The sequence below is a fragment of the Reichenbachiella sp. MALMAid0571 genome (assembly GCF_040151475.1).
GTDB lineage: Bacteria > Bacteroidota > Bacteroidia > Cytophagales > Cyclobacteriaceae > CAXBNB01.
Map to the genome: position 1 here is coordinate 1 of NZ_JBDKWG010000124.1, position 57,671 is coordinate 57,671.

General features: G+C 38.4%; 52 protein-coding genes (1 of these 52 running past the window's edge). 29 read left to right on the plus strand and 23 right to left on the minus strand.

Translation table 11 applies throughout. The features are described 5' to 3' along the window. Positions 1 to 840: 840 nt before the first annotated feature. Genes AAOP42_RS10165 through AAOP42_RS10190 form a run of 6 tightly spaced genes read right to left on the minus strand, consistent with a single transcriptional unit; the run spans position 841 to position 5,549 of the window. Complete coding sequence (locus AAOP42_RS10165; protein ID WP_349528394.1) at positions 841 to 1,476, minus strand: uridine kinase family protein; 636 nt, start codon at positions 1,474 to 1,476, stop codon at positions 841 to 843. Between the two features lie 38 nt (positions 1,477 to 1,514). Further along, positions 1,515 to 2,090 (minus strand): non-canonical purine NTP diphosphatase, encoded by a 576-nt coding sequence (locus tag AAOP42_RS10170; protein ID WP_349528395.1) that lies wholly within the window; start codon positions 2,088 to 2,090, stop codon positions 1,515 to 1,517. 14 nt (positions 2,091 to 2,104) lie between these two features. Continuing rightward, positions 2,105 to 2,752: an FKBP-type peptidyl-prolyl cis-trans isomerase gene (locus AAOP42_RS10175; RefSeq protein ID WP_349528396.1), complete on the minus strand. Its 648-nt coding sequence runs from the start codon at positions 2,750 to 2,752 to the stop codon at positions 2,105 to 2,107. A 10-nt stretch (positions 2,753 to 2,762) separates the two neighbouring features. Continuing rightward, a complete protein-coding gene (locus AAOP42_RS10180; RefSeq protein ID WP_349528397.1) occupies positions 2,763 to 3,644 on the minus strand; it encodes an FKBP-type peptidyl-prolyl cis-trans isomerase in 882 nt (293 codons plus the stop codon). 37 nt (positions 3,645 to 3,681) lie between these two features. Next, a complete protein-coding gene (locus AAOP42_RS10185; RefSeq protein ID WP_349528398.1) occupies positions 3,682 to 4,542 on the minus strand; it encodes an FKBP-type peptidyl-prolyl cis-trans isomerase in 861 nt (286 codons plus the stop codon). Then, the gene (locus AAOP42_RS10190) at positions 4,539 to 5,549 is read right to left on the minus strand and encodes a DHH family phosphoesterase (protein WP_349528399.1); all 1,011 of its coding nucleotides are present in this window, start codon (positions 5,547 to 5,549) and stop codon (positions 4,539 to 4,541) included. The genes AAOP42_RS10185 and AAOP42_RS10190 overlap by 4 nt, the downstream gene beginning before the upstream one ends. A gap of 147 nt (positions 5,550 to 5,696) precedes the next feature. Between AAOP42_RS10190 and AAOP42_RS10195 the strand changes: the two genes are divergently transcribed. Continuing rightward, positions 5,697 to 6,116, plus strand: coding sequence for a nucleoside-diphosphate kinase (locus AAOP42_RS10195; RefSeq protein ID WP_349528400.1), 420 nt, complete (start codon positions 5,697 to 5,699; stop codon positions 6,114 to 6,116). A 39-nt stretch (positions 6,117 to 6,155) separates the two neighbouring features. On the opposite strand, the gene AAOP42_RS10200 is transcribed toward AAOP42_RS10195, so the two are convergent. The 6 genes from AAOP42_RS10200 to AAOP42_RS10225 form a co-directional block, all read right to left on the minus strand. Further along, positions 6,156 to 7,253, minus strand: coding sequence for a lysylphosphatidylglycerol synthase transmembrane domain-containing protein (locus AAOP42_RS10200; protein WP_349528401.1), 1,098 nt, complete (start codon positions 7,251 to 7,253; stop codon positions 6,156 to 6,158). After that, a complete protein-coding gene (locus AAOP42_RS10205) occupies positions 7,217 to 7,966 on the minus strand; it encodes a segregation and condensation protein A (RefSeq protein ID WP_349528402.1) in 750 nt (249 codons plus the stop codon). Before AAOP42_RS10205 ends, AAOP42_RS10200 begins: the two co-directional genes overlap by 37 nt. A gap of 123 nt (positions 7,967 to 8,089) precedes the next feature. Continuing rightward, positions 8,090 to 9,199 carry a prolipoprotein diacylglyceryl transferase gene (locus AAOP42_RS10210; RefSeq protein WP_349528403.1) on the minus strand — a complete coding sequence of 370 codons (1,110 nt, stop codon included), beginning with the start codon at positions 9,197 to 9,199 and terminating at the stop codon, positions 8,090 to 8,092. 57 nt (positions 9,200 to 9,256) lie between these two features. Next, the gene (locus tag AAOP42_RS10215) at positions 9,257 to 10,711 is read right to left on the minus strand and encodes a TrkH family potassium uptake protein (RefSeq protein ID WP_349528404.1); all 1,455 of its coding nucleotides are present in this window, start codon (positions 10,709 to 10,711) and stop codon (positions 9,257 to 9,259) included. Beyond that, a complete protein-coding gene (gene trkA / locus AAOP42_RS10220) occupies positions 10,708 to 12,048 on the minus strand; it encodes a Trk system potassium transporter TrkA (RefSeq protein ID WP_349528405.1) in 1,341 nt (446 codons plus the stop codon). The genes AAOP42_RS10215 and trkA overlap by 4 nt, the downstream gene beginning before the upstream one ends. A 152-nt stretch (positions 12,049 to 12,200) precedes the next feature. Next, complete coding sequence (locus AAOP42_RS10225) at positions 12,201 to 13,361, minus strand: MFS transporter (protein ID WP_349528406.1); 1,161 nt, start codon at positions 13,359 to 13,361, stop codon at positions 12,201 to 12,203. Between the two features lie 210 nt (positions 13,362 to 13,571). Between AAOP42_RS10225 and AAOP42_RS10230 the strand changes: the two genes are divergently transcribed. From AAOP42_RS10230 to AAOP42_RS10245, 4 genes are read left to right on the plus strand one after another with little or no spacing between them, the layout of a single operon-like run. Then, positions 13,572 to 14,891, plus strand: a complete 1,320-nt coding sequence (locus AAOP42_RS10230; protein ID WP_349528407.1) for a gluconate:H+ symporter — start codon at positions 13,572 to 13,574, stop codon at positions 14,889 to 14,891. Between the two features lie 40 nt (positions 14,892 to 14,931). After that, positions 14,932 to 15,399, plus strand: a complete 468-nt coding sequence (locus tag AAOP42_RS10235) for a RidA family protein (protein WP_349528408.1) — start codon at positions 14,932 to 14,934, stop codon at positions 15,397 to 15,399. 52 nt (positions 15,400 to 15,451) lie between these two features. After that, on the plus strand, positions 15,452 to 16,555 hold the full coding sequence (locus AAOP42_RS10240) for a D-TA family PLP-dependent enzyme (protein WP_349528409.1): 1,104 nt from the start codon (positions 15,452 to 15,454) through the stop codon (positions 16,553 to 16,555). 21 nt (positions 16,556 to 16,576) lie between these two features. Beyond that, positions 16,577 to 17,659, plus strand: coding sequence for a dipeptidase (locus AAOP42_RS10245; RefSeq protein WP_349528410.1), 1,083 nt, complete (start codon positions 16,577 to 16,579; stop codon positions 17,657 to 17,659). A 230-nt stretch (positions 17,660 to 17,889) separates the two neighbouring features. Here the strand turns inward: AAOP42_RS10245 and hslV are convergent, their stop codons facing one another. Beyond that, a complete protein-coding gene (gene hslV, locus AAOP42_RS10250) occupies positions 17,890 to 18,432 on the minus strand; it encodes an ATP-dependent protease subunit HslV (RefSeq protein WP_349528411.1) in 543 nt (180 codons plus the stop codon). Between the two features lie 83 nt (positions 18,433 to 18,515). After that, the gene (locus tag AAOP42_RS10255; RefSeq protein WP_349528412.1) at positions 18,516 to 20,159 is read right to left on the minus strand and encodes a pyruvate dehydrogenase complex dihydrolipoamide acetyltransferase; all 1,644 of its coding nucleotides are present in this window, start codon (positions 20,157 to 20,159) and stop codon (positions 18,516 to 18,518) included. A gap of 177 nt (positions 20,160 to 20,336) precedes the next feature. Here AAOP42_RS10255 and AAOP42_RS10260 point away from each other — a divergent pair, with 177 nt between their 5' ends. The 7 genes from AAOP42_RS10260 (at position 20,337) to AAOP42_RS10290 (ending at position 27,256) form a co-directional block, all read left to right on the plus strand. Then, positions 20,337 to 21,314 (plus strand): YheT family hydrolase, encoded by a 978-nt coding sequence (locus tag AAOP42_RS10260; RefSeq protein WP_349528413.1) that lies wholly within the window; start codon positions 20,337 to 20,339, stop codon positions 21,312 to 21,314. After that, positions 21,311 to 22,012, plus strand: a complete 702-nt coding sequence (locus tag AAOP42_RS10265; protein WP_349528414.1) for an SOS response-associated peptidase — start codon at positions 21,311 to 21,313, stop codon at positions 22,010 to 22,012. The genes AAOP42_RS10260 and AAOP42_RS10265 overlap by 4 nt, the downstream gene beginning before the upstream one ends. A gap of 70 nt (positions 22,013 to 22,082) precedes the next feature. After that, positions 22,083 to 24,047 carry an OmpA family protein gene (locus AAOP42_RS10270; protein WP_349528415.1) on the plus strand — a complete coding sequence of 655 codons (1,965 nt, stop codon included), beginning with the start codon at positions 22,083 to 22,085 and terminating at the stop codon, positions 24,045 to 24,047. Positions 24,048 to 24,093: 46 nt separating this feature from the next. Continuing rightward, entirely contained in the window at positions 24,094 to 25,104 is a 1,011-nt protein-coding gene (locus AAOP42_RS10275; RefSeq protein WP_349528416.1) for a 3-oxoacyl-ACP synthase III family protein, read from the plus strand. Positions 25,105 to 25,121: 17 nt separating this feature from the next. Next, a complete protein-coding gene (locus AAOP42_RS10280) occupies positions 25,122 to 26,399 on the plus strand; it encodes a toxin-antitoxin system YwqK family antitoxin (protein WP_349528417.1) in 1,278 nt (425 codons plus the stop codon). Positions 26,400 to 26,420: 21 nt separating this feature from the next. Continuing rightward, complete coding sequence (locus AAOP42_RS10285; protein WP_349528418.1) at positions 26,421 to 26,864, plus strand: GNAT family N-acetyltransferase; 444 nt, start codon at positions 26,421 to 26,423, stop codon at positions 26,862 to 26,864. Continuing rightward, entirely contained in the window at positions 26,864 to 27,256 is a 393-nt protein-coding gene (locus AAOP42_RS10290; RefSeq protein WP_349528419.1) for a gamma-glutamylcyclotransferase family protein, read from the plus strand. The genes AAOP42_RS10285 and AAOP42_RS10290 overlap by 1 nt, the downstream gene beginning before the upstream one ends. Before the next feature lies 1 nt (position 27,257). Here AAOP42_RS10290 and AAOP42_RS10295 read toward each other — a convergent pair whose 3' ends face one another. Together AAOP42_RS10295 and ade are read right to left on the minus strand one after the other, a co-directional pair. Then, positions 27,258 to 27,926, minus strand: coding sequence for a tetratricopeptide repeat protein (locus AAOP42_RS10295; RefSeq protein WP_349528420.1), 669 nt, complete (start codon positions 27,924 to 27,926; stop codon positions 27,258 to 27,260). 42 nt (positions 27,927 to 27,968) lie between these two features. Then, positions 27,969 to 29,594, minus strand: coding sequence for an adenine deaminase (gene ade, locus AAOP42_RS10300; protein WP_349528421.1), 1,626 nt, complete (start codon positions 29,592 to 29,594; stop codon positions 27,969 to 27,971). 187 nt (positions 29,595 to 29,781) lie between these two features. On the opposite strand from ade, the gene nadC reads away from it, so the two are divergent. Beyond that, positions 29,782 to 30,642: a carboxylating nicotinate-nucleotide diphosphorylase gene (nadC, locus tag AAOP42_RS10305; RefSeq protein WP_349528422.1), complete on the plus strand. Its 861-nt coding sequence runs from the start codon at positions 29,782 to 29,784 to the stop codon at positions 30,640 to 30,642. A 7-nt stretch (positions 30,643 to 30,649) separates the two neighbouring features. Further along, the gene (locus tag AAOP42_RS10310; RefSeq protein WP_349528423.1) at positions 30,650 to 31,138 is read left to right on the plus strand and encodes a YcxB family protein; all 489 of its coding nucleotides are present in this window, start codon (positions 30,650 to 30,652) and stop codon (positions 31,136 to 31,138) included. A 135-nt stretch (positions 31,139 to 31,273) separates the two neighbouring features. Here AAOP42_RS10310 and AAOP42_RS10315 read toward each other — a convergent pair whose 3' ends face one another. Together AAOP42_RS10315 and carB are read right to left on the minus strand one after the other, a co-directional pair. After that, entirely contained in the window at positions 31,274 to 31,444 is a 171-nt protein-coding gene (locus AAOP42_RS10315; protein WP_502947655.1) for a hypothetical protein, read from the minus strand. Between the two features lie 102 nt (positions 31,445 to 31,546). Next, positions 31,547 to 34,360, minus strand: coding sequence for a carbamoyl-phosphate synthase large subunit (carB, locus tag AAOP42_RS10320; RefSeq protein ID WP_349528425.1), 2,814 nt, complete (start codon positions 34,358 to 34,360; stop codon positions 31,547 to 31,549). A 176-nt stretch (positions 34,361 to 34,536) separates the two neighbouring features. On the opposite strand from carB, the gene AAOP42_RS10325 reads away from it, so the two are divergent. The 9 genes from AAOP42_RS10325 to AAOP42_RS10365 all read left to right on the plus strand — a co-directional run bounded on the left by AAOP42_RS10325 (position 34,537) and on the right by AAOP42_RS10365 (position 45,592). Next, positions 34,537 to 34,971 carry a lipocalin family protein gene (locus AAOP42_RS10325; protein WP_349528426.1) on the plus strand — a complete coding sequence of 145 codons (435 nt, stop codon included), beginning with the start codon at positions 34,537 to 34,539 and terminating at the stop codon, positions 34,969 to 34,971. 189 nt (positions 34,972 to 35,160) lie between these two features. Continuing rightward, the gene (locus AAOP42_RS10330) at positions 35,161 to 37,815 is read left to right on the plus strand and encodes an AsmA family protein (RefSeq protein ID WP_349528427.1); all 2,655 of its coding nucleotides are present in this window, start codon (positions 35,161 to 35,163) and stop codon (positions 37,813 to 37,815) included. Between the two features lie 33 nt (positions 37,816 to 37,848). After that, on the plus strand, positions 37,849 to 38,250 hold the full coding sequence (locus AAOP42_RS10335; RefSeq protein ID WP_349528428.1) for a tellurite resistance TerB family protein: 402 nt from the start codon (positions 37,849 to 37,851) through the stop codon (positions 38,248 to 38,250). A 4-nt stretch (positions 38,251 to 38,254) separates the two neighbouring features. Continuing rightward, a complete protein-coding gene (locus AAOP42_RS10340) occupies positions 38,255 to 39,538 on the plus strand; it encodes an acetyl-CoA C-acyltransferase (RefSeq protein ID WP_349528429.1) in 1,284 nt (427 codons plus the stop codon). Between the two features lie 28 nt (positions 39,539 to 39,566). Further along, the gene (locus AAOP42_RS10345) at positions 39,567 to 41,690 is read left to right on the plus strand and encodes a 3-hydroxyacyl-CoA dehydrogenase NAD-binding domain-containing protein (protein WP_349528430.1); all 2,124 of its coding nucleotides are present in this window, start codon (positions 39,567 to 39,569) and stop codon (positions 41,688 to 41,690) included. Positions 41,691 to 41,727: 37 nt separating this feature from the next. Next, complete coding sequence (locus tag AAOP42_RS10350; protein ID WP_349528431.1) at positions 41,728 to 42,138, plus strand: hypothetical protein; 411 nt, start codon at positions 41,728 to 41,730, stop codon at positions 42,136 to 42,138. A gap of 153 nt (positions 42,139 to 42,291) precedes the next feature. Then, positions 42,292 to 44,067 carry a chloride channel protein gene (locus tag AAOP42_RS10355; RefSeq protein ID WP_349528432.1) on the plus strand — a complete coding sequence of 592 codons (1,776 nt, stop codon included), beginning with the start codon at positions 42,292 to 42,294 and terminating at the stop codon, positions 44,065 to 44,067. Positions 44,068 to 44,457: 390 nt separating this feature from the next. Beyond that, complete coding sequence (locus AAOP42_RS10360) at positions 44,458 to 44,943, plus strand: TlpA disulfide reductase family protein (protein WP_349528433.1); 486 nt, start codon at positions 44,458 to 44,460, stop codon at positions 44,941 to 44,943. A gap of 10 nt (positions 44,944 to 44,953) precedes the next feature. Further along, the gene (locus AAOP42_RS10365; protein ID WP_349528434.1) at positions 44,954 to 45,592 is read left to right on the plus strand and encodes a thioredoxin family protein; all 639 of its coding nucleotides are present in this window, start codon (positions 44,954 to 44,956) and stop codon (positions 45,590 to 45,592) included. A gap of 1 nt (position 45,593) precedes the next feature. On the opposite strand, the gene AAOP42_RS10370 is transcribed toward AAOP42_RS10365, so the two are convergent. Then, positions 45,594 to 46,832 carry a M16 family metallopeptidase gene (locus AAOP42_RS10370; RefSeq protein WP_349528435.1) on the minus strand — a complete coding sequence of 413 codons (1,239 nt, stop codon included), beginning with the start codon at positions 46,830 to 46,832 and terminating at the stop codon, positions 45,594 to 45,596. 156 nt (positions 46,833 to 46,988) lie between these two features. On the opposite strand from AAOP42_RS10370, the gene AAOP42_RS10375 reads away from it, so the two are divergent. Further along, positions 46,989 to 48,968, plus strand: a complete 1,980-nt coding sequence (locus AAOP42_RS10375) for an alpha-ketoacid dehydrogenase subunit alpha/beta (RefSeq protein ID WP_349528436.1) — start codon at positions 46,989 to 46,991, stop codon at positions 48,966 to 48,968. A 90-nt stretch (positions 48,969 to 49,058) separates the two neighbouring features. After that, on the plus strand, positions 49,059 to 50,303 hold the full coding sequence (locus tag AAOP42_RS10380; protein WP_349528437.1) for a hypothetical protein: 1,245 nt from the start codon (positions 49,059 to 49,061) through the stop codon (positions 50,301 to 50,303). A 94-nt stretch (positions 50,304 to 50,397) separates the two neighbouring features. Here AAOP42_RS10380 and AAOP42_RS10385 read toward each other — a convergent pair whose 3' ends face one another. The 3 genes from AAOP42_RS10385 to argS form a co-directional block, all read right to left on the minus strand. Further along, a complete protein-coding gene (locus AAOP42_RS10385; RefSeq protein ID WP_349528438.1) occupies positions 50,398 to 50,799 on the minus strand; it encodes a tetratricopeptide repeat protein in 402 nt (133 codons plus the stop codon). Positions 50,800 to 50,998: 199 nt separating this feature from the next. Beyond that, positions 50,999 to 51,901, minus strand: a complete 903-nt coding sequence (locus AAOP42_RS10390; protein WP_349528439.1) for a 1,4-dihydroxy-2-naphthoate polyprenyltransferase — start codon at positions 51,899 to 51,901, stop codon at positions 50,999 to 51,001. Positions 51,902 to 51,909: 8 nt separating this feature from the next. Next, on the minus strand, positions 51,910 to 53,703 hold the full coding sequence (argS, locus tag AAOP42_RS10395; RefSeq protein ID WP_349528441.1) for an arginine--tRNA ligase: 1,794 nt from the start codon (positions 53,701 to 53,703) through the stop codon (positions 51,910 to 51,912). 166 nt (positions 53,704 to 53,869) lie between these two features. Between argS and AAOP42_RS10400 the strand changes: the two genes are divergently transcribed. The 3 genes from AAOP42_RS10400 to AAOP42_RS10410 all read left to right on the plus strand — a co-directional run bounded on the left by AAOP42_RS10400 (position 53,870) and on the right by AAOP42_RS10410 (position 56,620). Then, entirely contained in the window at positions 53,870 to 55,267 is a 1,398-nt protein-coding gene (locus AAOP42_RS10400) for a type III PLP-dependent enzyme domain-containing protein (protein ID WP_349528442.1), read from the plus strand. 58 nt (positions 55,268 to 55,325) lie between these two features. Continuing rightward, on the plus strand, positions 55,326 to 56,057 hold the full coding sequence (locus AAOP42_RS10405) for a polyprenol monophosphomannose synthase (protein ID WP_349528443.1): 732 nt from the start codon (positions 55,326 to 55,328) through the stop codon (positions 56,055 to 56,057). Positions 56,058 to 56,176: 119 nt separating this feature from the next. Further along, positions 56,177 to 56,620: a Dps family protein gene (locus AAOP42_RS10410; RefSeq protein ID WP_349528445.1), complete on the plus strand. Its 444-nt coding sequence runs from the start codon at positions 56,177 to 56,179 to the stop codon at positions 56,618 to 56,620. A 15-nt stretch (positions 56,621 to 56,635) separates the two neighbouring features. Here the strand turns inward: AAOP42_RS10410 and AAOP42_RS10415 are convergent, their stop codons facing one another. Continuing rightward, positions 56,636 to 57,085 carry a thioredoxin family protein gene (locus AAOP42_RS10415; protein WP_349528446.1) on the minus strand — a complete coding sequence of 150 codons (450 nt, stop codon included), beginning with the start codon at positions 57,083 to 57,085 and terminating at the stop codon, positions 56,636 to 56,638. A gap of 280 nt (positions 57,086 to 57,365) precedes the next feature. On the opposite strand from AAOP42_RS10415, the gene AAOP42_RS10420 reads away from it, so the two are divergent. Beyond that, positions 57,366 to 57,671 carry the 5' end (the start) of an SDR family NAD(P)-dependent oxidoreductase gene (locus tag AAOP42_RS10420; RefSeq protein WP_349528447.1) on the plus strand. The gene runs 456 nt beyond the window's last position, so the window shows 306 of its 762 coding nt (coding positions 1-306); it begins with the start codon at positions 57,366 to 57,368; its stop codon lies off the right edge, out of view.

Consider the following 57,671-nt stretch of genomic DNA (forward strand, 5'->3'; position numbering starts at 1 on the left):
CCTAAACTCAAATCTTAACCAAGTCTAAATACCTCCATTTTGTTAAATATAACTGTACCATGTCAATGAACAAACCCTCTCCAAATCCCTGCCGGATTACTTAAGGAGGCGCAAAAGTAATAGAGTTTTTATCAATTACAAGACAACAATTGAAATTATCTGAACTTTTTCCAAAACGTAGATTAAATAAGCTAGCTGGATCACTCAGAGTCTAAAACTTTAAACAAAATGAAGAGCTAATTGCGCAACTCCCTTAAGCACAACTTTTTTAAAAAAAATCATATCAAATAACTGAACAATGAAATGTTTCGCTCAAACAAATAATGACCGATTAATATTTAGTTCAATTTTAGAGTGATAAATTAGCATTAGAAACAGATAACATCATCAGTGTATGCGGTTATACTTAAATATCTGAATTTCAACCATATACACATAGTTTATCAGATCAGAAGTTGGGCAGGTTTTCACAAACACATGACCTTATACTTTCCAGCTTTTTACTATCCCTATGAGCAAAAGATTGAATATAAACAAGACATTGCACATCAAAAATCGATAGCTTCAACTATTGTTAGCGGATGGCAATGCACCGACCAAATAATCGAAAACTGTTAACAAATATTAATGCTTACTAAAAGAATATGGGTAAGTTGACAAAGTAGGGATATGTAGTTAGAAAAATAATGGCGAGCCTAACCTTTGAATAAACGGGGCATCAGTCATGCAAATTTATTAACTGAAGGTGAGGGATTTTCTCCCATTCCCCGTATTGGACATAGTGGTGAGAAGTCTCCGGAAGTGGCTTGACAATACTTCAAGTGAAATGAAGTATAGAAGTCACTCAGGTTGTCCTATTTTTTGCCTGATAAATCCAACCAAAACTTCCAGTCCTTTATCAAAATTCTCATTATTAGGAATGATCAAATCTGCATCATTCCTAAATGGTACTATGTATTTTCTAAATGTAGGCATCACGTGCTTTTCAAAACGATAGAGCACATCATCCATATCATAGCCTCTTTCCTTTCCGTCGCGAATTATCCTCCTTTTAAGGTTTAGAAAATCTTCCGCATCAATAAAAATCTTTAAATCCAACAAACTGGCCACCTGTTGAAGATAAAAGACGAATATCCCTTCAATTACGATTACAGGAGCAGGTTTAAACTCCAAATCCTTCGCAACAACATTGGGATTATTATAGGTGTACTCCTTTCTACGTACAATCTGTCCTTTTTTTAAAAGACTCACATCCCGGGCAAACTCCTCCTGATTTATAGAATTGGGTGTGTCAAAGTTTTTAACACCCTGACTGTCTATTGGCTGATCCTCTCTGGAAATATAGTAATTGTCCTGAGAAAGAATACACAATTGATCCTTTGAAAAAAAAGCCTTCAATTCAGAAATAAATGATGTTTTACCTGATCCACTACCTCCTGTAATACCTATCAGATATGGTTTATTGATTTCAGACATATATCAATGATAACCAAGATTAATGACATTTGGAAGCATCAGGTATGTACCTCCAAATATTCAACAAGTTTTTTAATAGCAATACCTCTGTGGGAAATGGCATTTTTCTCTTGCATAGACATTTCTGCAAATGTGCAATTATAGCCATCAGGAACAAAAACAGGATCATAACCAAAGCCATCATCACCAGATAACGACTCGGCAATCGTTCCTTCAACCACTCCTTCGAAAGTCTTGACTTTACCTCCAATTATTAGACATATCACCGTTCTAAATTGAGCTTTTCGATTGGATTTACCTTGCAGGTTTTGAAGCAATAAATCTATATTTTCCTGATTGTTCTTTGCTTCTCCTGCATATCTGGCAGAAAATACACCAGGGGCACCATTCAATGACTCAACCTCCAGGCCAGTATCATCTGCGAAACAATTGACACCAAATTTACTGCTAACAAAATTTGCTTTTATAAATGCATTTTCATCAAGAGTCAGACCATCTTCAGGTATCTCAGTAGCCTGCCCGATATCATTCAACCCTACGATCTCAAATCCACCCAAAAGAGATTTCACTTCACGAAGCTTGTTTTCGTTGTGAGTGGCAAAACAAATCTTCATAGAAAAAGATATAATTAAGGTCTAAAAGTGACCAACTTAAACTCGAATATTAGTACTGTATTTGGTGGGATATTGTCTTCATACTGATCATAGAACTGATCACCTCTAACACCATAAGCCACTGCAGAAGGCATGAAGAGTAAGGCTTTACTTCCTTTAGAAAAAATACGCACATCATTATCATCCGTCATAGACAATATTTTATTGAGTCCGTTTCTAAACTGAGCCAAAAATGAGGAACTGATCCCACTGCCATCTTTCGTAAAATTAAACCTCAATGGAGTATAAATTCGTCCGGCAACATCAATACCAGCATCTATAGCTACATCTTCAATTGTGGTATCGAAAACTTTATTGTTTAGAAACATTCCGGTATATTCCACGGACACTATATCATTGTAATCAGGAGTTTCGCCATTTCCCTCTTTTGTCAGAGCATATCTAATCCCTGTATCCTCAGTAATTACATTTTCAATACCATATTCTGTAATGTACCATTCGATAGAGTCATTGTCTATTCCGCTTTGGCGTAAAGAATCTGCGGTAATTTGAGCCGGATCGTCCAAATCACGATCACTGCCCGAACAGGCAATAAATATCGACAGTGATACAATACTTGCCACAAAAACCAAATCCTTCATCTTTCTACAGAATAATCTCATATTCAATCTCTTAATTAATACTTACCAATTCTATATCAAAAATCAAAACTATATTTGAATCAATGTCCTGATACCCCACTTTACCATAACCAATACCTGAGGGGAGCATAAATGTACCCTTCGCTCCCTCGTTGAGCAAAGATACAGCTTCTTCCCATCCATCTATCAAGCTTATTTCTCCTATGGTGTAATCAAATGTTCCTGATGTGGTTTCGTCAAATACTGTTCCGTCAAGCAAATACCCTTTGTACTTTAAAGATATGGCGTCCCCATCTTTTGCATTATCTCCTGTTCCTTGCTCAGTAATTATGTAGTTCAAACCTGAAGAAGTTTCCACCACATCAGTCAGTGATTTGGTATCAATGTATTCATCGATTTTCTCTAAGTCCATCTCCAAAATCTGAGCATCACTCAACACTTCAATTTCAAATACCAATACTTCATTGGCTCCAATAGAACCACTACCTGATCTACCATAGGCCAGGTAGGATGGTATGATTATAGTTCCCTTGGCTTCCTCACTGATTTGCTGAACTCCCAGATCAAACCCGGAAATTACCTGCCCTACGCCAAAAGTATATGTAAATGGTGCACCTCTGTCATACGACGAATCAAAAGTGTTGCCATTCAACAAACTTCCTTTGTAGTGAACCACCACCAATTCTTCTACCTCAGGAAAATTCCCTGTACCTTCTCTGGTAATTATATACCTAAGACCCGAAGTAGTGGTCTGAACATCTTGCAAATTATTAGTTGCAATATATGCTTCGATTTTCTCGTCATCAATAGCAAACTGCTCTTCAACACTTAAACCTGAATCACCTCCGCATGACCATAACACCACTGCCATAGTCATATAACCTACTCTTTTAAATACCGATTGAAATTTCATTCTTTTATTTAAATTGATTCAGAACCCTAACAACTGACTATTTAATCTCCAGTAGTTCTACTTCAAATTTCAATATTGAATTTGCTTTTATTTCGGCACTTCTTGCCTGGCTCCCATAAGCTAATGAACTTGGAATGTACAAAGTTGCCTTAGTGCCTTTGTTTAGCAAAGCAAAACCTTCGTCCCATCCTCTAATAACACCACCCTGCCCTAAAACAAAATTAAAAGGTTGGTTTCTGTCATAAGAGGAATCAAACTTAGTTCCATCTAACAATGTACCATGATAGTGAACCTCAATATTTTGACCTGCCACAGCATTTGGCCCTGTTCCTTGTTCGGTAATCACATACCTCAAACCAGACTCTGTAGTGATCGCTTCTATGCCTTTTTCGTCCAAATGCTTGTCAATAATCTCTCCATCAATTTTGATCTGACCTTCGGCAGCAGCTATAATCTCAGCATCCAGTTCTTCTCTATTTCTGATTTTTTCCAGTCCTACATAAAATTTGATTTTACTGTCTTTATCCAAACCTTCAGGCATAGGGGCTCTGAATGTTTTTTCAAATAAATCAGCAGCAGGAACACTAAATAATATACTGTCTCCTTCTGAGCACAATGTAAATGCTTCATATATTATACCTGAACTTTTCCATTGCTCTTCATTGTAAGAGATAGGAACAGCTCCTCCTCTTTCACTGGTATCAAACAATACGCTATCAGATTCAGTTGTATATTTCATATTGAAAAACAAAAAATCGCTTTCGTTTTTCGTTCTTCCTTCAGTTTTGTTTACAAATTCAACTTCAACTCCCGATGCAGTGGTTGCTGTTTCTTTTTTTGGTTCGCATGACTCTATTAGCAAAACAGCTAATACCAAACTCATCATCTTAATTTTCATGTTTTTAATTCTTTAGAATGTTTTGTTAATAATTTTTTAAATTTTTCTACTGTTGCTTCAAGGCTTTCGCAGGACACACCACCAGCTGCATTTTTATGTCCACCACCATTGAAATGCTCACTGGCAAATTTCTTCACAGAAAAATCACCTATAGATCGAAATGACATCTTTATCTTCCCATCACTTTCTCTCATAAAGGCAGCCATATTTATTCCTTTGATCGACAATCCATAGTTCACCAAGCCTTCCGTGTCACCAGTTTGATAGTTGAACCTGTCCTGATCTTCCTTACTTATAGCAAAAAAGGCCGTATTGTATTCTTCTATCACCTCAAGCCTTTCAGACAAAGCAAAACCCATTAGTTTCAACCTTTGTAGTGAATAGTTGTCATATATAAGATTGGCAACCTTGGATACATCCGCACCTAATTCTATCAAATCGGCCACTATATGATGAACTTTCGGAGTGGTAGAGGGATGCCTGAAATTACCTGTATCTGTCATCAGTCCGGCGTACAATGCGTCTGCTATGCCTATTGTAATCTTTTCCTTTTCTTCCAGCATTTCGATCAGGTCATAAACCAGTTCTGCTGTTGCTGCTGCTTCTGTTGACCAAAGTACATAGTCAGCAAAATCTTCGGGTTCCAGGTGATGATCAATCAAAACCTTTTGTGCTTCCGACTTTCTAACCAATTCTCCCAAATCTTCTATCCTGTCCAGACTAGAAAAATCAAGACAGAAAATAATGTCAGCATTTTCTACCAAATAGGCCGACTTGTTTTCATTTCCTTCATTATAAACCAATACATCCTTATTTCCATCCATCCAATGAAGAAATTCAGGATAGTCGGTAGGTGTAATTACGGTGACCTGATGGCCTGATTTTTGAAGAAAGCCAGCCAATCCCAATGAAGAACCCAGTGCATCAGCATCAGGTTTTACGTGAGTAGTAATTACTACCCGCTTCGGGAGGTTTATTAAATCTTTAAACGCTGCGAGGTTTTGCATCAATTTTGTAAAAAGCAGGTGCAAAAGTGTGTATAATATATATCAAAACAAAACGATGCATGGAGGATAATAATAGCAGTTTCTTTCATATCCTAAATGATTACATTTAGCTTTGCCCGATTTTAAATTTTAAGACCGAAAATTCAGATGACAGGAAACAAAACATTCACAATGATCAAACCTGATGCTTTTGCTGCAGGAAACTCAGGAGCTATTATCAAAATGATAGAAGAAGCAGGTTTTTCTATCAAAGCGATGAAGTTAGTCAAACTTTCAGCAGAAAAAGCCGGGGGGTTTTATGCCGTTCATAAAGAACGTCCTTTTTACAATGACTTGTGCAAATACATGTCTTCAGGTGCCATCATTGCCATTATACTTGAAAAAGAAAATGCGGTAGCTGATTTTAGGAAATTAATAGGAGCTACGAATCCTGCAGAAGCGGCGGAAGGAACGATCAGAAAATTGTTTGCCAAATCTATAGAAGCCAATGCTGTTCACGGCTCTGATTCTGATGAAAATGCAGCTATAGAAGGTTCGTTTTTCTTTTCTGAGCTTGAGAAATTCTAAAGGTAGTCACCCTTCAAAAGAAATACTAGCCCTGATTCGTCAGGGTTTTTTATGTTTATTTTTAAAAAACACCTTTTTGATCCATTTGGGTAAAACTATCGCTCCCAAAAGTAAATAAGGATAATAGGTTAACAGACGCCAGAAGATGGCCGATATAAAAGTATAAGACCCCAGATATTGTTCAAAAAATGGGATGAAAAAATACTCTGCAGTGCCACTACTGCCCGGAGTAGGCGATATAAGCATTACTATCCACATAATCACTTGTCTTGAGAAAATTACCATGTGTTCTCCAAAAGAGACATCAGCAAAAGAAGATACAATGGAATTAAGGGTAATGTATCTCATACACCAAATAAAAATAGTGATGGAAGCTATCATCAACCAATATTTCGCATGTTTTCCCCTAAGTTCAGATGATGCCATGATGATCTGATCTCCATACATACTTGCCTGATGCCGCCATTTATCGAGCCAACCCCAGGAAGTTACCTTCAATAGAATCCATTTAAATGATCTCGGCTTGGCAAACAAACCATACGACATAATCAAGGTGTATATCGCAATTAAGCCGTAACTGATAAAAAAGAAGTATGGCAAACTATTCCCAATCTGAAGATTGGCTGCTTCTACATCCGGAAATACCTGACCCTGGGCAAGTAACATAACACCAGGTGCCGCCAGAACAAAAAACAGGTTGTCCAATATGGCAGTAACCATGACAAATGCCAATGATTTTCCAAAATTTAGCCCTTCCATAGTGAGAATAAAAACAGCTACTGCTGTGCCTCCTACCACCGATGGAGTAACCGCTGAAGCAAATTCCCAGAGTACTATGATAACAATACACCGCATCCATGATATTTCATTGTCGGTAATGAGTCTCAACCTATATGCATACCCCGCATGCCTGAGAATGAGGGTTAGCAAAGAAAAAAAAACGCCCTCTTTGTTTGCATCGAAAATTAAGTGCAAATTGTCTGAAGTGACGTTAGGGTCGTTGTAAAAGAGAAAGAAAACTATACCAATGCCAAGAATAACAGGAATCCAAACATTCCTCGGGTTTAAAACTTTGAATACCTTTTTAGCACTAATATCCATTAATCTACTGCTACTCCTTCTAACTTTTCGATCCAAAAGTTGTTGAACCCTTCACCTAAATGGATAGTAATCATACCCAATTGAAGTAGTTCAAGAATGGCTAAAAAATTGTACACGACTGCAATCTTTTCGGGCTTGGTTTTAATGACATCCTCGAAAGAAAGTTTGTCACCTGTACTTAATATATTGAGAATAAAAACCTTTTGATCTGATATAGTATAAGGATATTGAACCACATGATGAACAGGCTTGTTCTTCTCATACTCATACCTGTCCAAAACCCGTTGATAAACCTTCAGCAACTTATACAGGTCAAGATCCTGCAATTCCGCCTCCACATTGGATGATTCAGAAAGTTGTTTTATTTCTTTAACCAGATTGCCTCTTTTTTCTCTGTCGAGTCTGTCAGACTCCAACTGGGACAATTCTGCAATAACTGATTTATACTTTTTGTATTCCAATAAGTGCTTCACTAATTCTTCCCTTGGATCAATCTCTTCTCCCAATTCATTGATTACCGGCCGTGGCAAGAGCATTTTTGCTTTTATTCTCATAAGCGTAGCAGCTACCAATATAAATTCACTGGCCACTTCCACGTTCATTCGCTCCAACTGATGAATATACCCTAAAAAATCTTCCGTAATTTTCGAAATTGGAATATCATGAATATCCAACTCATCCCTTTGAATAAAGAAAAGCAACAGGTCAAAGGGACCTTCAAAAAGAGGTAATTTTACTTCAAAGCTCAACTTGGAGTTAATTTATGTTTTGAATCAACCAAAGGTAAGTTGAATTGATGAAATTATCTGAAAAAAGAAAAATTTATGAAATGTAACGGTTCTGTTAGAACAATGACCCATAGATCATAGAAATTACTCAACCTGAGATTTTCCCTTTTTCAACGTAATTATCAACATAATTACTCCAATAGCAATCATCGGAATACTCAGCATCTGCCCCATATTGAGAGCCAAAGAATCCTCAAAAGCTTCCTGATTTTCCTTGAACATTTCATCGACAAATCGTGCAGACCAAAGGACGATCATCATAACGCTGAAAATAAACCCATCAGCAAACCTATGACGATGATGATACCATATATGAAGCAGGAAAAGAAAAATGAATAAACAATACACAGATTCATACAGTTGAGCAGGATGCCTTGGAATACCCAGCGCATATATGTCCGCATACTGAATACCTCTTTCTTTATACAACTTATAGTTAAGGGGTTGATTTGCATCCTGATAAAAATGTTCACTTAGAGCAGGATACCTCATGAAAGCAGATTTAATGTTCATGCCAATAAACGAAGCGGCTTCTTGCTCAGTGAGATCTGTTCCTTTTTCAAATTTCAATTGGATTGTAACAGAAACATGCCCCGGAATGTCACTTTTTGCCTCTCCCCCTTTCGAAAAGTTGACCTCTTCAATTCCTCTTTTAGCATCCAAAAACAATTCTTCAGCATTTCGGGCGAATACTATCCCATAATCTGAACCGGTAGGTAACCCAATAATTTCAGAATTCATGAAATTACCAAAACGGATAAATAATCCTACCAGGCAAACGACCAAACCAACTTTGTCAAGCACCCATATATAGCTTTGATCTGCTTTTTTTCTGCTGTATAAATACAAGGCAACCAATATCCCTATAGCTCCACCGTGACTGGCCAGCCCACCTTCCCATATTTTAAGAATTTCCAAAGGGTTAGCCAGGTAATGAGAAGGGTTATAAAATAAGCAGTGTCCCAAACGAGCACCTACTATCACCGCCACCACCATGTACATAGTGAGTTGATCAACGTCTTTTACATTTTTTCCTTCGGCTCTAAAAAACCACAACATAAACTGCTGACTGACGATAAAACCCAAGGCAAACAACAAACCATACCATACTATTGGATGCTCATTGCCTCCGGGTAGGGGGATTCTAAATATGGTGGGGTCTGCACTCCAAATGATAAAGTTTAGCATTGTCATATTTCTTTATTTTTTTAAAACCTCCAACTATTCAATCAGATCTGGTTAGAGTTTTAATCACAATTTTCTCCAAAAATAAGGAGTTAGGAGCATTAATACTGTAAATAATTCAAGTCTTCCTAAAAGCATTAAAAAAGCCAAAAACCACTTCCCAAACATTGGTAAATGGGCAAAATTATCCACGGGCCCTACACTTCCTATACCCGGGCCAACATTGCCCAAAGAAGTAGCTACTGATCCCATAGCCGTTTCCAAATCCACACCTAATGATGCCATAACGATCGATCCAATGGAAAAAATAGATATGTAGATCATGATGAATGCCAAGATATTGAAAGTAATATCTCTGGGTACTGCTATTCTATTGAATCTCACAGGTATGATAGCTGAAGGGTGCAACTGTCTTTTCAACTCAAGAATACTGTTTTTCAATAAAATGACATGACGTACAATTTTCACTCCTCCGGATGTTGATCCTGCTGACGCACCAATAAACAACATAATGAAAAACAAAATGGTAATAAAAGACGACCACTGTGTATAATCTGCCGAAACAAACCCAGTGGTAGTCACCACAGATACCACCTGAAACAACCCATCTCTAAATGATTGCTCAAATCCTGTATCAGAGGTCAGGCTTATGGCAAAGGTAGTAATGGCAGTAAGTAACACGCATGTGCCAAGATAAAACCTAAACTCTTCATTTCTTATTACTTTTTTGAACTGCCCATGCAGACCAAAGTAAGTCATAGTAAAATTAGTTCCCGCCAAAAACATAAATAACACCATCACATACTGTATGAATGGGGAGAAATGTGCAGCACTGGCATTTTTAGTAGAAAAACCACCAGTTGCCATAGTTGTCAACCCATGATTGAGTGCATCAAAAAAAGTCATGCCTCCAACCCAGAGCAATACTGTTTCCATACCTGTAAGCATCACATAGATCAACCACAAACGCTTAGCTGTCTCCTTTATTCTGGGTTGCAATTTGTCCGGTGAAATTCCGGGAGATTCTGCTACGAACAACTGCATGCCTCCAATGCCCAGAATAGGAAGAATTGCCACAGCCAACACTATAATTCCCATACCTCCTATCCATTGCGTAAGACTTCTCCAAAAAAGAATGCCTTTATGTACACTTTCTATATCCGTTAAGATACTAGCCCCGGTGGTAGTATAGCCCGAGATGGTTTCAAAAAATGCATCGGTAAAATTTGGAATGGCTCCACTTAAAATATATGGCAGTGCACCAAAACAAGACATGGATACCCAACCTAATGTCACAATAAGATAACCGTCTTTCTTCTTTAGTTCCTTATTGCTCAAATCCTTGGTTACAAACCACAAAATAGCTCCAACACAAATAGTTATCAGGCCTGACCAGTTTATGGCAATCAAATCCCCTTCACCAAAGTACATGCTAAAAGGAATGCATAGTAACATAAAGACACCATTGAGCATCAGCAATAGCCCTATGATATTTATAATTACCTGATAGTTAAATCTCATTTGAAAAATCCTTCAACCGTTCGAATGCATTCTGGTTTAGACAATACAACGACCCTGTCTTTTTCTTTAAATCTAAAGTTACCTCTTACTGTAATCCCCTGATTGTTTCTTATCACCCCACCAATAATGGCAGATTTAGGAAAATTGAGATCTTTTATTTCTACATCAAGAATCTTAGAATTAGGTTTTACTTCAAATTCCACCAATTCTCCATCTACACCATGAATACTGATAAGATTAAGCACCTCTCCCTTTCTGATATGCCTGAAAATAAAGCTCGCAGCAATTAGCTTCTTGTTGATCATTGTATCCACGCCTATATTCTGAGACAGGTGGATATAATCTATATTTTCTACCAGTGCAATGGTCTTTTTGACATTATGATTTTTTGCTACAAGAGAAGTAATAATGTTCGTTTCGGAGTTTCCGGTTACAGCAATAAAAGCATCCATATCCCCTATTCCTTCTTCCTGAAGGAGTTCAACATCACGTCCATCACCATTAATGATAAGTGTATCCTGAAGTTGATCAGCAAGTTCAAAACACTTGTCTTTATCCTGTTCAATCAGTTTAATCTTATACTTGCTGCTCAACTGCATGGCAGTTTGGATGCCAATTTTGCTACCACCCAGGATCATCAGATTCTTAACGGGTGTTCTTGTTTTACCAGAAAGATTCATCACCCGTTCCAAACCATCCGGTTGGGTGATAAAATATGCATGATCGTTCAACATGAATTTATTAGTTCCATGCGGAATAATAGTTTCATTGCCCCTCAATATAGCTACAGTGTTGAAATTACGATCTGGGTTTAAATACGCAGTATCTGCAAGCGATTGATTGAGCAATTCTGAATCTTCATCAATCGTAACTCCTACCAAAGAAAGTATTCCCTTTTCGAATTCAAACGTATCAGTCAGGGCTGTTTCCTTAAGTAGTTTTTTAATCTCCTTTGCCGCAAGGGACTCTGGAGAAATTACTTCGTCTATCCCTATAGACTTTAGATTCAATATATCCTTTTTGTGCAAAAATTCGGTATTTGATATCCTTGCGATGGTTTTTTTTGCTCCCAGATTCTTTCCAATGATTGCTGTGGAAATATTTGTGCTTTCAGATTCCGTAACAGCAATAAGCAAATCGGCCTTTGATATCTTTGCATCCTCCAGTATTTTGTAGGAGGTAGAACTCCCCTTGATAGTGTTTACATCAAGATGATTGGAGATGTATTGGAGTTTTGAGCTATCAAGATCAATGATATTGATATCGTGCTCTTCAATAGCCAGTAGTTTTGCCAAATGGAATCCAACATCTCCTGCACCGGCAATTATAATTCTCATGTAGTAGCTGCTATGAAATAAGAGTGCAAATATAAAAAACTCTATTCCGGTAAAACTAATAAGCGAACATATAAATCAGGTTTAACTAAGATTCAATAGAAATTAAGGAGATTTACTGCTTTTCTTCCATTTGATTTTTTGCCGGAATTGTTTTAAAGTCTCTGTTTCTTCAAAGGGTAAATAGCAATCAACCCCAGAATAGGTCCCGGAAGTAAAACCAGTATAACATTACTAATATCGAAATAACCAATGAGATAATTTAAAGTGTAAATACTTGCAATCGAAACTGTATAGCCAATACAGTTCATTAAAATAAGGCCTGACCCAATCTGACTTTTGGGAGTTGTTATAGCTGCCAACGCAGAAAATTGTGGAGAATCACCTACTACCACCCATCCCCAAACCAGCATGTAGGTAAAAAACACAGGCAAAGGAAATTGGATGAAAACAGGAAATAGAATGATACACAATCCTGAACCCAATAAATTGACCCATGCTACGAAAGCACTGCCCCACTTTTCTGACAATATCCCTCCAACTGAAGACCCTATGGCTCCACTACCAATAATTAGAAAAGTCCATAAAGATATATTGTCAACAGTACCTCGATGATGCGCCAAAAGAGTAGGAATAAATGCCCAAAAAGTATAAAGTTCCCATTGATGTCCAAAATAACCGAAAGAAGCAGACCTGTATCCACTGGATTTAAACAATGTACCAATACCACCCGGATTAAACTTTGCCATAGGCTGACGATATGGTCCGTCTTTGATAAAAAACAACACCAAAAAACCTCCTGCGCACACCAAAATGGATACAACTCCCAACACCACAGACCATTCCAACTGACTGCCAAGTGCTCTGATTAAACTGGGAAATGCTGTACCCAATACCAATGCTCCTACCAAATATCCAATAGCCTTACCCAACTCGTCTTTGTACCAGTCGGCAGCTATCTTCATGCCAATGGGATAAATACCTGCCAGCATAACACCCGTCAAAAATCTGGTAATCACAACAGATAACAACTCCTTTGGAAGGAAATAAATAGAAGCATTAAAAACAGCTCCTACAATAGAGCAAACAAAAAAAACCTTGGACGGGCTAAACCGGTCAGCTACTGCCGTAAATGCAAAAACCAAAGTACCAATGATAAACCCTGCCTGCACGGCGGAGGTCACACTACCAAGATCACCAGGTTTTAACCCCATCTCTATGATCAAATCAGGCATTATTGCATTTCCTGCAAACCATAGAGAAGTGCCTGCAAACTGGGAAAAAATAATTAAAAAAAGTATTCGCTTGGATTTCAACAGAATAAAATTAACTCCTTTTTAGAAAGGTAAAGGACAGATTTAATTGGTCTCAATGACAATAATATTAAAGTAATCTTCCTCCTCAAAAGAAACACGTAGTTCTTCCCATAAAGAAAGTTGATCGGCATTATTTTTTTATACAAATTACAAAATTGTATTAGGAAAAACCAGGACTTTTAATTCTGTCCTGACCACCAATTCATCACTATGGACATAATTATTGTACTACTTGGAATATTGACACTCTTACTTCTCATCCTTGTGTTGCGATTAAATGCTTTTATTGCTTTTGTCATCATATCCCTTTTGGTTGGATTGGCAGAAGGAATGCCATTGGAAAAAGTAGCTTCATCTATCCAAACCGGTATGGGAAGCACTTTGGGCTTTTTAGTAGTCATACTGGGTTTTGGAGCTATGCTGGGGAAACTGGTAGCAGAAAGTGGTGCTGCACAACGTATCACCACCCAACTCACCGCTACTTTTGGAGTAAAAAACATCCAATGGGCACTGGTTCTTACCGGATTCATTGTAGGCATTCCAATGTTTTATTCTGTTGGGTTTATTATTCTTGTTCCGTTGGTATTTACCATAGCAAATACTACCAGGCTACCATTACTCTATGTGGGATTACCTATGTTAGCGGCATTGTCCGTTACACATGGATACCTGCCTCCACATCCGGCTCCAACCGCAATAGCCATCATGTTCCATGCAGATATTGGCAAAACCCTGATTTATGGAATTATGGTAGCCATACCAGCCATAGTAGTTGCCGGGTCGTTGTTTTCACGTACTTTAACCAAACTGAATCCCAAACCTTCAGAGAAGTTCTTCAAAGCCAATCCCACCCAAGACAATTTACCTTCGATGTTTACCAGTGTTTTCACAGCCCTTTTTCCGGTCTTGCTGATAGGTAGCTCCGCCATCCTGCAATTTCTCCTCGAAGATGGCTCGCCCCTAAAAAATACAGTAACCCAATTAGGTAATCCTTTGTTGGCCATGCTTCTTGCCGTACTGTTGGCAATAGTAACTCTGGGCATCAGAAGGGGAAGGAAAATGGATGATATTATGAACTCACTGGTAGAATCCGTTTCAGGAATTACCATGATTCTGTTGATCATAGCCGGAGCTGGAGCATTAAAACAGGTATTGACAGATAGTGGTGTCAGCGAATATGTAGCTTCCTCTCTCCAGCACACAAACATTCATCCACTTGTACTGGCTTGGCTTATTGCTGCCATCATCCGAGTTTGTGTGGGGTCAGCTACTGTAGCAGGGCTTACTGCTTCAGGGATCATGTTGCCCTTTCTTTCTATGTCTAATGTTAGTCCCGAGCTAATGGTACTTGCTATCGGTTCTGGCAGCCTCATGTTTTCTCATGTCAATGATGGCGGTTTTTGGATGTTCAAAGAATACTTTAACCTCACCATCAAAGAGACTCTTTCCTCCTGGACAATTATGGAGACAATCGTTTCAGTAATGGGATTACTGGGAGTTCTTTGTATCAATTATTTACTTTTTTCATAAAACACATATACTTCAACAAGTAAAAATTTATTTTTATAAAATGACACAAAATATTGAAGAAAGCATACTCAGGTTAGGTCTTGAGTTGCCGCCTGCACCACCGCCAGGTGGAGTCTATCGACCTATTACCATTGTAAACAATATGTTGTACGTTTCTGGTCATGGCCCCTGCCTTCCAGATACCTCGCTTATTAAAGGAGTGGTAGGGAAAGACCTTACAATAGAAGAAGGCAAAAATGCAGCCCGTCAAGTCGGATTGACAATGCTGGCTACTTTGAAAGACAACTTACCTGACATCAATAAAGTGAAAAGAGTAATTAAAGTATTGGGAATGGTCAATAGCGCACCTGATTTTCACCAGCATCCAATGGTCATCAACGGCTTTAGTGAACTAATGGCAGAAGTATTTGGTGAAGAAAATGGCCTGGGTGCAAGAAGTGCAGTTGGCATGATTTTACCAGGCAACATAGCTGTAGAGGTTGAAGCCATTTTCGAGTTACATTCTTAACAACTACTCATTTTTCAACTACAAGAATACCCCCTTTAAAAAAACTTTAAACATGGATCATTGGTACGAAATAAAAAATATTGATGAGATCCTCTCCCCAAGCCTGTTGATTTACCCAGACAGGGTCAGACACAACATTGAAAAAATGATTGAAATGGCGGGAGGAGTAGAAAGGTTGCGTCCACATGTGAAAACTCATAAACTACCTCAACTAATATCCATGCAGGTAGATTATGGCATTAAAAAATTCAAATGTGCGACAATCGCTGAAGCAGAAATGGTGGCTCAAAACGGTGGAGAAGATATTCTCATAGCCCACCAATTGGTCGGCCCAAATATCAAGCGATTAGTTGCTCTTATCAGGCAATTTCCCAAAGTGCTGTTTTCTGCTATTGTGGACAATGAAAAATCAGCCGGTTTACTGTCAAAACAAGCTCAGGAAGATCATGTAAACATTCCTGTTTTCGTCGATATAAATAGTGGAATGAACCGCTCTGGCATATCACCGGGGGATAAAGCACTTTCCTTATATAAATTAATAAATGAGTTACCGAACATAAGCAACGGCGGTCTCCATGTTTATGATGGACACATTCGTGAAATCAGTTTTGACGACAGAAAAACGAAATGTGAAAAAGAATTTGGGGTAGTTCAGAATTTGATCAAAACCATCGAAGCTGAAAATCTGGAAATACCATCGGTCATAGCTTGTGGCAGCCCTACTTTTCCGGTTCATGCACAGCATAACGATCGGGATTTAAGTCCGGGCACTACCATCTTCTGGGATTATGGCTACAGTTCAAAGTTTAAAGATATGGATTTTTTACATGCTGCTGTGTTGCTTACACGTGTGGTCAGCAAACTTGAAAACAATCAGGCCTGTCTGGATTTGGGACATAAATCCATAGCTTCAGAGATGCCACACCCAAGGGCAAAAATCATGGGAATAGACGACTTTGAAATGATCACTCATAGTGAAGAGCATTTGGTCATAAAAAATAAGGATAAAACTTACGAAGTAGAACAAGCATTTTATGCGATTCCAGTTCATATCTGCCCTACAGTTGCCCTGCACCACGAAGTATATGTCGTAGAAAACAATGAAGTGGTGGACAAATGGGAAGTTGTGGCTAGAAAGAGAATGCTTAGTATTTGAAATTAAATTTTTAAACAATTCATGGTCACAAAAAACAAACCCCTCATATTAGATTTTCACCTTGACCTTTCCATGAATGCACTGGAGTGGAACAGAGATCTTACCTGGTCGGTAGCGGAAATACGAGCGAAAGAAAAAGGAATGACTGACAAGCCCGACAGGGGAAATGGTACAGTTACTTTTTCAGAGATGAGGGCTGGCAATATTGGGCTTTGTGTGGCAACATTGATTGCACGGTATGTCAAAAAAAGCAATAAGCTACCGGGATGGAATTCTCCTGAACAAGCCTGGGCACAAACTCAGGGACAACTTGCCTGGTACCGGGCTATGGAAGAAAAAGGACAACTGGTGCAAATCACTAACCTTGCTGGCCTTGACTCACACCTACAGTTATGGGGAAATCCTACTATAGATACGCCAATAGGCTATATATTAAGTCTGGAGGGAGCTGATTCTATTGTCACTATTAATCACTTGGAAAGGGCCTATGAACAAGGACTCAGGGCAATAGGCCCTGCGCATTATGGCCCAGGCACGTATGCTCAGGGTACAGATGCCACCGGAGGAATTGGAGTAAAAGGAAAAGAATTGCTAAAAGAGGTCGAGAACCTCGGGATTATCCTGGATGCGACCCATCTATGTGACAACAGCTTTTGGGAAGCCATGGACTGCTTCCACGGACATGTATGGGCAAGTCATCAAAATTGCAGGGCATTAGTCAACCACAACAGGCAGTTTTCTGACGAACAGCTAAAAGAACTAATCAGTAGAAATGCCGTCATCGGTTCTCCCTTGGATGCCTGGATGATGGTGTCGGGTTGGGAGCGTGGCAAATCCACACCTCGAAGCACAAGACTCTCTTTGGAAAGCATGATAGACCACATGGATCACATCTGTCAACTGGCCGGAAATGCCAATCATATTGCCATTGGTACTGATCTGGATGGTGGATTCGGCACAGAGCAATGCCCGGCCGACTTAGATACAATAGCCGATCTTCAAAAACTTCCCAACATGCTTGCCATCAGAGGATACTCTCAAGATGACATCAGTAGCGTCTTGCATGGCAATTGGTTAAGGTTTTTAAGAAGAGCGTGGGAATGAGTTTCACTTTAAAAAAACAACCCTCCAAAAGTTTAAAATTTTTAGAGGGCTCGAATATTCTTAGGAAAACTGGGGTACTATTATAGGCAAACGCATCTAAAAACAAAAACCTCATTACCGTACCCCATGAAATTAGAATCAACCCTAACAGACCCCAGAACACCCGTCTGCCGACGAGGCAGGTGCCTGAGGATAGTAAGAATTTTTAAATGCGTTTGTCCTGGGTATTATTATTCTACCCGTTCCACTACCAAATTATGGTTGGTATAAATGCAAATATCAGCTGCTATATTGAGGCTTTCACGAACCATTTCTTCGGCAGTGAGCTTGTCTCCGGCGTGTTTTTTCATAGCAATTGCGGCAGACTGGGCATACATGCTACCAGAACCAATCACTGCAACATCATTATCCGGCTCCAACACATCTCCTGTACCGGATACAATCAATATTTCATCTTTGTCTGCAACGATTAACATGGCTTCCAATTTCCTCAGGTAACGATCCATCCGCCAGTCTTTAGCCAATTCTATAGCTGCACGCTTCATATTGCCGCCATAGGAATTGAGTTTTTCTTCAAACCTTTCCAAAAGGGTAAAAGCATCAGCCGTTGATCCTGCAAATCCAGTCACTATCTTTCCATCTTGTAATTTTCGTATTTTCTTGACATTGCTTTTGGCCACTGTGTTCCCAAGTGTTGCCTGCCCGTCTGCCCCTATCGCTACTTTTCCGTTGTGTTTGATGGCACATACGGTCGTTGATCTCAATTTAGTCATCTAATTCTTTTCTATTGGATTGTGTAAAACGAAAAAAAGGCTTTAGAAGTTTGTCCTAAAGCCTTTCAAATATTTCATATTGTTTAAATCAAAATCCTAACCGGATCTTCTATCAGTCCCTTCAAAGTCTGTAGGAAAGCCGATCCTACAGCTCCATCTACAGTCCTGTGGTCACAAGTCAATGTCACTTTCATTACATTACCCGGAACGATTTCGCCATTTTTTACTACTGGAGTTTGCTTGATCGCACCTACTGCCAAAATACAAGATTCCGGTGCATTGATAATAGAAGTAAATTCTTCTATACCAAACATACCCAGGTTAGATACGGTAAATGTATTTCCCTGCATTTCATCCAACTGCAATTTTTTAGCCTTGGCTTTAACACCAAACTCTTTTACTTCAGCTGAGATCTGAGACAATGATTTGTTGTCTGCAAATTTTACTACCGGCACTACAAGTCCGTCTTCAATAGCCATTGCCACACCTATACTGATATGGTGGTTTTTTCTAATGCTATTGGTGTCACTCATCCAGTAAGTATTCACGTCCGGATGTTTTCTCAAAGCAGCAGCAGCAGCTTTGATGATAATATCGTTGAAAGATATTTTTACAGGAGACAGGTCATTGATACTTTTTCTGGCCTTCATGGTTTTATCCATGTCGATCTCCATAGTCAAGTAGAAATGTGGTGCTCCAAATTGGCTGTTGTTCAAGCTCTTTGTGATCGCCTTTCTCATTTGAGTAGCTGGCACATCTTCATAGCTTTCTACTCCAACCACACCCGGTGCAGCTGTTGCTCCGGCTGCTACAGGAGCAGCAGAAGGTACAAATGACTCAACATCTCTTTTTATTATTCTTCCACCGTCACCACTTCCTTGTACTTGTGCTAAATCTATTCCTTTTTCTTTGGCCAGACTTTTAGCCAACGGGGAAGCTACTATACGACCATTGCTCGACACATTACTAGCTACCGGAGTAGCAGTAGGAGCAGCATTGGCTTGTGGAGCAGTAGATTTTTGTTCAACTGGTGCTGGAGTTGTTGTTTCTTTAGCAGCAGGTTTAGCTGTTTGAGCTGTTTGAGCTGTTTGAGCTTTCAACAATGTTTGATAATCAGCTCCCTTTTCTCCAATAATGGCTATTACACCATCAACAGGCACACCTTTTCCAGCTTCCACGGCCTGATAAAGTAGCACTCCATCTTCGTAGTTTTCCAGTTCCATTGTGGCTTTATCGGTTTCTACTTCCGCCAGTATATCTCCTGACTTTACAGTATCACCTACCTTCACCAACCAGGAAGCGATTATGCCTTCTTCCATAGTATCACTCATCTTTGGCATAGTGATTACCTGAGCATTGATGCCGGAAGTATCAACGGCTTCTGCCGGAGCAGTTTCTGTCGCATTTTCGGCTTTTGGTTCTGATTCAGTTTTTTCAGTAGCTTTGGGAGTGCTTGAAATGCCAGCCAGCAAGCTGTCTATATTTTCTCCTTTTTTTCCAATAATGGCTATCACCCCATCAACAGGTACCGATTCTTTTTCCTGAATTCCAATGTGCAACAAAACCCCATCTTCATAAGATTCCAACTCCATTGTTGCTTTATCCGTCTCTACTTCAGCCAGGATATCTCCTGATTTCACAGTATCACCCACCTTCTTCAACCAAGAGGCAATAACTCCCTCTTCCATGGTGTCGCTCATTTTGGGCATTTTGATAACTTCAGCCATATATTCTAGTGTTTTTAAATCAAACCGCTAAATTAGTTTTATTTCGATCTTTATTCAAATTAAATACTGTAGTTAATCTACTTTTGAACCAACTAATTTTCAATTCCCGAAATTAGTTGACTCTTTAATTAAGAATTATACGGAATACTGTTTAATCCTGGTTTTCAAATTATTTCAATGCCTTTAATCTCTACCTCTTCTTATAAAAAACCCAAACTACTGTTCAATCGACATATTGAAACAATTGTTCCGGGGCTCTTACGAAATGTAAAAAATGCATCTAAATATGAAAGGGAGAGAATAACAACTCCCGATGGCGACTTTTTAGATTTAGACTGGATCAAAAACGGAGCTAAGAGGTTGGTCATTATCTCTCATGGATTAGAAGGGGATTCACAACGTCCCTATATAAAAGGTATGGCAAAAGCTTTTTCCAATGACAATTGGGATGTATTGGCCTGGAATTTCCGAGGTTGTAGTGGAGAAAAAAATAACACGAAGGTTTTTTACCACAGTGGAGCCACCTATGACCTGCAATCCGTTGTAAGTCATGCTACGGAAAAACAATATGAAAAAATAATACTAATAGGGTTTAGTCTGGGAGGAAATTTGACGCTTAAATATTTGGGCGAACCTGAGTCGCAGAATATTGAGCAGATAAAAGGAGCGGTGACCTTTTCCGTTCCGTTAGATTTAGCGGGCTGCTCAAATGAAATCGATCAGCCGCATAACATTCTATACTCCAGAAGATTTTTAAAGTCGCTAAAGAAAAAAGTGAAAGACAAAAACGGAGACCTTGCGGGGTTTGGCAATATAGATATCGTCGATTCTTTAGGCTCTATCTACGATTTTGACAATGAGATTACTGCTCCATTGCATGGTTTTAAAGATGCCAACGACTATTACCAATCATGTAGTTCCAGAAATTTTATTTCTTCGATAAAAATTAAGACCTTAGTGGTAAATGCACAAAATGATCCATTTTTGTCAGCGAGTTGTTTGGATACATCGTTGTTCGAAAATTTGGATACAGTATTTTTCGAAACACCTAAACAAGGAGGACATGTAGGATTTAGTTCTTACAATGAAACAGGCATGTATTGGTCTGAACAAAGGGCATTGGAGTTTGTAAACGAGGAATTGGAAAAATCATGATTGACAGGTACACTATATATTCGGTTTCAGAGGAAATATCGAAAAGGTTTAACATCCAAAATGAAGAATCTCTCGAAGCAGAATATAACGCAGCTCCCACAAAAAAACTTCCGCTAATCGTAAATATTGCCAAAGAAGGGCTCTCTTTTGTGTATTGGGGTACTATAGAAAAATGGTCTAACAAAAAATCTATTTCTTCTAAACTAATCAATGCCCCAATCGAAGAACTGCTAAAAAAAGCTACACTGAAAGCAGCATTGCAAAGCCGTAGATGTATTATTCCTGCAAATGGCTTCTACCTGTGGAAAACTGTAGGAAAAAAGAGTAAACGTCCTTATTATTTCAAACTAAATGACCAAGCCCTTTTTGGAATGGCGGGACTTTGGGAAGAATACGATGACCTTGACGGAAAAATGTTGCATACTTTCAAGATAATTACTACTGAAAACAAATTAGGCATCAAAGAATTTGGAGATGAAATGCCCGCCATATTGAGTAAAGAAAATGAACAGGAATGGTTGAAGCCAGGGTTACAATCAGATGAATTATTGAATATGATAAAACCGTTAGATTCTATTAACAATATCAGCTTTCACCCTGTATCTCCATTCATCAACAACATCGACTACAACTTTCCGGAAATGATCAATATTCAGCCTTCTATTGATCAAAAAGGGAATTACACTTTATTTGAATAAAAAATTACTTTTTTGGTTTTGATTTAATTCCTTTTATTTTTGGTTCGTTATCAGCTGAAACTATATTACTATGAACAAACTTTTTAAATGGGTGATCCCCATGCTGATAGGCATTTGTTTTCAGGCTCAGTCCCAAAGTTTAGACAAGAAAAAATTCAAAGCGGAAGGGTACTTCTACACCGAAAAATTTGACAAAGCGAGAGAAGCTTATGAAGAAATTCTGACAATCGATTCTGATTTTGGAACAGGCATCTATCGATTGGAAATATGCTCACTACTTACAATAGCCAAAAACAAACCGCTAACCAAACTTGAATCGTTTTCTAAAACTCAGGGTAGAAAGGATAAGTTTTACAACTACTGGATGGCCAAACTATATTTCCAGCAAAACAATTTTAAAAAAGCAATTGAAACAGCGGACAGGTTTATCAATTCCAAACAGTATAAGAGTAAAGAAATCATACAGGAAATTAAAGATTTAAGAGATAAATCTGAAAAAATATTTGAATACTATAACTCTCCGGCCAACTATGAAGTGGAGCATTTGCATAGCAATGTGAATTCAAACTTTCATGAATCCAGTCCTGTATATTTCAGAGAAAAAGAAGAGCTTTTGTTCCTGTCGTCCAGGCCTGTAGATGGTGAAAACTCAAAAGGTGAGACATTTTACATCTATGAATCCAAAAGAGATGGTGGTGAGTGGACTCCAGCCAGAAGATTGGCAAATCTTGGAACTTATAAATTGGAAAATGCCAATATCGAAGTAGTAAGAAATGACGGACGGCTATTTGTTTACTCCGATAAAGGTGGAGGGGATTTATTTTACAGCCATCTGACAAATGGCAAATGGAGTTCACTGGTAGAATTTGATGAAAAAATTACTGACACAAAGTTAGAATCTCATTTCTTTCTCAATGAAAAAGAAAACAGAATTCTCTTCGCTCATCGAAAAAAATCGGGCACAAAAGACCTTGATATCTTCCAATCAATAAAAGATCCTTCGACCGGAACATGGAGTACACCAGTACACATCACTTCAAAGATCAACTCAGATATGGATGAAGACTATCCGTTTTTATCTGAAGATGAAAAAACGCTATACTTTTCATCCAAAGGACATGGCTCAATAGGAGGTTTTGATATTTTCAAATCAGAATTAGATGAAAGTACAAATACATGGTCTGAACCGGAAATGCTGAAATATCCGATAAACACCCCTGATGACGACATTCAATTTAAAATTGATGAAGAATTGAACTCAGGTTATTTTGTTTCAAACAGATTTGAGTCAAAAGGGCGATACGACATATTTTTCTTCCATGAAGCCGATAAAGTATTTGTGGAAGGGAAGGTACTTGACGGAAAAGGCGAGATAGTAAGCAATGCCGAGCTAAAATTCAGTCAGAAGAGAAGTACAGGCCTGTTGGTACGGTCAATGTCGGATGAAAAAGGACAGTTCAAAGTAACTTTGGGAGCCGATGATGAAATTACCGTTGAAATCAGATTTCATCAGGAATTAATTCATTCCGAGTCTTTCACCAGTCCGAATTCAAATGGAAGTTCAGGTATTTTCAATATCGATTTCAAGCTACCAATGAAGAAAGAAGAATTGGTCGCAGAAATAGTGGAAGTAGAAGAAAAAGATCCTAAATACGCCCAGGTAGAAGAAATATCAAGCAAGTTTAGAAAAAGCAATAAAGCACGGATAGGCAACATCTATTTTGCCGTAAATGACTATCAGCTACCTACAGAAGGAAATGAAAGACTTGACGCATTATTAGAAGCATTGAAGCAAAATCCCACTTTGAAATTTGAAATTTCAGGTCATACGGACAATCAGGGATTGGCTTCAGAAAATTTGACCCTCTCGCATAAAAGAGCCGAATCGATAGTGGCTTATCTGGTGAGACAGGGAATAGATTCTAAACGGCTGATCGCCAAAGGCTATGGTGAAACCAAACCACTTGCCTCAAATGACGATGAAGAAAACGGAAGAGAATTGAACAGAAGAATAGAAGTAGCTGTACTGGAGTAGTAACTTTTATACAAATTCTCTTAAATTGCTTTAAAAAATTATTCAAATGCTTAACTCAAAAATAGTAGGTACTGGTCACTATGTGCCTGATAATGTAGTAAAAAACAAAGACCTGGAATCGGTCATGGAAACCAGCGATGATTGGATCGTGGAACGCACCGGAATTCATGAAAGAAGGCACATTGTGCTAGGTGGTGAAGACACTACATCAACCATGGGCACCAAAGCGGCCAAAATGGCTCTGAAAAATGCAAACCTGCAGCCCGATGACATAGACTTTATCATATTTGCCACACTTAGTCCTGACTATTATTTCCCAGGCCCAGGAGTTTTGGTACAAGAGCAATTGGGTATGAAATCTGAAATTGGTGCGCTTGATGTTAGAAATCAATGTTCCGGATTCATATATGGGCTGTCTGTTGCGGATCAGTTTATTAAAACAGGCATGTATACAAATGTACTGGTAATAGGCAGTGAAGTACATAGTGGTGGCCTGGATATGACTACAAGAGGCCGTGGGGTTTCAGTGATTTTCGGAGATGGTGCAGGAGCCGTGGTAATGCAAGCGATAGACAACAATAAAACCGGAGTACTTTCCTCCCATTTGCACTCAGAAGGAAAACATGCTGAAGAACTTTCTCTCATTTCACCAAGCACCACCGACTGGGTGCCCAATTTTATCGAAAGAAACGACCCTGAAGATATCAGGTATTATCCATATATGAATGGAAACTTTGTGTTTAAAAATGCCGTTGTAAGATTTCAACAAGTGATTATGGAAGCCTTGAATCATAACGGCTACAAACCAGAAGAAATTGACATGCTAATACCACATCAGGCGAATTTAAGAATTAGTCAATTTATCCAGAAACAGATGAATTTGCCCGACAGTAAAATATTCAACAACATCCAAAAATATGGCAACACGACTGCCGCATCCATTCCGATTGCATTGAGTGAAGCGGTAGCAGAGGGACGTATTAAAGAAGGAGATTTGTTGTGTCTTGCTGCTTTTGGAAGCGGATTTACCTGGGCAGCTGCATTGATTCGATGGTAAAAGATTAGTTTTACTATATGCGTCTCTCTGCCAAAAAATCTGTACTACACATTGCTTTAATATTATTTACAAGTTCATTGTATGCTCAGGATTTTTACCTGAACCTAAATGACTCCAGCATCATCGCAACAGGTGATTCTTTAGACAATAAAAGACATGGTAAATGGGTTTTTAAAGATCAATACAATAAGCTGGTGGCTTTGGGTTTTTACGACCATGGTGTACAGGACAGTATTTGGGTTAGGTACGAAAATCGCCGTATAAGAGAAATACTCCGACTTAGAAATGGCAAAAGGGATGGAACCTACACAAGCTACGATCCCTTCGAAGTAATTGTATCAGAAGCCGAATATAAAAACAATGTATTGGATGGAGAATACATCGAATACTACAATACAGGCGCTATGGGATTGCATGGCTACTACAAATCCGGCCTGAAAGACAGTACCTGGATTGAATATTCTGAATATGGCATCCCAAATTATATTAAAAGGTATAAAAACGATCAGGCACATGGGCAATGGGAATTCTACTATCCATCTTCCAGGCTTCAACGCATCGAGTCCTATGCTTACGGTACTGAAAACGGACAATGGACAGAATACTACAAAAACAAAGTAATTGGTCGCCAGTACTACTATAAAAATGGTTTGCTCGACAGCCTCTATCAGGAATATTTCGACAGTGGATTACTCAGTGTGGAAGGGTTTTACAAGTTTGGACAAAAAATGGGTGTTTGGATCAACATGACACTCAATGGCAACATCTATTCTATAGGAGAATATCAAAATGACCTGAAATCAGGAATATGGAAATACTTTCACGAATCCGGTGCACTGCAATCTGAAGGTGAATATAAAAACGGACTGAAGGAAGGCCAATGGATTTACTATTACGAATCAGGAAAATTGCAGAGTATAGGCTCTTTTCAAAACGATGAGAAATCCGGACTCTGGGGACATTTTTATGAAAATGAACAAATTCTACAGGATGAAAACTGGGATCAGGGACGCTTGATTGACGTTGGAGACTACTTTTCGATCAAAGGTGAAACATTGCCTAAAGGAAACTTTTTATCAGGAAACGGTATTCGCAACACTTACTACGAAACCGGAGAATTGAAGTCAAAAGAGGTTTACGCCAACGGCTATGCCAATGGACATTGGGTAACCTTTCACAGTAACGGAAAAATAGAATCTGAAGGAAACTATGAAAATAATATCCGCACAGGAGTGTGGAAATACTACAACCGAAAAGGTAAACCGATCGGATCAAAAAACTTTGACTCCAATTAGCCTTTCATAAAATACACTCTAATGGAAATTGTATTCAGGCCTTTTTCTCAACTTACAAATGAGGAGCTGTATGCCGTTTTGCGTTTGAGGTCTGAGGTATTCGTGGTAGAACAAAATTGTGCTTATTTAGACCTAGATGATTGCGATCAAAAAGCAATGCATCTCTTAGGGTTCCTCAGAACAGAACTGGCAGCATGTGCAAGAATATTCGCTCCCGGAGATTATTTTGATGGTTATGCCTCTATCGGACGCATTGCAACCTCTCCCAGATTCAGAAACCTAGGCTATGGCAAAAGAATAGTAACCGAAAGCCTGATGAAAATCTCCGAACTATATGGCTCAGATTGCCCTGTCAAAATTGGTGCTCAGGCATATTTAACAAGGTTTTACAAATCACTTGGATTCACCAGCACTCAGGAGGAATACATTGAAGATGGCATTCCGCATGTATATATGATGAAGTAATGTCAACACAGTATATCTTTTTTTACGGCACGCTCATGTGCGCTGAGGTTTATGAAGCCATAACCGGCAAACCTCTGGTAGCGGAAAACGCTACTTTAAGCGATTTCAAAATTTACAGCCTGCAAAACAGGGCTTATCCGGGAATTATTCCATCAAAAGATTCGGAAGTTAGAGGACTGGTAACTAAAGTTGGTCAGGAAACACTTGATCGTCTGGACTGCTTTGAAGGAGAAGAATACCACCGGACATTGGTAGAAGTAACCAGCACAACTGGCAATATCATTAAGTCTTGGGCTTATGTTCTAAAAGAAAGCCACCGTTCACTAGCTGAAATGGAGGGTTGGGATTATGAGAAGTTCCTAAAGGTTCATTTGGAAAACTATCTCTTATAAATTACTTACAAATACGGCTTTGCATTTTTAGGGCATTTTCATCAAACAAAGCGTTTGATAAATAGTAACAAGCACTATCTGGTTTATTGATTTTCAAATAGCATTCTGCCATCTTGGTCAATAGAATCTCATCTGATGGATTCATAAAATACGTGGATCGAAAGTATGTAAGAGCCTTTGTGAAATCATTTTTCACGTAGTACTCAATCGCCATATTAAATTTTTTTCTGTACCTTTTAAGACAATCAGGATTTTGAAATGTAATAGGAAGTATCATCCTTGTATTAACAGTAACACCCTCGACTTTTCCTGGATTCCATTTCCCAGAAGTCATTTCAATTGCTTTCAATGAACGTGCTGTTAATATCGAATCCATTCTATTTAATGCATAAAGACTATCTAAACCTCCATTCTGATTTATAATAAAATGGATATATATTCTGCCCATTTTACAACCGAACCTTGCTCCAACAGTATACTTTATCTTTTTATACAAATAATCATAAAAGTCACTCATATCTCCATCAATATATGTGGGCAAACTATCCACCTCTTCATATACAATATATTCATTTGAAGGCATCTCATTTTCATTCTGCGAAAAGCAAAAATTGTATTTGGCACATAGTAGTAAAATCAGTACCCAGCTTAACTTCTTTATTAAATTCATTTTAGCTTAATTTTAATATTGGTCATTTAATATGTCTCTTTCTCAATCACAAAATACCTCAATAAATTCAAACTTCTCTCCGTCAAAAAATCCCAGGTCGCTCATCTTGGCTTTTGGAATCACAAGCAAAGCCATAAATGAAAGGGTCATAAAAGGTGAGTTGAGTGTAGAACCCAGCAACTTTGCAAAGTGGTCAATGGCACTGTATTCTTTGGCTACCTCATAGCCATCTTTGTCACTCATAATTCCCACTACCGGAAGACCAAGAATCATTTCATGATTGTTCCCCACTGCCGAAACTCCTCCTTTTTGCGCAATGATCAAATTTACAGCTTGACACATCGCCACAGAATCCACCCCAACCACGACTATGTTGTGGGAATCATGCCCCACCGAAGAAGCAATTGCTCCTTCTTTAAGTCCAATATTTTGAACATACCCCACCGCTACCGGGGCATCAGCATATCGGTTTACCACAGCTATTTTGAGAATATCATTTTCTATGTTGGTCTGCTTTTCATTGTCAATTAATACGCTGGGAAATAACTTGAGATTGGTAATCAACTGGCCATCCAGTGCTTCCATCACTTGTACATTGGCTTTGGTGATTTCTACATCGAAATCTTCAACAATCTTGGGGGAAGTATTGAAATTGTTGACAATCTTATTTTCTATTCGCTCAATTCTGGTAATGCCATTTTCAGCCACCAACTCACCATTGATATAGGTTTGCTTTACATTGAAATCAGCAATATTATCAATCACAATGAAATCTGCCGGATCACCTGTCTGCAAAAGACCCACATTCATTTTATAATGCTCAACAGGGTTGACGCAAGCTGCCCGAAGCACCTTAAAGAGATCAATGTCTTTAGCCAAAGCCCTTTTCACCAATAAATTGATATGCCCCTCTACGAGGTTATCAGGATGCTTATCATCCGAACAAAACATCATATTCTCAAAGTGTTCATCCAAAAGCGGTATTAACGCTTCGAAATTTTTGGCAGCACTTCCCTCACGGATAAGTATTTTCATTCCATACTTTAGCTTATCGAGAGCTTCCTCAGCAGTAAAGCACTCATGGTCCGTACTGATCCCGGCAGCTATGTATTCCCTTGCCTGCTCCCCTTTCAATCCCGGTGCATGCCCATCGACAGGTTTGCCAAGCTTCTGCGCAACATCGATTTTCTCGAACACTTCTTTGTCCTTAAACAAAACTCCCGGCCAGTTCATCATTTCTGCCAAATAATGCACCTCAGGCTTTTTAAGTAAATATTCGACATCACTTGTATCAATCACCGCTCCTGCTGTTTCAAATGTAGTAGCAGGCACGCATGAGGGTGCTCCAAAATGGAATTTGAAGTTGACCTCATTGCCATTATTAATCATATATTCTACACCCTCCACACCCAATACATTCCCAATCTCATGAGGATCGGATATAGTAGCCACCGTACCGTGCACTACCGCCAGCCTGGCAAACTCAGAAGGCACCAACATAGAGCTTTCCACATGTACATGCGCATCTACAAAACCCGGCAATAGATACTGATCATCAACTATTGACACTTTTTCTATACTAATGATTCGGGTATTATCAAAAGTGACTTCCGCAGGATAAACCTCCTTATTTAGAATATCGATTAACTGACCTGATATTTTTTTCATGAGAAGCAAATTAACAAATCACAGGGACTTTTCTCACTCCTATTTATTTGAAGGTTGGCTTTAATGTTTAATATAAAAAGAAGTTTACTTTCTATTAAATGAACGACTTATATATTTTTGCGCCTCATTAAGTTTCTGATATAATCATAAGCTTATCAGATCACACTTTTGCAGAAAGAAAAAAGGAATGAAAATCGATTACCTGACCAAGTCAGCAATTTCTAAATTTATTGACAATGCCTTGAAAGAAGACATTGGAGACGGTGATCACACGTCACTTTCTTCTATTCCCGAAAAGCTGGAAGACCAGGCCAAATTACTGGTAAAAGGAGAAGGCATACTGGCTGGAGTAGAGTTGGCAGAAATGATTTTCAAAAAGGTAGATAAAGATTTGAAACTCGAAATCCTGATAGAAGATGGTAAGGAAGTAAAATCGGGAGACGTTGCTTTTATTGTCAGAGGTAAAGCCCGCTCTATATTGACCAGTGAACGATTGGTGTTGAACTGCATGCAGCGAATGAGTGGCATAGCTACTTATACCAGGAAAATGACTGAAATGATCAAAGGCACTGGAGCTCAGTTGCTGGACACCAGAAAAACTGCTCCAAATTTTAGAATTTGTGAAAAATGGGCTGTTAAAATCGGAGGGGGAGAAAACCACAGATTTGGATTATATGACATGATATTGCTAAAAGACAATCATGTGGATTATGCAGGAGGAATCAAAAATGCTATTGAATCTACTCAGAAATACCTGAAGAATTTAAACAAGGATTTGAAAATAGAAATAGAAACCAGAACCATCCGGGAGGTAAAGGAAGTGATGGAAACTGGTGGTGTGGACGTTATCATGTTGGACAATATGTTGCCCTCTATGATGAAGGAAGCGTTGAAGATCATAAATAAAAAATACAAAACAGAAGCATCCGGAGGAATTACCGAAAAAAATATCAAGGAAATCGCAGAAACCGGTGTGGATTATATCTCTGTTGGAGCACTTACGCATTCTTACCAGAGCTTGGATTTAAGTTTGAAGGCCATAAAATAAAATATTGATGTTAGTAAAAACCAGAAAGTACAAATTAAGTAATAAGACCTACATAGGATTGGCATTTAAAAACCTGATCAAAGACCAGTGGTGGGTTATATTGATCTACCTGGCACTATGTGCCGGATATTTTATCATACCAAATATGTGGTGGATTATTGGTGCTTCTATCGCCTTGGTTTTGTACGTTCTTTTTTGGCTCATTCAGTTTGCCGGCATCTCTCAGTTGGAACAAGGTAAATTTATGTTTGAAAAACTAGCGTATGAAATCACCAGCCAGCAAATCTTGATCAAGCTGGATACCAAACGGGGAATGCCAATGAAGTGGGAAAGCATCAAACGTGCCGTTGTTGGCAAAGATGCGTTTGTATTGATCGTAAATAAAGCCCAACTAATTCACCTTCCTTTCAAAATTTTCAATTCACACAATGAAGTGAAATTCATTGAAACCATATTGAAAAGAAAAGGGCTTGTAAAAGAGCAACAAACCCGTTGAGGACAAAATTATTGCACAATTAATCCCCCAATCCTGGCTCACTTCCTACTGCCAATACAGTTTTAGAGTTTCTAAAAGTTGAAACTTTATACCTGTATGGTTCACAAAAGGCAAAAGTAAAGTATTAAGCAGTACTTACTTCACCTCCTCATAGTCCACAAAATCGCCTCCTTTGAAATCCGTATTGGAAGGCTTTCCTTTTTTGCCTTCCGATGGAATGTAATCAATGTTTACATTTCCATCAGAAGGTTTTTTATATTGTGATTGCCTGTGATTTTGACCTGACGTATTTTGATATTTTTTCACAAAACCCGAAAACAGCATCCGCATGATGAAGCCTCCGACTTTAACGAAGATAAATATGATTAGAAATATTATTAATAAAAGCTTAAACATACCTTCATTTACCTATTTACTCAGGTATAAGTTTCGTTCACTGTAAATTTTCATGAAATAATCGTCCATCAGGTCATCTATAAAATAGATGGCTTCTCCTGTTGATTTCATTTCAGGCCCGAGTTCTTTATTCACATTTGGAAATTTATGGAAAGAGAACACTGGTTCTTTAATTGCATAACCGCTTTTATAAGGCTTAAAATCAAAATCCTTTACTTTTTTCTCACCCAACATCACTTTGGTGGCATAATTTACATAAGGTTCTCTATAGGCTTTGCAAATAAATGGCACTGTACGAGAAGCCCTTGGATTTGCCTCAATGATGTACACTTTGTCATTTTTTATCGCAAATTGGATGTTGATTAAACCAACCGTTTCCAATGCCTTGGCAATTTTGATCGTATATTCTTCGATTTGCCGCATTACTAAATCTCCAAGATTATAAGGAGGAAGTACTGCATAAGAATCCCCGGAGTGAATTCCGGCAGGTTCTATATGTTGCATGATTCCGATGATATATACATCTTCTCCATCGCAAATGGCATCCGCTTCTGCTTCAATCGCTCCTTCAAGGAAATGATCCAAAAGAATCCTTCCATCTGGCTTGTCCTTCATCAGATTTACCACATGCTCTTCCATTTCCTGCTCATTGATCACAATTTTCATACTCTGGCCTCCCAACACATAACTAGGACGAACAAGTAAAGGAAATCCAATTTCTTTTGATAATTCTATGGCCTGATCTGCATCTTCCACAGTTCCATAAGGAGGATAAGGAATTTTAAGTTCTTTCAACAGGTCAGAAAAACGTCCCCGATCTTCTGCAAGGTCAAGTGCTTCGTAACTTGTACCAATTACTTTGATACCATATCTGGTAAATTTCTCTGCAAGCTTCAGAGCTGTCTGTCCACCCAACTGCACAATGACACCTACAGGATTTTCATGTAAGATGATATCATAAATATGCTCCCAGAATACAGGCTCAAAATACAGTTTATCAGCAATGTCAAAATCCGTAGAAACGGTTTCAGGATTGCAATTGATCATGATAGTTTCATAACCGCATTCCTTGGCTGCCAATACTCCATGCACACAAGAATAATCAAATTCAATTCCTTGCCCGATGCGGTTAGGACCGGAACCCAGTACTATTATTTTCTTCTTGTCTGAAGACACAGACTCGTTTTCATCATCAAATGAGGAGTAATAATAAGGTGTTTGGGCTTCAAACTCAGCGGCACATGTGTCAACCAGCTTGTACACCCTTTTTATACCAAAATCATTTCTTTTGGTATAGACCTCACTTTCAAGGCATTTCAACAAGTGTGCTATCTGCCTGTCTGCATAACCCTTTTCCTTGGCTGTTTTCAGCAAATGCTTAGGCAATGATTCCAGAGAGTAATTTTCAATTTCATTTTCCAAAACAATCAATTCCTCAATCTGATGCAGGAACCAATTATCAATTTTGGTTAATTTTTTAATGGTTTTAAATGGAATGCCCATTTTAAACGCATCATATATATGGAATAATCTGTTCCAACTTGGATTTTCCAGACTATAAAGGATTTCCTGCTGGTCATTCAGTTCTCTGCCATCTGCTCCAAGTCCATTTCTTTTGATCTCAAGTGACTGACAGGCTTTTTGCAGAGCCTCCTGGAAGTTTCTTCCAATACCCATTGCCTCGCCTACGGATTTCATCTGAAGGCCAAGCTTGCGATCAGAACCTGGAAATTTATCAAAATTCCATCTTGGTATTTTTACAATCACATAGTCCAATGCTGGTTCAAAAAACGCAGAAGTGGTCTTAGTGATTTGATTTTTTAATTCATCAAGATTGTAGCCAATAGCCAATTTCGCTGCTATTTTGGCAATCGGATATCCTGTAGCTTTAGATGCCAATGCCGAAGACCGGGACACCCTTGGGTTTATCTCAATACCAACAATCTCGTCAGTTTCCGGATGAACAGAAAACTGGACATTACATCCTCCTGCAAACTCACCAATGGCGTTCATCATTCTTTTTGCCAGATCCCTCATGTTCTGGTACACCGTATCGGGCAATGTCATAGCAGGAGCCACTGTAATGGAATCTCCCGTATGAATACCCATTGGATCAAAGTTTTCTATCGAGCAAATGATAATAATGTTACCAATATTGTCACGCAGCAGCTCCAACTCATATTCTTTCCATCCCAATATACTTTGCTCCACCAATACTTCATGAATCGGGGATGCCTGCAATCCGGCGTTCAAAGCATTGTCAAATTCTTCAGGGGTGTTCACAAAGCCTCCGCCGTATCCACCGAGTGTATAGGAAGGACGGATAACCAGTGGAAATCCAATTTCCTGAGCGATTTCTTTTCCTGTTAAAAATGACGTGGCAGTTTCTCCTTTACAGACATTCACTCCAATTTCATTCATTTTCAACCTGAATTTCTCGCGATCTTCTGTGGTCTCAATAGCGCCTATATCGACACCTATCATCTTCACTCCATATTTCTCCCAAATACCGGCAGCATTACAGTCAATGGCCAGGTTCAGTGCAGTTTGTCCTCCCATAGTAGGCAAGACAGCATCAATATCGTGTTTTTCTAAAATTTCCCTTATGGATTGTTTTGTAAGGGGTTTCAAGTATATGTTATCGGCTGTTACGCTATCAGTCATGATGGTAGCCGGATTGGAATTGATCAGGGTAACCTCGATACCTTCCTCTCTAAGTGAACGGGCCGCTTGGGATCCTGCATAATCAAATTCACAAGCCTGACCAATGACGATTGGCCCGCTACCGATAATCAAAACTGACTTGATGCTATTGTCTCTTGGCATAGTAGTGCTATGGGGATTGGTGCAAATTGGCGCAAATTTAGATTAGAAAGGATTAGATTAAAAGGTAATCCACAGACAAATTTCCATTATTGGAATAATAATTTCATTTTGATTTTGTTATTCTTTTTTGATTGAGTCAATCGACTTAGATTTGAGACACATTATATGAAATTTATATGCTCAAAAGGAAAGCCCTAATAGTATTGACAACAATCACTGTGGTTGTTTCAGGTTGTACCAGTGAAAAATCTCAGAAGGAAGACAGAGCAACAACACAGGCAAGTGATGTAATAGGCAAATGGCAGGCACAATGGGTAACAGACCCTTCTTCTTATCCAGATGTAGATCCTTCTGTCAATTTCACCATGAATGGCAAGTTCGAATTTGATTCTAAAGGAAAGGTAACAATCTCTGCGTATGGTTACAAAGGATGCATTTTTAGTAGCGACACATTAGTGCATTCACTAAATTGGAAACTAAAAAATGACACCCTTCAACTGGTTAATGAAAATGACGTACATGGCATGACCTATTCTGTTTTGAACTTATCTACAGAAAAAATGAAACTCCAGCTAATGGATGACATATTTTTAAACCTGAGTAAACTCTGATATATAAACTAAGGTCATTTCAATTTTCTACCATTTCTCTTTCCAACAGAAGCGATCATTAGCAAACAGTCTCCATTAGGCTGATAACTGTAATTTTACTTTAATTCATAATAATCCTCAATTACCTTTTATATCTTTATCAGGTTTATTGTAAGAAAACAAAAACTCAAAATTTAAATTTTCAAACTCATGAAAAAATTTCTTGTCATAATTGGAAGTCTCATTGGCGTATTGATCCTGGCCATGATATTGATTCCGATCATTTTCAAAGACGATATAAAAAAGGCAGTGGATGATGCTATGGCTGACAACCTAAATGCAAATGTTTTCTATGATCCGGATGGCATTAATCTCACCCTTTTTAGCAATTTTCCGGACTTTACCTTCGGTATGGATGATTTTGGGATTTCCGGTATTGGCAAATTCGAGGGGGACACTCTGGTATCGGTTGGTTCCTTTGAAGTAGTAATAGACGTAATGTCCGTAATATCAGGAGATAAAATCACCATCAGTTCGATCACACTCGACGAACCAAAGATACTGGTGAAAGTATTGAAAGATGGTAGTGCAAATTATGATATTGCCAAGACCACTGAAGATACCGCCGTTGAAGAAACACCTGAAAATGCAGAGGCATCAGCTTTCAGCATTGGCATCAATAAATGGGAAATAGTAAATGGCAGTCTCGATTATATCGACGAATCAATGGCATTTACGACTTCCCTAAAAGGGCTCAATCACACCGGATCAGGAGATTTCGCCTTAGATATATTCGATATGATCACCAAAACCACTGTGGATGATTTTTCTCTTGGATATGAAGGTGTAGAATACATGTCTCGCAAAACCCTGGACATTGACATGATCATGAGTATGGATCTGGCCAACGCCAAATATACATTTAAGGAGAACACTGTTAAGTTAAATGATTTTGGTTTTGGATTCGATGGATATGTATCTATGCCAGATGAAGACATAGATATGGATATTACCTATTCAGGGAAAGAAATCTCTATGAAAAGCATTTTATCTTTAATTCCCGGTGATTATCAAAGTTACTTGGACGGTGTGACAGCTGGTGGTGAGGTTAATTTTGACGGCTTTGTTCGAGGTAAATACAATGAAACCCTACTACCAACTGTCAACACCAAATTAGGGATAAAAAATGGGAGTATCCGATATGCCGAATACCCTATTCCAATGGAAAAAATCAATGTAGCTACAGAATTGAATGTACCGGGAGAAAATATGAATGCCATGTCTTTTGATATGTCAAAATTTCACATGCTGGTAGATGGAGAAGAAGTAAGTGCTACTATGTCTTTTAAGAACCTGGACAATTACACCTGGGCATTTTCTCTTTTAGGTAATCTGGACTTAGAGAAAATTTTGAAAATAGTGCCAATAGAAGGCACCCAGCTTAAAGGCAAAATCAAGGCTGATTTTAAGACTTCAGGAAATATGGCTCTGGTAGAAGCTGAAAAATATGACCAGTTGCCAGCCAGTGGCAATATGTCCATTGATGGATTCTACTTTTCAAGCCCTGACCTTCCACAAGGATTTGGCATCACTTCATCCAAAATGTCATTTAACCCTAAATATATTACGCTTACCAATTTTGATGGCACTATAGGTAAAAGTGATATCCACATGGATGGCAATATTCAAAATTACATCGGCTTTGCACTGGACTCAACAGAAGTTTTGACTGGTCAATTGAATTTTTCTTCCAACTCGTTTGACCTGAACGAATGGATGGTGGAAGAAGAAACAGTCGAAACAGAATCCGGTGAAGACAGCCTGGCACTTGAAGTAGTAAGGATTCCTGTGAATATTGACTTTGTAATGAATGCTTCCATGAAGAAAATCATTTACGACAACCTTAATATTGAAAACCTAAAAGGCAATATCGTAATAAAAGATGGTGCTGCCAGAATGCAGGGAGTTGATTTTGATATGTTGAAAGGTAAATTCACAATGAGTGGATCTTATGTTACCGCCAATGTAGAAAATCCTGAATTTGATTTTATGTTTGGAATCAAAGGATTGTCGATTCCAGCTTCATTCGAAGCATTCAATACCGTTCAACAACTAGCTCCTATAGCTAAAAATGTCAATGGAAATTTCTCAACAGACTTTAAAATTGGTGGAGTGCTGGGTCCTGACATGATGCCTGTTTATGACAAGCTTTTTGGTTCCGGATTAATCCAAATAGCCGATGCTGCATTGTCAGGATCAAAAATTACTTCAGCCATTTCTACCGTCACAAAATTGAAAGGTGGAAGTGGTGAAACCGAGGGGGTGAAGTTAAAAGACGTAATCATGGATGCTGAGATAAAAGACGGAAGACTACATGTAAAACCCTTTGATGTAAGCATTGGAGGATACAAAACCACAGTTTCAGGATCAAATGGTATTCTGGGAGATCTGGATTATAAACTGAAAATGGATGTGCCATCCGGAGCAGCGGGAGCTGCTTTAAATAGTGCTTTGTCATCTTTCACAGGAGGAAAATCCATTGTTGGCGAAAACATAAAATTAAACCTTGGGCTTCAAGGAACCTATGATGACCCAAAAGTTGGCCTATTGGGAACAGAATCCGGGGAAGGAGGAGCTGGCAGTACGGCAAAAGCTGCTGCAAAAGCAGCTTTGGATGAACAAAAAGCAAAAGCTCAGGCAGAGTTAGACAAGAAAAAAGCCGAAGCAGAGGCGAAAGCAAAAGCTGAATTGGAAAAGAAAAAGAAAGAAGCTGAAGAAAAAGCAAAAGCTGAAGCAGAAAAGCTGAAACAAGATGCTGCTGATAAAGCCAAAGATGCCATAAAAGGATTATTCAAAAAGAAATAATCAATAAACTACCCAACTACAAACCACTAACCTATGTTCACAAAACAGCTCAAAGTGCTGGCGATTTTGGCCAATGCCGATGGTGAAGTCAACGATATGGAAATTCAGTTGATGGAAAAAATCGGTAAAGCCAACGGTATGTCTCTGGATGAAATCCATGAGGCTATTGAATCTCCAGACAAAGAAATAGATCTGGACGATTTGAATGAAGATGACAAGTTTGACTTGCTCCATGACGTGATCCAATTGATGAAAATTGACAGCAAGATTTACAATGAAGAAATATTATATTGTCAAAATATTGCGGCCAAACTGGGGTTTCCATTAGAAGCTGTCATGGAAATTTATCCTCATGTAAACACACGCATCAACCTGAGTGTCCCCAGAGAAAAAGAAGCACTCAAGAAGAAATTGTATGAAATATTGAATCGGTAAGGCTATGAATCGAAAAGTTGTAATGATCGAAGGGACTCGTACCCCATTTTTGAAATCAGGTACAGACTATTTTGATCTGATGTCTTACCAACTCGGAGCTATGGCTATCAACGGACTGATTACAAAATCAGGCATTCAGGCAAGTGTAGTGGATAGAGTAATCATGGGTACAGTGGTTCATAATATCACTACTCCAAATGTCGCTCGTGAATGTGCTCTGACTGGTGGCATTCCTTATACTACTCCTGCCCATACTGTTTCCCAGGCTTGTATTTCGGCAAATGCTGCTATTTCCGGTGGTGTAGATTTGATCCGAACCGGGCAAGCGGACGTGATCGTTGCAGGAGGTACCGATTCAGTTTCCGACATTCCCATTCCTTTTAGAAAGGAAATGAGAAAAAAGTTGTTTGCAGCAAGAAGCATTAAAACATTTGGTCAAACGCTGAAATTTCTTGCCAGCTTAAGGCCCGCTGATTTCAAACCAGTAGTACCTGCAATTGCAGAGTTTACGACTGATCGCACCATGGGTCAGGATTGTGATTTGATGGCCGCCAGATATGGCATTACCCGAGAGTCACAAGATGAATTTGCCGTCCGTTCCCACAAGTTGGCATCTGAAGCTACTGAAAAAGGAATTCTACAGAAAGAAATTACAGCCGCTTCATTTCCTCCCAATTTTAAGAATATTGATCAGGACAATACTTATCGGGGAGACAGTACAGTGGAGAAACTGGCAAAACTTCGTCCTGCATTTGATAAAAAAAATGGTACCTTGACAGCTGCCAACTCTTCTTTTTTAACAGATGGTGCTGCAGTTGTGCTGCTCATGTCTGAGGAAAAAGCAAAAGAGCTTGGACTGACACCAAAAGTGTCAATTAAAAACTATGTATTCACTGGTCAGGATCCCAATGAAGAATTGCTACTTGGCCCGGCTTATGCTACTTATCAACTTATGCAAAAAGAAGGATTGACCATTAATGATATTGACGTTTTTGAATACCATGAAGCATTTGCCGCTCAAATCCTGACCAACTTAAAGTGCCTTGATTCTGATCAATTTGCCAAAGAAAAAATAGGAGTATCAAAAAAATTGGGAGAAATTCCACTGGACAAATTCAACATCCATGGAGGCTCTCTTTCTCTGGGACATCCCTTTGGAGCAACAGGAGCCAGATTACTGACCACTGCCGCCAACCGTTTGATTCGTGAAGACGGCAATCTTGCATTAATTGCAGCCTGTGCTGCCGGAGCTCATGGACATGCCATGTTATTGGAGCACTACAACTAAATTTCTCTAATCTCATTTTGATATAAGAATGACCGTCAAAAAACTATTAACTCTGGAAAAACAAGATAATATAGCTGTTCTTTGGATGGGTATTCCAGAAGAAGAATGGAATAAAATCACAATTGGAATGATTAGTCATTTCGAGGAAATTATAGAAGAAATCCAAAATGATGATGAAATCGTTGCAGCGGTTTTTATCAGCAGAAAAAAAGGATTTATGGCTGGTGCTGATATTGAGGAATTTCTTACGTTAGGGCAAGGAGAGGGGAAAAAGACGTCCATACAGGGACACAAGATGTTTGCTAAAATTGAAGACTCAAAAAAACCATTCGTCGCAGCAATCCATGGGGCATGTATGGGAGGCGGAACAGAAATCTCTCTATCATGTGCAGGACGAGTCATCTCCTCCCATTCCTCTACAATGATGGCACTTCCGGAAGTAAAATTGGGTCTTTTACCCGGACTCGGTGGTTCTTTCCGCATGCCTCGGTTGATAGGTCTTCAAAAAGCGTTGAACATTATCCTTACGGGAAAAAATGTGTACGCTTATCCGGCTTATAAAATGGGATTGGCTGATGTGATAGTAGATCAAGCCAATTTATTACAAGCTGCCAAAAAACATGCCCTCAATATTGTCTCAGGAAAATTTAAAAGAAAAGACAAAAGGAGCCTCGCTGAAAAAATACTGGAAGGAAATTCCATCACCAGAAACATTATTTTTAGCAAAGCAAGACAAATGGTAATGCGCACCACCTATGGCAATTACCCTGCTCCTTTAAAAATTATCGAAACCGTCAAAGCTCATTGGAATAAACCCCGGGAAGAATCATGGGAAATTGAAACCTCCAATTTCGACATATTACTTCAATCCAATGAATGTTATCAGTTGATTCACCTCTTTTTCGCAATGAATGCGATGAAGAAAAATCCAAAGAAGGAATTGGTAAAGAAAGTAGATACTGTGGCGGTGCTAGGAGCAGGGTTGATGGGAGAAGGCATAGCAGAAGTATCCGTGTCCCGAGGAATGGACATTTTGCTCAAAGACCTTTATCCCGAAAGCCTGACAAAAGCCAAAAAGAATATCTGGAGAAATTTATCAAAAAAAATAAAGCAGAAATCAATCAAATCTGCTGAGGCAGAAACTTTAATCAACAAAGTAAATACATCAACAGACTTTACAGGTTTCCAAAAAGCAGATATGGTAATCGAAGCGGTCTTTGAAGATATTAACATCAAACATCAAGTCATACGAGAAACAGAACAATATATTCCTACCAAAGCCATATTTGCTTCCAACACTTCCGCTCTACCCATCACAAAAATAGCTGAAGCTTCTTCCAGACCTGAGCAGGTAATCGGAATGCATTATTTTTCTCCGGTTCAAAAAATGCCTTTGTTGGAAATCATTACCACAGATCATACTACCGATTGGGTAACAGCTACTGCACTTGATGTTGGAATCAGACAAGGAAAAACTTGTATTGTGGTAAAAGATGGGCCGGGGTTCTATACCACCCGAATTTTGTCTCCATTCCTCAACGAAGCGTTGTTGCTATTAGAGGAAGGCGCAGACATACTTCATTTGGATAAAGCCATGAAGCAATTCGGTTTTCCTGTAGGGCCTATTAACCTTATCGATGAAGTAGGAATAGATGTTGGAGCACACATATCCGAAGGTGCCTTAGGAGCTTTTTTCGAGCAAAGAGGAGAAAAGAGCAATAATAAAATGAGAGAGTTGGCTGATGCAGGTTTTAAAGGAAGAAAAAACAACAACGGCTTTTTGCTTTACGATCCAAAAACTGGCAAAAAAGTCCGGGGGAAAGTGAATGAAGAAATATATCAGTTTTTTGGTGGTAACAGCAGAAAAAATATCGACACTCAAGTCATTCAAGATCGTATGGCTCTGATGATGATCAATGAAGCTGCCATGTGTCTTGAAGAAGGCATCATCCAATCACCAAGAGATGGAGATATAGGAGCCATATTCGGGCTGGGTTTTGCACCTTTTACTGGCGGTCCGTTTAGGTATTTGGATCATATAGGACTAAATAATGTTCTATCTGTCTTTGAAAAATATAAAGATTTGGGAAACAGATTTATTCCAGCGAAAACTTTGGTTGATTACGCTAAAGAAAGAAAGAAATTCTATTGATACAACAAACCAAAGCAACTATGCGTTTATTATTTCTATGAAAAGTGCTTTCTTTATATTGATTACAATTTTTACTTATTCAGGTACACTCATGGCACAGGGCGTTTCAGATACGCCAAAAGCGAACCCTGATTTAGGCGAATCAAAATACAACCACCTTTTGCACCCCAAGTCATACACAAGTCCTAAAGACTTAAGATTGCCTTTATCTTCTAAAGGACTGATAAACAAATCAATAGGAAATATAGGCTTATACGGAAAGCAACGCAGAGACTCATTGCTCGCTGCTCAACCCCAAGCCAAACTCAAAATAGAGAAAAGTTTTGAGCCTATTGTCTATTCTTCAAATATGCCTGTCAAAAGAATTAAGGATAAAATATATATGCCCACTGTACAGCCTGCAGACTCTTCGGTATATCATTCATTGCTGAGAAAGAGAATAAAATAACCCAAACCACATATGCGCTTGCTTTTACTACGCAATAATTAGCGATAGCCAGCGTCCTTTTCAGTATTTTGAACTTTCTTTACATTTGCAACCGAACTAAAGCATACTATCTATAGTGATTTTCTATAATGAGTATTTTGACCTCAACACAATATGAGTTTTAATGACCTGTTGGTTAGGTTCCTCATCTGGAGGCTAAAGCATATTAGCAACAATAATTTTGTTCTTATACTGAGTGGACTCATCGGACTGGTAGCGGGGTTAGCAGCTGTCACTCTTAAAAGCACTGTACACCTGATTCAAAGCTTTCTTGAAAAGAACCTTGACATCACTGGTATCAATTACCTATACTTATTTTATCCGCTCATTGGTATCATGCTTACTTTGCTGGTAGCAAAGTATATTTTCAAAGAAAAATTAGGCCATGGGATTACTCAAATCCTATACACTATTTCAAAAAACTCAAGTATTGTACGTCGTTCAATGATGTATTCGAGAATGATTACCAGTGCGATCACAGTTGGATTTGGTGGATCCGTCGGACTGGAAGCACCCATTGTCGTAACGGGATCGGCCATAGGTTCAAATCTTGGAAGACTTACACACCTCAACTACAAAAAGAGAACCCTACTGATAGCCTGTGGTGCATCAGGTGCAATCTCAGCCATTTTCAACTCCCCTATTGCAGGAGTCATATTTGCTATAGAAGTGATATTGACAGATGCTACTATAAATAAATTCATTCCTATTTTGATTGCGTCAGTAACAGGTTCACTGGTCTCTCTTGTGTTATTAGGAGATGATATCTTATTTTCTTTCAAAATTAAAGATCAATTCAGTGCCGACGATGTTCCTTATTACATGCTACTTGGAATCGCATGTGGCATAGTCTCAGTACACTTTACGCGTGTTACTTACTTGGTGGAAAAATGGGTGGCAAAAATAAAAAATGATGCCAACCGGGCTTTGTTAGGTGGTATAGGCCTTGCCATCATCATCTTGATTTTTCCTCCAATTTATGGTGAAGGATACAATACCATCAAATTACTATTATCCGGCAATGAAGCCGACATCTTCCAAAGAAGCCTTTTTTATAGCATAAGTGACAACACTTTGGTAGTGATAGTATTTTTATTCGCCATCGTAGTAATCAAACCGGTAGCCTCTGCCCTTACATTGGGATCTGGTGGAAGTGGTGGAATCTTTGGGCCATCTCTTTTCATAGGGGGTATTTCCGGCTATCTACTTGCCTTTACCAATAATTTTATGCTCCCTGGTCAAATCAGTACCAGTAACTTTACCCTGGTTGGTATGTGTGGCGTTATGAGTGGTGTACTTCATGCCCCTCTCACTGCTATATTCCTGATAGCAGAGATTACCGGAGGTTATACCTTATTTGTACCCCTGATGCTCGTATCAGCCATTGCATTTACCACGGTAATGTATTTTGAAAAACATTCATTATATACTAAAAACTTGGTAGAGAGTGGTGATCTGATTCAACACGACAAGGATCGCTATGTGTTGAGTCTGATCGACATCCAAAAAGTAATAGAATCGGACTTACTAACCGTTAGTGCTGACGCTAAGTTGGGGCATTTGGTTGAATTGGTTAAAATTTCAAAACGAAACATTTTCCCTGTGGTCAATGAAAAAGAAGAGTTGCAAGGAATCATCACTTTGGATGACGTTCGAGACGTAATGTTTGATGAAGAGGCCCGTCAGAATATTGAGGTCAAATCACTCATGCAAAAACCACCAACGGAAGTCTATCCTTATGACGATATGCAAACTGTGATGAACAAATTTGAGGTAACTCAGGCATGGAACCTTCCTGTAATCGATGATGGTAAATATTTAGGTCTTGTCTCTAAGTCTAGAATATTCAATGCGTACAGAAAAAAACTCATTCTTCAAGATAAAGAATAAACTTCAAAAGTCTAATTACCAGTACTTTACTAAAACAGGCCTTAAGATTTAAAAAAATATTAATTTGAACTTTTTATAGAAAAACAAACTTGATAAATTGTTTCTTTATTAGTTTATCAACATATCAGGGTATTTTATTAATATTATAAAACACTAAATATCAATATTTTACACACGATCATTTGAAGTATGTGGATAAATGTATAAATTGTGGAAAACTTTTGTAAAATTATTTATTTGTACTATTTATAGGGTTTAAATAATTGTCTGGCAGCACTTTCAAATAAATCACCAACCTATTCTTTTCCTATTCGTATTGATCTTATTTCACATTTTTCTAAGTTTAAAAATGAGCAGTTTTTTAATACTCAAACCATTTTATACTTCGATATGAGGACGGTAATTGCACTTTTTTTGATAGTAATTGCACAATCGTGTGAACAAAAAACCAATAAAATAGAAATCATAAAGTTTTCTGATTTAGAAAATATAATTCTCAACTCTCACAGTGATTATTTAGTGCTTAACTTCTGGGCAACCTGGTGTGCACCATGTGTAAAAGAATTACCTCAGTTTGATCAACTCCTCAGCCGTCACCAAGAGAATGGACTTGAGGTAATCCTCGTCAGCTTCGATTTTGTAGAACAGCTTGAAAAGAAAGTCTCACCATTTGTTGAGAGAAAAAAGATTAAATCAGAAGTGGTACTGCTAGATGAAACTGATTACAACTCTTTTATAGATAAAATTGATCCTGGCTGGTCAGGTGCCATACCTGCAACCCTGATGATCAATAAACGTACAGGTAAAAGGGTTTTCTTTGAAAAAGAATTCAAAGAAGGAGAACTAGAAAATGCATTTAACTCTGTCATGAACTAATTCAATACCCATGAAAAAAAATATACTCATATCAACCGGGGTTCTTTCTGTAGTGTTGATTTTTTTTGTCAATGCTAAAAAAACATCCATCCTTGAAAATTCTGAAAAATACGAGGTGGGTGACTATGCACGTGATTTCAATCTGAAAAGTACTGACGGAACAATGGTTTCAATGGCAGGAATGAAAGAAGCCAAAGGCTTTATCATCATCTTCACCTGCAACACATGCCCTTTCTCCAAAATGTACGAAGAAAGAATTAAAGAATTACATACAGAGTACTCGACCAAAGGATTTCCCGTAATAGCGATCAATCCCAACGATCAGGACTTATCTCCGGAAGATTCATTTGAAAGTATGAAGGCTCGTGCTAAAGCCCAAAAATTCAATTTCCCTTATTTGCAAGATGAAACCCAAGAGATTGTAACTTCTTATGGGGCTTCACGCACTCCACAAGTATTTGTGCTACTTAAAGAAAAAGACAAGTACAAAGTAGCCTACGAAGGAGCCATAGACAACAATCACAGAGATGCATCAATGGCATCCAAAAAATATGTGAAAGAAGCTGTTGACAACTTGCTCCTAGGAAAAGAAGTCCAAACCAAGTTCACCAAAGCTATCGGTTGTTCTATTAAATGGAAGGAATCTTAAGCTATTCAGGCTTTGCGTTGTAATACAAAGTAGAGCTATTCTCTGGTCTCAAAACATATTGTGCCGATTCCATTATTTGTTTTGAAGTAACTGCCCTTATCTTGTCAACTTCTTTATTTATGAGATTCGTATCTCCCAGTAGGGTAAAATACGCAAGGCTGTAGGCTTTATTGAGCAATTCCATTTCACCAAAAATATGAGAGGATTCAGCCAGGTTTTTGATCTTTTCCAATTGAAAATCAGAGATCAGTTCGGTTTGAAGTTGAGTAACTATATTATCAATCTCATTTTCTACTTGCTCATATGAAATATCCTTATTGGGCTTTCCATTGATAACCAACAAACCGGAATCAATCGAACCAGTAATGTAAGCATTGGCAGAACTCATATACCTCTTCTCCTTTACCAGAGTTTCATGCAATTTAGACGACCTGCCTCCACCCAAAATATCACTCAGCAAATCAGTGCTGTAGTAATCAGGACTCAGTCTTTCAGGCGTATGATATACTTTATATATCGAATTAACGGGTACATTGGCTTCAATTGTCTCAGTTCTTTTTACTTCCTGTTTAGGCTCTACCGGAAGATTCCTGTTCAACACTGCTCCTTTTGGAATAGGTCCAAACCATTTTTCCGTAAGCTTTTTCACTTCATCAAAATCCACATCGCCCGCTACTACCAAAACAGCATTGTTGGGTACATAAAACTTATAGAAGAATGCCTTTACATCTTCCATAGTGGCATTTTCTATATGCGCAATTTCTTTCCCTATTGTTGCCCATCTGTAGGGATGCTTTTCATAAGCCAAAGGTCTTAATTTCAACCATGCATCTCCATAAGGCTGATTCAAATAGCGTTGTTTAAATTCCTCAATTACCACTTTTCTTTGTACTTCTAATACTTTGGGGTCAAACGATAAGGAAAGCATTCTGTCAGATTCAAGCCAAAAAGCAGTTTCGAGGTTGTTTGAAGGAATAGATATATAATAATTAGTAAGGTCGGGAGAGGTAAAAGCATTGTTTTCACCCCCTACTTTTTGTAAAGGCTCATCATACAACGGTATATTCTTTGATCCGCCAAACATGAGGTGTTCAAAAAGATGAGCAAAGCCTGTTTTCTCCGGATCTTCATCGCGTGACCCCACATCATAGAGCACATTCAACACTGCTATTTTAGTAGATTTGTCTTCATGTACCACCACTTTCAACCCATTCTCCAACTCAAAAGTTTTAAATTTCATTGACCTTCCGTTTACTCTAATTATTAATCAAAACCATTTGTGTCAGCAAACATAAAACATATAAATTCAGAATTAGTTTTTCTGTCCAAATCCGTAGATTAGATTTGTTCTCTTTATTTCAGAGATAAGGCATTTGTCATCTATCCAATAGCATACATGAAATTTGACAGAAAATCATTTTCGGATTCAGAGCTTATTTTTTTGTACAAATCGCTTCTCAAACCCCGGTTGATTGAAGAGAAGATGCTTATCCTCTTGCGCCAGGGAATAATATCTAAATGGTTTTCCGGTATGGGACAGGAAGCCATTTCCGTGGGAGCAACTTTGGCTATGGAAAAAGAAGAATATATCTTACCAATGCATCGAAATCTGGGCATTTTCACCTCCAGAGACATCCCGATGGAAAGGCTCTTCGCACAATTTCAGGGGAAAAAATCGGGATTCACAAAAGGCCGGGATCGTTCTTTCCATTTCGGATCGATTGAGCACAAAATAGTGGGGATGATCTCGCATCTGGGCCCTCAATTGAGTATTGCCGATGGAATTGCTCTGGCCTGTAAACTTAAAAATGAAAACAATGCTACTTTAGTTTTTACCGGAGATGGAGGAGCCAGCGAAGGAGAGTTCCATGAAGCACTTAATCTTGCCGCCGTATGGGATTTGCCCGTCATTTTTGCTATAGAAAATAATCAATGGGGGCTCTCGACTCCCAGTAGTGAGCAATTCAGATGCAAATCTTTTACCGATAAAGGAATCGGATATGGCATGCAAACAATGCAACTGGATGGTAATAACATTTTGGAAGTTTATGATGGTTTTAAAAATGCAGCTTCTTTTGTTCGTGATAACAGTCAACCCATATTAGTGGAGTGCATGACGTTTCGTATGAGGGGTCATGAAGAAGCTAGCGGCACTAAATATTACCCTGAAGGTCTGATTGAAGCATGGTCAAAGCAAGATCCAATTGTTAACTATGAGGAATATTTACTTCAACAAAAAATAATCACCAAAGCAGACATCAAGAAATTAAAAGAAGAAATAAAAAAGGAAATAGATCAGGCACTTTTCACCGCTTCCAGGGAAGAAACAATTTCCCCGGATATTGAAACAGAAGTGAACGACCTTTATTTCTCCAATGAACAAAAACTGATTGAAGTTAAAATCGAAAAATCATCTGAAAAAAGATTTGTAGATGCGGTGAGAGATGCGATGCTCCAAAGTCTGAAAAAATACCCTGATTTAATCATAATGGGACAGGATATTGCAGAATATGGTGGAGTTTTCAAAGCAACTGATGGATTTGTCGGGATGTTTGGTAAAGACCGGATCAGAAACACTCCACTGTGCGAATCAGCTATCATTGGAGCGGGATTAGGCCTTTCTATTAAAAAAATGAAGTCAGTAATTGAAATGCAATTTGCTGATTTCGTCACTTGTGGTTTCAATCAAATAGTGAACAATCTGGCTAAGACACACTATCGCTGGGGACAAAATGCTGACGTGGTAATCCGTATGCCTACCGGAGCAGGAGTTGGTGCCGGTCCGTTTCATTCCCAATCCAACGAAGCATGGTTTTTCCACACTCCCGGTCTGAAAATAGTATATCCATCAAATCCAACAGATGCCAAGGGATTGCTCAATGCTGCAATTGAAGATCCTAACCCCTACTTATATTTCGAACATAAAGCACTTTACAGATCAGTCTCCGAAGAAATACCAGACGACTATTACACCATGGAAGTAGGGAAAGCCAGGCTTGTGTCCGAAGGACAAGATCTTTCAATCATCACCTATGGTATGGGGGTACATTGGGCTAGAGAAATTACAGAAAAAAACAACAGTATATCTGCAGACATTTTAGATTTAAGAACCCTCCTGCCCTGGGACAAAGAAGCAGTAGAAAAAACCGTAAAAAAAACCAACAAAGTAATCATTGTACATGAAGATTGCCTGACAGGTGGTATCGGTGCAGAAATAGCTGCCTGGATAAGTGAAAACTGCTTTAAACATCTTGATGCTCCGGTAATGAGAGAAGGCAGCCTTGATACTCCAGTTCCATTTTCTTCTAGTCTTGAAGAAAATTTTCTACCCAAACAACGGCTAAAAGACAAAATTGATTTACTCCTAAAATATTGATTTTCCCGGATAGAGTACTTGCGTCAAAATGGTATAATCAAATTATTTATTAACTTTCACGTTTCATTACTGAAAAACCAAAAGTCAAATATGTTGTCAAAATTTTTAGGTTTAGTCCTTCTTTCTATTTTACTCGGAGTGGTTTGCACTAATGAAACCTATGGACAACTTCTGGAAGACAGAAACAAATTAAAGACCGAAAAGGCTACTAAGAAAGGCTTTTCTCTTTACAAGAAAAAAGTAATCAAAAGATCTCCTTCTGGTGAAAGGCAAACAGATGACAAATCTGTGTCTCCAAAATTCAGCATAGGAAATAATGCTTCTCAAAACACCAAAGAGGTAACTCCAAAGTACTCCAGAAGGACTAAGGGCAAAAAAATAAGAGCTGTAACACCCAGGTATTCACAAGAAAACGCCGGAAAATCAAGCGATAAAGTCGTAACACCAAAATATTCGAAAAGAAAAAAGTCGGGAAAAATCACCATCATCAATCCTAAGTATTCTCAAGACATAGCAGGGCAGGGATCGGATCGTTTGGTCATTCCAAAGTATTCCAGACAAAGAGCGGGACAAAATTCAGACAGAATAGTTAGCCCTAAATATTCCCAAGACATTGCCGGACAGGGTTCAGATAGATACGTCCAGCCCAAATATTCACAAAATATGGCTGGACAGGGATCAGACAGAATAGTGCGACCCAAATACTCTAAAGAAAGAGCAGGACAAGGATCGGATAGAATAGTACAACCCAAATACACCAGATATCTGGCTGGGCAGGGCTCAGACAGGATAGTAAGGCCAAAATACTCTAAGGAAAGGGCAGGTCAGGGATCGGATAGGGTGGTTCAGCCCAGGTACACAAGATACCTCGCAGGGCAAGGATCCGACAGAGTGGTGCAACCAAGATTCTCTGTCAATCCAATTTATGAATACAAATATCGGCTTCCACCATCAGCTTCCGGCAGCATGGTTTTTAAATTTCCTGTGGTACAGCATTATATAAAAAGAAAGAAAAACCATGGAGAAGAAGACTGGAACGGACCGTGGGTAAAAATTCCAGACCATAAAAGACCAGAATTTGCTGACTATACTGGTAAATTTAAGAAACAGAAAAAAGGCCGTAACATGCACCCTAGTGCCAACTACATGTACGCTAAATACAATAACAGCCGAATAGCCAGGGATGTTATGCAAAAAGCAAGTGTACTATGGGTAAGGGTACACATGAATCAAACCGATCCAAAAGGTGTTAAGAAGAAAGCTCCTAAATTGAAGTTCGACAAAGACGAAACTGAAATTTGGAATAATGAAGAACGAGAATATACAAAGAATTAATGTCCCTTTTCTTCAGTTAAAAATTTGACATAAAAAAGGGAGTTCAGTTACAAACTCCCTAATTCTTCCAACTTATTTGTATAGAAGATTCTACTTATTTCATCTTAGTGGCTTTCACTATTTTATCTTGTATCTCTGAAGTATCTATGTTAGCATCGTTTTCTTTCAGTTTATCCATGCTCTTGATGTAAAATTTGATGGCTTGCTTTGGCAAATTGTTTTTCACATAATAATCACCCATCACTTCCAGATTGAAAGGGGTTTCTCTGATGGCTATTGATTTCTCTATCCACATTTTGGCTTCTGCCATGTTTGCATTTTTTCTGATCAGCATCTGAGCAGATTTAGCATAAGTTTGCCAATCATCCGGAGAAGCATTTTCTACAGCGTTCCTTGCTTTATCTACAGTCTTGTCAGAATTAGCTTCCAGTGTCATCGAGTACGATGAAATTACTACAGCTAGTACTACGACCATTAATTTTGAAATCTTGTTCATATCTTTATTAGTGTTTGTTTTCTATAGTACGCTTCTTGACCAAAGACATGCCAATAAAAACAACCCTCTGATAATCAATATTTTAAAAATAAAAAACACATTTAAAGTGGTGTGATATTGTACGAAATCACGACAATACTATTCGAAAACGAACACAAAAACTTTTTTTTCAGTCCTTCGTAAGGCTCGAAGCTTATAATTAATACGCTAATAGAAGCCCCACTCCAAATGATATAACAAACAATAGAGTAGCAATAGAAAGCTGTTTCAAATAAGGATCTATCTCAATAGCAGTTTTTTTGGTATAAACAGCCCTTGCATTCAATACAAATAAAGGAAGTGTGATTAAGAATAGCCACTGCCAAAGGCTATGATAATTGAGCAATACAAAAAGGCAAGAGGCACTATAACCAATCGTCAAAAGTGCCCAGTGATAGAATATGGCCCTTTCCCTTCCCAACCTAACAGGTATTGAGATTTTACCAGCTAATTTATCCGATTCTATATCTCTTATGTTATTGACATTTAGTACCCCGGTAGCAAACAGCCCACAGCTAGCAGCCGGTAGCAATATGAAAAAATTGTAAACACCAGCCTGAAGAAAATACACTCCTCCTACGCCTACCAGTCCAAAAAATATAAAGACAGCCAAATCACCCAGCCCTTTGTAGCCATAAGGTTTTTTACCCGCTGTATAATTAATAGCTGCAAAGATCGCCAATAATCCCATAGCTAAGAATAACAAAAGATAAAGCAATCGATCTCTAAAAGTAATAAACAACAGTAAACAACCCGTGATTAATGCCAATACAGAAAAAAGAATGATCGCTTTCTTCATTTGAGATTTGGTGATAGCTCCGGTTTGTACCGCACGAGCAGGCCCTTCTCTGTGGTTACTATCAGCTCCATGAATACTGTCACCATAATCATTTGCCAGATTGGATAATACCTGAAGCAAGATTGTAGTAGATGTTGACAATAAAAAGATGTCCAGTCTGAAAAAGCCATCTCCGGATGCCAGAAAAGTACCCATTAAAATACAAGAGAGGGAAAGAGGCAATGTCCGTAATCTAAACGCTTCTATCCAGGCTTTTATATTCATATCCAGCATTACATTTTTTCCGGTACGCCTACACCTAATAAGCCCATACCAGCTTTTATCGTCTTGGCAACTTGCTCAGAGAGTTTAACCCGAAAACAAACTCTGTCAGAATCAGACTCATTAAAAATAGAAAGCTCTGCATAAAACCTGTTGTACTCTTTGGCCAGATCAAAACAATACTGTGCAATTAAGGAAGGGGAATATTCTATAGCTGCTGTCTTTATCTTTTCGGGAAAATCAGAAATGAGATAGATCAAATCTTTTTCAACTTTTTCAGGTACAATCTTTTTCGTATCAATAGATTTCTTAAAATCGATTTTCAAATCCTCAGCTCTCCTGATGATGGCTGAAATTCGCGCATGGGTATATTGAATAAACGGCCCTGTATTTCCCTGAAACTCTATAGATTCCTGTGGGTCAAACAACATTCTCTTTTTTGGATCTACTTTTAATAGAAAATATTTTAATGCTCCCAGACCAAGAGTAGCATATAACTCCTTAGCCTCTGACTCACTAAAACCATCAATTTTACCCAGTTCTTTTGTATGATCTTCTGCTGTTTGGATCATTTCATCCATTAAGTCATCAGCATCTACTACAGTACCTTCTCTGGACTTCATTTTGCCGGAAGGCAAATCAACCATACCGTACGATAGGTGATAACATCCTTTCGCCCAATCATACCCCAGTTTTTCCAGAATAAGGAAAAGAACCTTGAAATGATAGTCTTGCTCGTTTCCGACAGTATAAATCAGTTTTTCCTGATTAGGAAATTCTTTAAAACGCTCGATTGCTGTGCCAATATCCTGGGTCATATAGACCGCAGTACCGTCAGAGCGAAGAATAAGTTTGTGATCCAATCCTTCGCTGGTCAAATCTATCCACACAGAGCCATCTTCCTTTTGGTAAAAAACGCCCTTCTCTAAACCTGTCTTTACAATTTCTTTTCCCAGAAGATAAGTTTGAGACTCATAATATAATTTATCAAATGTGACTCCCATTTGTTTATATGTCAACTCAAAACCATCATATACCCAGCCATTCATGGTTTTCCAAAGGTCATACACTTCGGTATCGTGGGCTTCCCACTTTCTAAGCATATCTTGCGCTTCCAGCATAATAGGAGCTTGTTTTTCTGCCTCTTCCTTAGTCAACCCACTCTCTACAAGACCAGCTATTTCCTTTTTGTACTCCTGATCAAACTTTACATAGTACTTACCAGCCAGTTTGTCTCCCTTCAAACCAGAGGATTCCGGAGTTTCACCATTTCCAAATTTTTGCCAGGCAACCATTGACTTACAAATGTGGATACCTCGATCGTTTATAATTTGTACTTTGGTAACCTCATAACCATTGGCTTCATAGATTTTAGCCACAGAGTAGCCCAAAAAATTATTTCGTAAATGGCCAAGGTGTAACGGCTTATTGGTGTTCGGCGAAGAGTATTCAACCATCACGCTTTTGCCATTGGAAGGAGCAAAACCATGATTTTTTTCTCCTGTTATGTCATTGAATAAATTCAACCAGGTTTGATCTGTCACCGATAAGTTCAGAAATCCTTTCACTACATTGTAGGCAGCAACTTCTTCACAGTGTTCTGTCAAGAAGTTGCCAATCATTTTACCAGTTTCTTCAGGATTGGATTTTGATATTTTTAAGTAAGGAAAAGTTACAAATGTGTAAGTACCTTCAAATTCTTTACGTGTGGGTTGCAATCCCAGCTTTTCAGATTCCACTTCATGATTAAAAAGTTGATTTAACGCTTGTGAAATTGATTTTTGTATTTTTAATGCTATGTTCATACCTGCTGTACCTGTCGAAAAAGAAATGCAAAGGAACACATTAGATGCTTATGGTCAAAAAATAAATCCGCATTACATGGTAAAATGTATGATGATCTATTTGGTATTTTCCTTTTTTTCTGATATTTGCGGGCTAAACGATTTTAAATGCACCTCACTATTCTGAATGAAAAGCTACGCTGATCTTGTCGAACAAACATTTGAATTCCCTACAAAAGAATTTAAGGTTAAAAAAAATAAATTGTTGTTCAATGATGTCGATCTGACGGACATTATAGAAAAGTATGGAACCCCACTGAAGCTATCATACCTGCCCAAGATTAGTGAAATGATTCAGTATGCGAAGGAGATTTTCAATAATGCAATCATTAAAAAAAAATATAAAGGAAAATATATTTATTGCTATTGTACTAAGTCCTCTCACTTCGAATTTGTGCTTGACGAGGCTCTGAAAAATGATATTCATATCGAAACTTCGTCAGCTTTCGATATATTCATAGTAGAGAACCTTTTAGCAAAAGAAAAGATTACCAAAAACACTTATATCCTTTGTAACGGGTTCAAAAGAGAGCTGTATAAAGAAAAGATTGCAAACCTTATAAATGACGGGTTCAAAAATTGCGTTCCTATTTTGGACAATCTCAATGAGCTGGAATACTATCAAAAACATATCAACACCCAATTTCAAATTGGAATAAGAGTGGCATCAGATGAAGAACCTAACTTTTCATTTTACACCTCTCGTCTCGGCATTCGCTACAACGACATAGTAGATTACTACAAAAAAGAAATCAAAGACCATCCTAATACCAATCTTAAGATGTTGCATTTTTTCATCAACACTGGCATTAAGGATACAGCATACTACTGGAGTGAATTGAGTCGCTTTATGTACAAATATTGTGAACTGAAAAAAATATGCCCTACTCTGGATTCAGTTGATATCGGGGGAGGATTTCCTATTAAAAGTTCGCTTCATTTCGAATATGATTTCGAATATATGGCTGAACAGATTGTGGAAAACATCAAATGGATTTGCGAAAAAAATCATGTTGACGTACCTGACATTTTCACAGAGTTTGGCAGTTTCACAGTAGGTGAAAGCGGTGCTACCATCTATTCGGTACTTGACCAAAAGCTCCAAAACGACAAAGAACTTTGGTACATGATGGATGGATCTTTCATTACCAACCTTCCCGATGTATGGGGACTGAACCAAAAATACATCATGCTCCCTATAAATCACTGGGACAACAATTTCCATAAAGTAAACATTGGTGGGCTTACCTGCGATAGCATGGACTATTATGATTCAGAAGCACATATTGCTGAAGTGTTCTTGCCTATGTTTGACGAAACTGAAACACTATACTTTGGTTTTTTCCACACAGGTGCATATCAGGAAGCATTGAGTGGATACGGAGGAATTCAGCACTGCCTTATTCCCGCACCAAAACATATAGTCATTCAGAAAAATGAAGATGGAACACTAGAATCAAGAGTTTTCTCAGAAGAGCAAACAAATGAATCAATGCTGAAAATTCTGGGTTATTCAGAAAAATGAAGTTTACTTTTAATCATCTTAATTAATTAAAATGCGTAAACTACAGCTAAAAGAATAAGTGAAAGGCAGCCTCGTAATTATACCCACTTACAATGAAAAAGAAAATATCGAAGATATCATTCGTTCGATTTTCAATCTTGAGCACGACTTTCATATTCTAATCATTGATGACAGCTCACCGGATCAGACTTCCAGAATAGTTCAAGGATTACAAAGTGAATTTCCCAACCTTTTCCTCATCAACAGAAAAAACAAATCAGGACTAGGAACAGCCTACATTGAGGGTTTTAAATATGCCTTGAAAAACGATTATATGTACATTTTTGAAATGGATGCAGACTTTTCTCATCCACCGGCTGACCTGATAAAACTATATAATGCCTGTCACACCGATGGATTTGACATGTCAATTGGATCCCGGTACATTTCAGGAGTAAATGTGGTAAACTGGCCTATGGGCAGGGTACTAATGTCTTACTTTGCCAGCTTATATGTTCAGTTTATCACCGGACTGCCCATCAAGGATGCTACTGCCGGTTTCAAATGCTACACAACAAAAGTACTTCAAACAATAAATCTCGATAAAGTAAAATTCGTTGGTTATGCTTTCCAAATCGAAATGAAATTTCTTGCCTGGAAATATGGTTTTAAAATCAAAGAAGTGCCAATCATATTTACCGATCGAACCAAAGGAACCTCAAAAATGTCTTCAGGTATATTTCGTGAAGCTGTACTAGGTGTGATCCAGCTTAAAATCTACAGCCTCTTCAAAAAATATCATCATAACTGATAAATATCATGTTGAATATTGTCCTTTTCTATTGAAACATAACGAGAATCAATAGAATGTACAGGCTGCTACCGCCATTCATCCGTAAATTTGTATATAACTTTTAAACAAAAAAACACATGAAAAGCAACACATTAATTATTGATAAACTCAATTTATTATTAGCAGATTTTCAAATCTACTATCAAAACCTCAGAGGCTTTCACTGGAACATTCAGGGTCGTGAATTTTTCGAACTACATGTCAAATTCGAAGAATTATATACTGATTCAGCCATAAAAATTGACACCATTGCCGAAAGAATACTGACCGTAGGTGGTGTGCCTTTACACGCTTTCGAAGATTACCTGAACACAGCTACAATTGCTCCTGTAAAAAATGTCCACAATGGTGAAACAGCAGTAAAAACAATTGTAACTAATATTGAAGATTTAATTACTCTCGAAAGAGAAATTAAGGACATTGCTGCCGATGCAAATGATAGTGGTACAGAAGATCAAATGTCTGCCTTTATCGAAGAGCAGGAAAAATCAATATGGATGTACAAAGCCTGGTTGAAGTAATAGCCCTCGTGTTAACTAGTCAAAACTCTTTAAGCTATTCATAAATTGTTTTGGTTTTTGGTAACCAACAATTCTTTCAATCTTCTTGAAATCAGGACTTGCAACCAACATGGTTGGGAGTCCTGTAATTCCATTCTTCTGGGCTAATCCTTTAGCCGTATATTTTTCTCCCAAATAATCAAATGTCCCGGGACTGTCAAAATTCAGCTTGACCGGATAGTAATTTTCATTCAGGTAAGCTGTTACTTCAGGATCAGTAAAGGTCTTCTTATCCATTACCTTGCACCAACTGCACCACTTGGCAGTAAAGTCTATGAAGACTTTCTTTGGCTTTTCCTTTGTTAATCTTTGAACCTCCTCTATACCATACCATTTTAATTCTGGTGTAGTCTCCTCGTTATTTACCTCAATAAAAGAGGTAAGAAGCAAGGTCATTAAAAGAGACAATGTGACGATTCGATTCATATTACAAGGTATTTAATAGACAAATATATTATGGACAAGCGTTTGAATTACTTATTCCCAAGGAGTACTTAAATCACGATTTGAACAAATTTGTTCAGAATAATTTTAAAACCGTACCTCAAACTGATATTTAGTCGCATCAGCCTGTCATTTATTTTTTATATTTTGTGATCCAAATATCCTCACCCTCAATAACTCCGCAGACTGTGCTTATTTTAGAGTGGACATTTTTTTATTTATTGAATTGCATATTAAATTGAGGACTTAATCTAATAACACTATGTATATAAATCTTTCGGGGTTAAACGTATTGGTAACTGGGGCTAGCAAAGGAATAGGTAAAGCGATCGCGTCCAAACTTGCCGAAGCAGGAGCCACAGTGGCCGTTCACTACAACAAAAACATGAGAGAGGCGGAAAACCTTGCGCATGTACTAGGCAATGAGTCCAAATCATTTCAAGCAGACCTGTCACAGCCCGATGGAGCAGCACAGCTTTTCGACAGGGTAATATTAGAAATGGGAAGCCTTGAAATCCTGATCAACAATGCAGGCATTGCCGAACCAGCCAATATAGATGCCAAAGAA

What these genes read in the sequence shown, in the direction of transcription:
- AAOP42_RS10165 (WP_349528394.1), bottom strand. Translation starts at nt 1,476, where the DNA reads ATGTCTGAAATCAATAAACCATATCTGATAGGTATTACAGGAGGTAGT.
- AAOP42_RS10170 (WP_349528395.1), bottom strand. Translation starts at nt 2,090, where the DNA reads ATGAAGATTTGTTTTGCCACTCACAACGAAAACAAGCTTCGTGAAGTG.
- AAOP42_RS10175 (WP_349528396.1), bottom strand. Translation starts at nt 2,752, where the DNA reads ATGAGATTATTCTGTAGAAAGATGAAGGATTTGGTTTTTGTGGCAAGT.
- AAOP42_RS10180 (WP_349528397.1), bottom strand. Translation starts at nt 3,644, where the DNA reads ATGAAATTTCAATCGGTATTTAAAAGAGTAGGTTATATGACTATGGCA.
- AAOP42_RS10185 (WP_349528398.1), bottom strand. Translation starts at nt 4,542, where the DNA reads ATGAAAATTAAGATGATGAGTTTGGTATTAGCTGTTTTGCTAATAGAG.
- AAOP42_RS10190 (WP_349528399.1), bottom strand. Translation starts at nt 5,549, where the DNA reads ATGCAAAACCTCGCAGCGTTTAAAGATTTAATAAACCTCCCGAAGCGG.
- AAOP42_RS10195 (WP_349528400.1), top strand. Translation starts at nt 5,697, where the DNA reads ATGACAGGAAACAAAACATTCACAATGATCAAACCTGATGCTTTTGCT.
- AAOP42_RS10210 (WP_349528403.1), bottom strand. Translation starts at nt 9,199, where the DNA reads ATGACAATGCTAAACTTTATCATTTGGAGTGCAGACCCCACCATATTT.
- AAOP42_RS10215 (WP_349528404.1), bottom strand. Translation starts at nt 10,711, where the DNA reads ATGAGATTTAACTATCAGGTAATTATAAATATCATAGGGCTATTGCTG.
- trkA (WP_349528405.1), bottom strand. Translation starts at nt 12,048, where the DNA reads ATGAGAATTATAATTGCCGGTGCAGGAGATGTTGGATTCCATTTGGCA.
- AAOP42_RS10230 (WP_349528407.1), top strand. Translation starts at nt 13,572, where the DNA reads ATGGACATAATTATTGTACTACTTGGAATATTGACACTCTTACTTCTC.
- AAOP42_RS10235 (WP_349528408.1), top strand. Translation starts at nt 14,932, where the DNA reads ATGACACAAAATATTGAAGAAAGCATACTCAGGTTAGGTCTTGAGTTG.
- AAOP42_RS10240 (WP_349528409.1), top strand. Translation starts at nt 15,452, where the DNA reads ATGGATCATTGGTACGAAATAAAAAATATTGATGAGATCCTCTCCCCA.
- AAOP42_RS10245 (WP_349528410.1), top strand. Translation starts at nt 16,577, where the DNA reads ATGGTCACAAAAAACAAACCCCTCATATTAGATTTTCACCTTGACCTT.
- hslV (WP_349528411.1), bottom strand. Translation starts at nt 18,432, where the DNA reads ATGACTAAATTGAGATCAACGACCGTATGTGCCATCAAACACAACGGA.
- AAOP42_RS10255 (WP_349528412.1), bottom strand. Translation starts at nt 20,159, where the DNA reads ATGGCTGAAGTTATCAAAATGCCCAAAATGAGCGACACCATGGAAGAG.
- AAOP42_RS10260 (WP_349528413.1), top strand. Translation starts at nt 20,337, where the DNA reads ATGCCTTTAATCTCTACCTCTTCTTATAAAAAACCCAAACTACTGTTC.
- AAOP42_RS10265 (WP_349528414.1), top strand. Translation starts at nt 21,311, where the DNA reads ATGATTGACAGGTACACTATATATTCGGTTTCAGAGGAAATATCGAAA.
- AAOP42_RS10270 (WP_349528415.1), top strand. Translation starts at nt 22,083, where the DNA reads ATGAACAAACTTTTTAAATGGGTGATCCCCATGCTGATAGGCATTTGT.
- AAOP42_RS10275 (WP_349528416.1), top strand. Translation starts at nt 24,094, where the DNA reads ATGCTTAACTCAAAAATAGTAGGTACTGGTCACTATGTGCCTGATAAT.
- AAOP42_RS10280 (WP_349528417.1), top strand. Translation starts at nt 25,122, where the DNA reads ATGCGTCTCTCTGCCAAAAAATCTGTACTACACATTGCTTTAATATTA.
- AAOP42_RS10285 (WP_349528418.1), top strand. Translation starts at nt 26,421, where the DNA reads ATGGAAATTGTATTCAGGCCTTTTTCTCAACTTACAAATGAGGAGCTG.
- AAOP42_RS10290 (WP_349528419.1), top strand. Translation starts at nt 26,864, where the DNA reads ATGTCAACACAGTATATCTTTTTTTACGGCACGCTCATGTGCGCTGAG.
- AAOP42_RS10295 (WP_349528420.1), bottom strand. Translation starts at nt 27,926, where the DNA reads ATGAATTTAATAAAGAAGTTAAGCTGGGTACTGATTTTACTACTATGT.
- ade (WP_349528421.1), bottom strand. Translation starts at nt 29,594, where the DNA reads ATGAAAAAAATATCAGGTCAGTTAATCGATATTCTAAATAAGGAGGTT.
- nadC (WP_349528422.1), top strand. Translation starts at nt 29,782, where the DNA reads ATGAAAATCGATTACCTGACCAAGTCAGCAATTTCTAAATTTATTGAC.
- AAOP42_RS10310 (WP_349528423.1), top strand. Translation starts at nt 30,650, where the DNA reads ATGTTAGTAAAAACCAGAAAGTACAAATTAAGTAATAAGACCTACATA.
- carB (WP_349528425.1), bottom strand. Translation starts at nt 34,360, where the DNA reads ATGCCAAGAGACAATAGCATCAAGTCAGTTTTGATTATCGGTAGCGGG.
- AAOP42_RS10325 (WP_349528426.1), top strand. Translation starts at nt 34,537, where the DNA reads ATGCTCAAAAGGAAAGCCCTAATAGTATTGACAACAATCACTGTGGTT.
- AAOP42_RS10330 (WP_349528427.1), top strand. Translation starts at nt 35,161, where the DNA reads ATGAAAAAATTTCTTGTCATAATTGGAAGTCTCATTGGCGTATTGATC.
- AAOP42_RS10335 (WP_349528428.1), top strand. Translation starts at nt 37,849, where the DNA reads ATGTTCACAAAACAGCTCAAAGTGCTGGCGATTTTGGCCAATGCCGAT.
- AAOP42_RS10340 (WP_349528429.1), top strand. Translation starts at nt 38,255, where the DNA reads ATGAATCGAAAAGTTGTAATGATCGAAGGGACTCGTACCCCATTTTTG.
- AAOP42_RS10345 (WP_349528430.1), top strand. Translation starts at nt 39,567, where the DNA reads ATGACCGTCAAAAAACTATTAACTCTGGAAAAACAAGATAATATAGCT.
- AAOP42_RS10350 (WP_349528431.1), top strand. Translation starts at nt 41,728, where the DNA reads ATGAAAAGTGCTTTCTTTATATTGATTACAATTTTTACTTATTCAGGT.
- AAOP42_RS10355 (WP_349528432.1), top strand. Translation starts at nt 42,292, where the DNA reads ATGAGTTTTAATGACCTGTTGGTTAGGTTCCTCATCTGGAGGCTAAAG.
- AAOP42_RS10360 (WP_349528433.1), top strand. Translation starts at nt 44,458, where the DNA reads ATGAGGACGGTAATTGCACTTTTTTTGATAGTAATTGCACAATCGTGT.
- AAOP42_RS10365 (WP_349528434.1), top strand. Translation starts at nt 44,954, where the DNA reads ATGAAAAAAAATATACTCATATCAACCGGGGTTCTTTCTGTAGTGTTG.
- AAOP42_RS10370 (WP_349528435.1), bottom strand. Translation starts at nt 46,832, where the DNA reads ATGAAATTTAAAACTTTTGAGTTGGAGAATGGGTTGAAAGTGGTGGTA.
- AAOP42_RS10375 (WP_349528436.1), top strand. Translation starts at nt 46,989, where the DNA reads ATGAAATTTGACAGAAAATCATTTTCGGATTCAGAGCTTATTTTTTTG.
- AAOP42_RS10380 (WP_349528437.1), top strand. Translation starts at nt 49,059, where the DNA reads ATGTTGTCAAAATTTTTAGGTTTAGTCCTTCTTTCTATTTTACTCGGA.
- AAOP42_RS10385 (WP_349528438.1), bottom strand. Translation starts at nt 50,799, where the DNA reads ATGAACAAGATTTCAAAATTAATGGTCGTAGTACTAGCTGTAGTAATT.
- AAOP42_RS10390 (WP_349528439.1), bottom strand. Translation starts at nt 51,901, where the DNA reads ATGAATATAAAAGCCTGGATAGAAGCGTTTAGATTACGGACATTGCCT.
- argS (WP_349528441.1), bottom strand. Translation starts at nt 53,703, where the DNA reads ATGAACATAGCATTAAAAATACAAAAATCAATTTCACAAGCGTTAAAT.
- AAOP42_RS10400 (WP_349528442.1), top strand. Translation starts at nt 53,870, where the DNA reads ATGAAAAGCTACGCTGATCTTGTCGAACAAACATTTGAATTCCCTACA.
- AAOP42_RS10410 (WP_349528445.1), top strand. Translation starts at nt 56,177, where the DNA reads ATGAAAAGCAACACATTAATTATTGATAAACTCAATTTATTATTAGCA.
- AAOP42_RS10415 (WP_349528446.1), bottom strand. Translation starts at nt 57,085, where the DNA reads ATGAATCGAATCGTCACATTGTCTCTTTTAATGACCTTGCTTCTTACC.